We start from the raw sequence: 57,671 nt of genomic DNA on the forward strand, positions 1-57,671 counted from the left end.
CAGGTGACAGCGCGGCTGCAAGAGCGCACCAGGGAACGCGAGCGCATCGCGCGCGAACTGCACGACACCATACTGCAATCGGTGCAAGGCATGATCCTGCACGTCCACGCCGCGTCGTTGGAACTGCCGTCTCGCGAACCTGCGCGGCTGATGATCGAACAGGCGCTCCGCCAGGCCGATGACGCTTTATCGGAAGGCCGCGACCGTGTACGCGACTTGCGCGCCGGCGAGCCGGACGAACAGGATCTGGCGCAAGCCATCGAGCACGCCGGACAGCGGCTGCGCATGCAAGACGCGGCGCCGCTGCAAGTGCGGCTTGAAGGCGAGCCGCGCAAGCTGCATTCGCTGGTCTATGAAGAAGTGCTGGCCATCGCCACCGAAGCCGTCGCCAACGCCTACCTGCACGCCAGCGCCGAGCGCATTGACGTGCTGCTGCATTACAGCGCGCGCGAATTCGCGCTGTGCATCCGCGACAATGGCACGGGCGTGCCGGCCGAGGTGATTCAGGCAGGAGGCCGCAGCAACCATTGGGGGATGCGCGGCATCATCGAGCGCGCGGAGCGCATCAATGCCCGGATCAGGCTGCGCAGCGACGCCGGCGCCGGCACCGAATGGCGCCTGACGCTGGCTGGCGCGCTGGCGTACCGCACCAGTTAACGCGAGGTAGCTGGCGGGAAGGGAAACCAGGCATCTCACAAACGCCATCTCCGTCGTCCCGGCGCATGCCGGGACCATACTGAATTTGCTTGGCGTACGCCCTATGGACGGAGCCTAGTACGCTGTCTGGGTATAAGGACGAACATTAAGCGCCTTGCCCCATTCCTTGTTCGGCTCTTTGGCCATGGTGAACACCAGTTCACCGCCGGCGGTGATCTGCTCGTGGCGCAGGAAGGTTTGCGCCAGCGGCTTGCCGTTCAGCGTAACGCCCGCCACATAGCTGTTTTCCTTACTCAGTCCTGGCGCACGGATCGTGAAGCGCTTGCCGTTCGGCAGATTCAGTACCGCCTTATCCAGGAACGGGCGGCCAATCACATACTCGTTGCTGCCCGGCGCAACCGGATAAAAGCCCAGCGCGGTGAAGGCCAGCCAGGCCGACATCTGTCCCAGATCGTCATTGCCGGACAAGCCTGCCGGCGTCGTGTTGTACTGCGACGCCACCACCTGCGTCAAACGCTGCTGCGTCTTCCACGGCGCACCGGCATAGTTGTACAGATAGGCCACATGGTGCGACGGCTCATTGCCATGCGCGTAGTGGCCTATCAGGCCGGAGATGTCTTCCATGTGCGCATACACATTGTCATCGACCTTGGCGTCAAACACCTGATCGATCTTGCTCTGCAAGCCCGCATCGCCACCCAGCATCTTAATCAAGCCAGCATTATCGTGTGGCATATACCAGGAATACTGCCACGCACTGCCTTCGGTATAGTCGCTGCCGAAGTTAGAGCGCACCGGATCGAAAGGTTCGCGGAAAGTACCATCCGATTTCTTCGCCCGCAGGAAGCCGGTCTTGACATCGAACGAGTTACGGTAATTCTGCGCGCGCTGATAATAGCGGGCGGCGATATCCTTCTTGCCCATCTTCTCCGCCATGCGGGCGATGGTCCAGTCGTCAAACGCATACTCCACTGTCTTGGACGCCGCTTCCGGCTCCAGATCGATCGGCACATAGCCCAGCTTCATATAGTGCTGCAAGCCGCCATACGGTCCGTACTCCGCGCTGCTGGTCATGGCCTTCAGCGCCTCTTCCGCATCAAAGCCTTTCAGGCCTTTCATGTACGCGTCGGCGATCACCGGCACCGCGTGATAGCCGATCATGCACCAGGTCTCTTGTCCATGGAACTGCCACACAGGCAGAATGCCATAAGGACTGTGCTGCTGCGACGCCACCAGCGAACGGACGAAATCGACATTGCGCTGCTCCGGCTGTATCAGCGTCAGCAAAGGATGCAAGGCACGATAGGTGTCCCACAGCGAGAACGTCGAGTGATAGCGGAAGCCCTTGGCCTGATGCACCTCATTATCCGGACCGCGATAGCGGCCATCGCGGTCCATGAACAGGCCAGGCGCCAGCATGCTGTGATACAGCGCCGTGTACACCATTTTGCGCATCTCCGGCTCAGCCTCGATGGCGACCGCGCCTAGCGCCTCGTTCCAGGCCGCCGACGCTTTGGCGCGCTCGGCGTCGAAGTCCCAGCCCGGCATCTCGGCCAGGTTGGCGATAGCGCCCTCCTCGCTGACGCCGGAGATCGCCACCTTGATCTGCAACAGGCCGTCGGCCGGCACGCCGAAGTCCAGCGCGCCAACCAGCGCCTTGCCTTCTACGACAGCCTTGTCGCCCGGACCACTGCCAGGACCGGCGAAGCCCCTGTACTCGACATCCCGCTCCATATTACGCAGGGAGCGCGACGACAGCGGATGCGAGAACTGAATCGCGAAGTACAGCTGTCGGCCGGGCGCCCAGCCGCGCGTTTCGCGCATGCCGCTGATCAGCGTGTTGTCGCGTACACGCAAGCGCGACCACAGATTCTTGCCGGCGTAGTCGTAAATACTGCTGCGCAGGTCCAGCATCACCTTGGCCTCCGCGCCCTTGGCATAGCGGTAGCGATGCAAGCCGACACGCTCACTGGCGGTCAGCTCCACATTCACTTCGTTATCCGAGAGCTTGACCGAGTAATAGCCCGGCTCCGCACGTTCGTCCTTGTGGCTGAAACGCGAACGGTAACCGCTGAACGGCCGTTCCGGATAGCCCGGCTCCCACTTGGTTTCGCCGCTGTAAGGCATCAGCAGCACGTCGCCCAGGTCGGAGTGGCCGCTGCCGGAAAAGTGCGTATGCGAGAAGCCGAGGATGCTGTCATCGTCGTAACGATAGCCGGAGGCCCAGGGATAGCTTTGGCGGAATGGCCGCACCTGTGTGTCGGGACTGAGCTGCACCATGCCGAATGGCCGCGCCGCGCCAGGGAAGGTGTGGCCGTCGCCGCCGGTGCCGATGAACACATCGACCGCCGCAGCCGGTGTGGTTTGGGCGATGGCAAGCGCCGGGAATGCCAGGGCCAGCGCCAATGCGCCGGCCGGGAGGAAGAGTTTAGCCGCGTTCATTTACCACTCGCTGAAAAGACGATCCGACTTTATAGCGCGTGCCCTGTACGCGGTCAATTCAAAGAACAAATAAGGGCCGCAGTTTAGTAATGGCGCTAAACAATGGCCGGCAATCATTGATACCAGGGACGGGTGATCTTCAGCGGCCGCACGTCCATGCGCAGGTTGAGGATGGTATAGGCGTCTGCCGTTGCGGATTCGTAGCCAACGCTTTCCTTATCGCGGGTCAGCTTGAATTCAAAGCCCAGGTCCTCGCGTGGATCACCCGGCGCCGCAGTGGCAATGCCGATCGCCTCGCTGCGCGCGTTGTTGATCAGTTTTTCCATCATCACCAGTACCGTGTTGTGGCCCAGGATATCGGCCGAATACACTTGCTCATTCAGGAAGGGCTGGGCCGGATCAAGCTTGCCGCCCGCCTTGTCGGCCGACGGCGTGTACTGGCGGGTCAGCAGATTGTAGCGGTCGCCGCGATCCAGATAGCTGATACGCGCGTTCGACAAGTTGAAGTCTTTCTCCTTGCCGTTGGTGGTGGCCAGCGCCAGGTCCAGCAGCAACGCGCCCTGGTAGCCGACCACTTCCACCTCGTGCTTGCCATTCAGGATGACTGCCGTGTTCTCGTCGATGCCCAGGCCTTGTTTGTAGCCTTTCTTCAGCATCGCCGGCAGCATGCGGGCGAAGCGGCCGCGCGCCAGCAGGTGCTGGTCAACGAACAGGTCCTTGCCGACGAAGCCGAGGCCCGGCGCCAGCTCCTGGCCGTCATTGACGCCGACGCTCAGCGTGCCCAGCACCGTCTTGGCCTCGTAATACATGGTGCTGCTCATGATGGCCGCACCGGCGCTGCTGCCGCCGATCACGCCGCCCTTCTGGTAGACATCCCAGATCGCCTGCAGCACGGCGGTGCGCGAGCCGTCCGGGCGCACCAGCGCCTTGGTGATCAAGCCTTGATCGCCGCCGGCGAAGTAGACGCCGCCCGCCTCGCGGATGGACTGGGCCAAGGTTTCGTCTTCCGCATCCCGCGCATAGTCGCGGTCCTTGAAGCGCACCGCCACCGGCACCGCAAACGCCGACGCGCCGTATTTATTCAACGTGGCGACCAGGCTGGTGCCCGAGCGCAGCGGATTGCCTGCGGCGCTAGGCATGACCGCGATGCGCGCCCCTTTGCCACCCGCCAGTTCAATCAGCTTGCCCCACACTTCCGCATTGTCAGCACGGACCGCGCCTCCCGCGATCAGCAAATGTCCCTTGGGCGGGGCTTCTGCCGCATGCGATACCAGCACCACCAACGACACCAACGATACGCACACCATGCGCAAAGCTTTTGCAAAACTCGTCATACGATATCCCTGTCCTTTAATAAGGGCCCCGCTCAATCGCGGCGGCGCAACTGCTCCATGTAATTATAAATGGTGTAGCGCGATACCCGCAGCGCTGCAGCGGCGCGCTCCACGCCGCCCTTGACGATGAACAGGCCGCGCCGCTGCATGGCGCCCACCGCCTCGATCTTATCCTCGCGGCGCATGGCGTCGGTGCTGCCGCCGGGACCAACGGCTTCGCTGATAATCTCCTGCATCAGTGCGTCCATCTGCGATTCGGCGGGAGGCAAGGGCTGCGGCGCGGCCTGCACCATGGGCTTTAGCATCTGCGACAGCCAGCCATGCGCGGCCTGGAATCCCGACAGGTCGGCATTCAGGCACAGCGTGGCAAACGGCTCGCCACTGGCGTCACGGAAGATGGCGGAAGCGGAGCGCAGTTCGCGGCCATCCGCCGTCACGGTCATATAGTCTTCCACCAGGCTATGCTGCGCGCCCTCTTTGGACTTGATGCGCGTAGCGGCTGCAAAGCCTTTGTCGTTCTGCGGCCCTTCCAGTACCGAACTGCCCACGCTGCGCCCGGAGATATGGCCGTTCGCGATTGCGATAACCGAGCTCTCCGGCTTGCTGACATCGTGCAGTACCACCTCCAGGTGCGGCCCTGCCATCGAGGCCAGCATCGGCACCACCGGCCGCAAGGCATTGATGACGGCCGCGCGCTCGGCGGCCAATGAAACAGCTTTCATCTCAAATTCCAACAGTTTGTTGATTAACCACCCTATTTTAAACATTCTGTTTATACTTTGTGGCATTCAAGGAGAAAGCCATGAAATTCAGACACCTCGCGGCGGCTGCGCTGCTGGCCTGTGCCGGCGGCGCCCAAGCTGCCGACGCGCAGTTCTACAACCAGGGCAACCCACCTGGCCGGCCGTTCTCGCTGGCGGTGCGCGCCGGCGACTTTATCTTCGTTTCCGGCCAACTGGGCACCGACGACAAAGGGCTGGTGCCGGGCGGCTTTGCAGCGCAATCACGCAAGGCGATGGATAACGTGGCCGACATCCTGAACGGCATGGGCCTGGGCATGGAGCATGTTGTCAAATGCACCATCATGATTGCGGACATGAGCAAGTGGGCGGACTTCAACCAGGTGTACGCCGGCTACTTCAAGCCCGGCCGCCTGCCCGCGCGCAGCGCGCTGGGGGCCAACGGGCTGGCGCTGGGCGGCGAGGTCGAAGTGGAATGCATGGCGTATGCGCCAGTCAAATAAGGAGCACCGATGACGGACCGTCGTATTTTCCTGCATGGCGCAGCGGCTGCCGGACTGGCCTCGCTGGGCATGCCTGCAATCGCAGCGCCCAAGCTGCGCCCGCTCATCATCGACGCGCTGGGCGGCATTGACAACACCAACCTGCCAGCCACGCGCCGCGAGGATGCCGCCAGCGACTATGGCATCGATGCGCGTTCGATGGCCGATGCCAAAGCCTCCGGCCTGAGCGCCTTCAATATGACCATCGGCTACGTGTTTGGCTCAGGCGATCCGTATGAAAAAAGCGTGGCCGATGTGCGCGCATGGAACGCCTTCATCCAGAAGAAATCCGCCGATCTGCTGCTGGTGCGCAGCGCCGGCGATATCCGGCGCGCCCATGCGGAACGCCGCATCGGCGTGATTCTCGGCTTCCAGAACGCCGCCATGATGGGTAAGGACGCACGCCGCGTGGAAGTTTTCGCCAAGGGCGGCGTGCGGGTGATTCAGCTGACCTACAACGGCCCGAACCAGCTGGGTGATGGCGCCATGGTCCCGACCAACCGGGGCCTGACGCCGTTCGGCCATGATGTCGTCGCCGAATTGAACCGCAACCGCATCCTGGTGGACCTGAGCCACAGCGGCGAGCAAATCTGCCTGGATGCCAGCGACGCGTCGAAGTCGCCAATCATCATCAGCCACACCGGTTGCCGCGCCGTTGCCGACCTGCCGCGCAACAAGACCGACAAGGAACTGCGCATGGTGGCGGAGAAAGGCGGTTTTGTCGGTATCTACTTCATGCCCTTCCTCGCGATCGGCAGGCAGCCGCTGGCGGCGGACCTGATCGCCCACATCGAACACGCCATCCATGTTTGCGGCGAGGACCACGTGGGCATTGGCACCGACGGCAGCGTGCCGCAGATCGATAATATGGCCGCCTACCTGACAGGACTGGAAGATGAAGTGCGCCAGCGCCGTGCCGCCGGCATCAGCGCGCCCGGCGAGCGGCCCGACATTGTGCCCTTCCTGCCCGACCTGATGGGCAGGAACAAATTCCTGAAACTGGCTGACCTGCTGGCCAAGCGTGGCCACAGCAGCAGCCGTATTGAAAAAATCCTCGGCACGAATTTCCTGCGCGTTGCCGATAGCGTCTGGAGCCATGCATGATATTGAAGTCCGCCGTGACCGTCCTGTCCCTCGCCACCGCCTTTGGTGCTGGCGCCGCCAATGTCCAGCAGGAGCGGCTCGACAAGCTGAATGGCAAGGCGCTGGGCCGCGTCATCTATCGCGGTGCCACGCTGATCGACGGCACCAGCGCCGCGCCGCGCACCGATATGGCGATCATCGTCAAGGATGACCGCATCGAAGCCGTGCTGCCCGCCGCCCAGCTGACCGAACAGCAGCGCAGCGGCGCGCGCCTGGTCGACACAGCCGGCCAGTATGTGCTGCCTGGACTGATCGACTCGCACGTCCACTACGCCACCAACCCGGACCGCCCCTACGCCGAGGCTGAGCTGAAGCGCAACCTCTACGGCGGCGTCACCGGCGTACGCGACATGGCTGGCGACGCCCGCGAGCTGGCCGGCCTGTCGCGCGACGCCCTGCTGAACCGCATCCCTTCTCCGGATATCTATTACGCCTCGCTGGTTGCCGGCCCAAGCTTCTTCAACGATCCGCGCACCGTGGTTGCGGCACTCGGCGCGCAGCCGGGCAGCACCCCCTGGCTCTATGCCGTTGACGACAAGACCAGTTTACCGCTGGCAGTGGCGCAGGCGCGCGGCACCGGCGCCACCGGCATGAAAATTTACGCCAATCTGCCCGGCACGCTGGTGCGCAAGCTGATCGCGGAGTCGAAGCAGCAGAAATTCCCGGTCTGGACGCACATGCAGGTCTACCCTGCCTCGCCCTACGATTCATTGGGCGCCACCGCCGTCTCGCACGTCTGCATGATTGCACGCCATGTGCGCGAAACGGGCAAGTCCGCCTACGGCCACGCCAACGAGCCGTCCTATGCGGGGCTGACCGCCGAAGATCCGGAAATCAAAAAGTATATCGCCGCGCTGGCGAAATCCGGCACCATCATGGACGCTACCCTCAGCGTCTACAAAACCGAAGGCCCGCGCTGCCACATCACGCTGGCTGGCGACATCACCCGCGCCATGCACAAGGCCGGCGTCAAGATCATTGCCGGCACCGATACCGACAACACCGGCGAAGACCCGTTCCCGGTGCTGGACCACGAACTGGAAAAGCTGGTCAGGTACGCCGGCTTCACCCCGCAGCAGGCGATCATCGCCGCCACCGCCAACGCGGCCGAGGCGCTGGGCAAGCAGAAGGAGTTCGGCACGCTGGAAGCGGGCAAGCAAGCCAATATGGTATTCCTCCAGCATGACCCGCTGCAGGACATCGGCAACGTGCGTTCTGTTGTATTGACGGTCAAGCGCGGCCACGAGTTCGCACGCGCCGACTACAAGTTCACGCCCCTGCCTGTGCACGAAGACTGAGTTGTGCGAGAATTAATTTTTATAATCTTGCACAGGAAAGCAGATGAGCGAACTTAAGCGGGGCCTGAAAAGCCGGCACATTCAGTTGATCGCGCTGGGCGGCGCCATCGGCACCGGCCTGTTTCTGGGCATCGCGCAGACGATCCAGATGGCCGGTCCGTCGGTGCTGCTCGGCTACGGCGTGGCCGGCCTGATCGCGTTCTTCATCATGCGCCAGCTGGGTGAGATGGTGGTGGATGAGCCGGTCGCCGGCTCCTTCAGCTACTTCGCTGACAAGTACTGCGGCCATTGGGCCGGCTTCATGGCGGGCTGGAACTACTGGGTGCTGTATGTGCTGGTCAGCATGGCCGAATTGTCGGCGGTCGGCATCTACATCCAGTACTGGTGGCCGGCGGTGCCGGCCTGGGTGTCGGCGCTGGCCTTCTTCGTCATCATCAACGCCATCAGCCTGTTTAATGTGAAGGCCTTCGGCGAAATGGAATTCTGGTTCGCCATTATCAAGGTGCTGGCCATCATCGGCATGATCCTGTTCGGCGCCTACCTGCTGATTTCCGGCGACGCCGGTCCGCAGGCGACTGTGGCCAATCTGTGGCAGCACGGCGGCTTCTTCCCGAATGGCGTCGGCGGACTGGTGATGGCGATGGCCGTCATCATGTTCTCATTCGGCGGCCTGGAGCTGATCGGCATCACCGCAGCGGAAGCAGAGAATCCGTCCCACACCATCCCCAAGGCCACCAACCAGGCCATTTACCGCATCCTGATCTTTTATATCGGTGCGCTGGCGATTCTGCTGTCGCTGTATCCATGGCAGAAAGTGGTCACCAGCGGCAGCCCGTTTGTGCTGATTTTCCACGCCCTGAACAGCAACCTGGTGGCGCATGTGCTGAACGTGGTGGTGCTGACTGCCGCGCTGTCGGTCTATAACAGCGGGGTGTACGCCAACACCCGCATGCTGTATGGCCTGGCGAAGCAAGGCAACGCACCGAGGTCGCTGCTGACGGTGAACGCACGCGGCGTGCCGCTGACCGCGCTCGCCATATCGGCCGTGGCCACCGGTGCTTGCGTCGCGGTCAATTACTTCATGCCCGCCAAGGCCTTCGGCTTCCTGATGGGGCTCGTGGTGTCGGCGCTGATTATCAACTGGGGCCTGATCAGCTGGATACACCTGCGCTTCCGCGCGCAGAAGAAAGCGGCTGGCCAGGTAACGCAATTCCGCAGCCTGGGCTACCCCTTAACCAACTATCTGTGTCTGGCCTTCCTCGCCGCGATCCTGGTGGTGATGTACCTGACGCCCGACCTGCAATTGTCCGTCTATCTGATCCCGGTGTGGCTGGCGATACTGGCGATCGGTTACAAGACAGGCCGCACTACGCCACCAGCCCAGGAACGGTGACGATGCGCCGCCTGCTGGCCGTATTGCTGCCTTTGCTGCTGACGCCCACGGTGGCGTCAGCATTGAATCCAGCCATGACGCTGCAGGACTACCATCACACTTCGTGGACTGCCAAGGATGGCGCGCCCACCAACGTAGAGAGCATGGCGCAAACCAGCGATGGCTGGCTGTGGCTGGCCTCGAAATCGGGCTTGCATCGTTTTGACGGTGTACGCTTTGAACGCTATGAACTGCCAGGCGCCGCCAATCCGATACGCCGGCGGCCGTCAGCGCTGCGGGCGCTGCCCAACGGCGACTTGCTGATGTCGTTTTTCATGGGCGGCGGTCTGTCGGTCCTGCATCCCGACGGTTCCATGGAGGACCTTGCCGAACCTGGCAAGGAAGTCGCTCCTTTCAACGGCCTTACCTACGACGACAATGGCGAAATCTGGCTATCCAATATCCGCGGCATACAGCGGCGCATAGGCGGCAAATGGCAAACCCTGGACGCAGCGCACGGCCTGCCGCGCGGCCAAATGGAAGACATCAAGCTGGATCGCCACGGTCAGCTATGGGCGCTCAGTACCAGCGCGGCCTACCTGTACGACCGCGCTAGCGACAAATTCGAAAAATTCCGTGGACTGCCAGATATTTCGACACTGATCTCGTCTCCGGATGGACGCATGTGGATCTCCAACAGCCACGGCGCGCAAGCCTTGCCCATACCGCCCGGCAGCGTGCCTCGCCTCCCGCGCAAGATCGATATCTATTCCGACTGGAGTGCCCAGTTTGATCGGGATGGCAATCTGTGGGCGTTAAAGTGCCCGACCGCGCTGTGCCTGGTCCCGCATGCGGGGAGCTTGGGCAACACCATCAGCCCTGCCGCCGCAAGCTCGCGCATGGATCAGCAATGGCAGATGTCATCGCTGAACCTGACGGCCATATTGGAAGATCGCGAAGGCAATATCTGGATCGCCACCAAAGCAGGACTGGAGCGCTTTCGGGATATCAAACTGGCGGCCGTGGCTATTCCGTCGCCACGCAGCGTCTTCAGTCTGAGCAAGGATGGCGACGGCCAGATATGGGCTGTGGACGGCGATGGCGGTGCCTGGAAGCTGACGGCCGGCAAGGCGCCGGTTGTGGACCGCACGCAGCACTACGTCACATCCGCGATTGACCGCAATGGCGACTTGTTGCTGGCGACGCCCACCGAGATTGTGCGGCGCGGCCGCGATGGCGTCGAGAGCATTCCGCTGCCCTTGCCCCCCGGCTCCGACGGCAAGCCGCATCCGATCAAGGTATGGGGCATTCAGGACGATGGCAAAGTGCTGTGGATGGCCTCGCCGCAGACCGGCTTGATGGGCTGGGTCGATGGCGCCTGGCGACCCAGGTCCAAATTCAAGCTACCGCCCGGCTTTGTGCTGGGCACACCCGATCGGCCCGGCGAATCATGGATCGCCTCCGCCGATGGCGCCATCACACTGAGCTCCGGGCAACGGCAACTGCCCTACAAGGCCGCGACGATAGGCCTCCCTACCGGCATGTTCGTCGGCGAGCAGATTATCGCAGCCGGCGACCAAGGGGTGGCCGTGTTCACCGGCCAGCGCTTTCACCCGCTGAGCGCGCAAGATCCAGACGTGCTGCGCAATGTATCCGGCCTGGCTGTCACCAGCAATGGCGACCGCTGGCTGAATGGCGGCAAGGGGCTGCTGCATGTGCGCAAGCAGGACTGGCTGGCCAGCATGGCGCGGCCAACGCTGCCGCTACGCTATCAGCTGATGTCGGTGCACGATGGCTATCGTGGTGAAGCCGTGGTGGAAAACCGCTTGCCCAGCATGCTGGTGGATCGCGATGACCGGCTGTGGTTTGCCGGTACCGGCGGCATCATGCAACTGGACACGCGCAACATTCTGCGCAATCCAGTGGCGCCGGTGCCCACGGTAACCGGCATCGCCACACTGGACGGCAAGCAGTACAACGCCAGCGGCAAGCTGCAACTGCCAGCCGGCGCCCGTAGCTTTAACATCCATTACACAGCGCCCAGCCTGCGGCAGCCGGAAGCGATACGTTTCCAATATCGGCTGTCGGGCATAGACGGGGATTGGCGGGAGGCTACGCCACGCCGCACCGCCTACTACACCGACATCCCACCGGGCAGCTATCAGTTCCAGGTGCGCGCGGCCAATGAAGACGGCCTATGGAGCGCGCAGCCTGCCAACGTCACGTTCGAGATACCGCCGACGATCCCGCAGACCTGGTGGTTCAAGGCATTGTGTGTACTGGCCGCCACCGCTACGCTTTATCTGCTGTACTGGTATCGCCTCAGGATAGTCACGCGGCGCCTGGAAGAGCGCATGGAAGTCCGGCTGGCCGAACGCGAACGCATCGCGCGCACGCTGCACGACACCTTTTTGCAGAGTGTGCAGGGCGTGGTGCTGCGGCTGGACGCGGCAGTGGACACGCTGCCCGATGACAGCGCGGCGCGCAAGTCGCTGACCCATATTCTGCACAGCGCGCGCGACAGCATCAGCGAAGGCCGAGCCCAGGTTCACGAGCTGCGCACCACCGATGTCGATGATGTGGAAATTAGCCTGCGCGACATCGCCCCGCTGCTTGCCGCCAGCTATCCCGGCGCCGCGTTCTCGCTGACGGTCAGCGGCAAGCGTATTCCACTGTGTACCGGCGTGGTCGAAGACATCTGTGAAATCGGCCGCGAGGCAGTGCGCAACGCCTTCCAGCACGCCCACGCCAGCAGCATCGAGGTGCTGCTGGATTATCAGGAGCAGCAGTTCACACTCCGCGTGCGCGACGACGGCACAGGTATGTCACCCGCCCCGGCCACAGGTCACTGGGGCCTGGTCGGCATGCGCGAACGTGCCGCCCGTATTGGCGCGGCGCTGGAGATCAGCAGTGAACAGTCCATCGGCTGTGGTGTTACTGTGACCTTGTCGGCGCGCCGCGCCTATGCCGGCAGACGCCCTCCGTGGTGGTCCCGCCTGTTAGGTTGACTGCCGCACAGACCGCATGCGCGCCAGCGGCGACCATGGGGCCCACCAAAGCTCAAGAGGATTGCGCCATGCCGACCCACGCGACTGCCCCGCACCGACCGTTGCGCTTGCCCGCCTTGGCCGGCTGGCTGGTGCTGACGTTTGTCTTCGCCGCCATCGGCGCCCTCGCCTCCTCGCAAGCCGCCGAGTTTTATCAGCAGCTCGACCAGCCATCCTGGGCGCCGCCGCCCTGGCTGTTCGGTCCCGCATGGAGCACGCTGTATCTGTTGATGGCCATCGCCGCGTGGCGCGTGCAGCGCGCTGCGCCACCCGGCGGCGCACGGCCGGCGCTGGCGCTGTACACCGTCCAGCTGGCGCTGAACGCGCTGTGGACCTGGCTGTTCTTCGGCTGGCGCCTGGGCGGCGCAGCCTTTGTCGAAATACTATTGTTGTGGTTATTGATCGCCGCCACGCTGCGTGCTTTCTGGCGCCGCGACCGGGTGGCCGGACTGTTGTTAGTTCCCTACATCGGCTGGGTCAGTTTTGCGACCTGTCTCTGCTACAGCATCTGGCAGCGGAATCCCAACGTGCTCTGAATGTGAGTTTTTTAAGCTGCGATAGTCTGGAACGCGTGGAAGACTTGCGCGGCTCGCAAGGCACGCTTTAGGGCCGCAGCTCCGAAGCGCAGACCGCGCACATCACCGTCATCTTCATCTCAGGCCTGGCGCGGCCTGAGTACGAAGCGACAGGCCTAAAAATGGCGCCGCCTAGCCCAGCCGACGCACCACGAAGTCTTTCACCGTCTGCCGCGACTGCGTGGTGCGGAATCCAAAGTAGCCGCCCCCCAGCAACGGGCCTGGGGCGTCGAAATACACTTTATCGTCAACGGACAGCCGCGTGCCGCGCGCATCCACCACGATACGGATGCGATATGGGTGGCCCGCCTTCAGCAAATACTCCGGCGCCGTGTATTCCCGCAGCAGATTGCGCGCACCACTGCCATCGTAGTAGCGGAAACGTGTGGTGCTATTGGTATTGCCGCCTATGCCAGCATAGAACAGCTTAAGCTGGTCATACTCCTCCAGCTTGCCGGACAACTTGAAGCCTGGCGGCAGCTGCGCTTCCCAGAAGAAGTTCAGGTCGGACTGCCGTGCGTCCGCCAGCACCGTGCGTGTGAAACTGATCTCATAGTGGCCCAGCAGTTGCTGGCGCAGCCAGACCGTCAACCCGCGATCCGCCTTCAGCACCATTGCGCCGCGTTCGACATACGCTGCCGCTGCAGCGTTGCCAGCCTCCGCTTCCACCGCCCAAGCCTGCGGGTCGAAGCGCTTGAAATCATCGCGCACCAGCACGTTATCGCTTGCTTGCGCGTCGAGCGCGAGCAAGCCGATCGCACCCAATCCCCATTGGGCGACAGCATTGGTGGACAACGATGCTGCTTCCTCCACCTCGTTCAGCACCAGCGGCGGCTTCACTCTGCGCGAGACAAGATCCTTGTCTTTCAGGCCAGCGCGTCGCTCGTAGAACTGCGCCCACGCACGCTTCAGCGTCGCGCCGTCCCGCCGCTGAACTGCGGCGTATGCCAGCAGGCGCGCATGGCCCTGGCCGAGATTCAGCTTGCCCAGGTCTTGTCCCAGTTCGGCCTTCTGCTCATCCGCACTGGCGTTGTACAGGCGGCAGTAACGCAGCCACGCATCGCGGAACGCCGGCTGCGGCACGGTGCGTATCAATTCGCTGGCGATTTCCGGCAGCCCGAATACGGCGCTCAGATGCGAGACGCTGATCTTGGCCTTCGGATCGGCCAGGTAGGCGCCGCTGCGCAGATCCATCATGCCGCCGCCAGCCAGGAAGCCCAGTGGCTGAGCAGCGATGCTGGCCATGCTGTTCAACAGTTTGTCGCGGTATTCTGGTTTTCCGGTGCGCTCCCATTCGGTGAACCAGGCGGCCGCCACCGCGCCCCAATCCGTGCCAAAGGCCACACTGGCATGCGTATCCGGTTCTTGCTCCGGCGCTTTTTGGCCGATCTTGCGGCCGGGGATAACGGTACGCAGCCGATCGACCGCGTTGACCTGTTCGCGCAGCAGCTCGCCCACGCGTTCATCCGCGCTCAGGTAATAAAAGAAGCGCCGGTTGATGGCGGTCGAAACGCGCAACTGCTTGGCGCTGTCGCTCCAGTGCTGCACGCCATGCCGTGTGCCGAGCGGACTGTATGGGCCGATGTGATGCACATCGACTTCGCCTGTGTGGCGCGTCATCGCCTCAGCCACGCGATACGCATCGGCACGGCCGCTATGCAGGAAGTAATGCCACAGCCAGATTTCCGTGCTGAGTTCCGAGTTATCCCAAGCGAAACCGCCGACATCATAGCGCCAGACGTGGCGCTGGCTGTCGTAGGTGTGCATCACATCGCCATAGTCCCAGAAGCCGTACCAGCGCCTGTCTTCGATCTGTTGGCGATAAAAGTCGAATGCCCATGCCAGCTGTGTATCCAGCCTGGCAGGCTTCTGCGTGGCAGGATGCCAGTATTCGCTGAACACGCCAGCGGCATGCAGACGCGCAGGTGCGACCGTCAGCTGCGGCGGCGATTGAATGCGCTCGCTGATGGACACCAGTTGTTGATGCGTCGGCGTCGCTGGCAACAGCTGCAACTCCAGCTCGCTGGTGCGCGCCACGCCGTATGGCGTTCCAAAGCCGGGTTCATAATCTTCGTAGGTGATATCGAGTGCGTCGCGCTGTCTGGCATGGTCCGTCTGTCCCATGCCATCGTGATAGAAGCGCAGATCCATCGCCTCCGCTTTCGGCGCCCAGAGCCACAGCGTGACGGTCGCAAGGCTGGTTTCAGCGGCCTGGATGTCGATCTGGCCAGGATAGCTTTGCCAGAAATTGCGGATGCCGAAGGCGACGCCACCGCCGGGCGTGCCAAGATAGCCAGTGCCCGCAGCGCGATTGCCGCTGCCCGCGTGTATCCAGCCGTGGCCAACGCTGGTGCGCTTGCTGATGCTATAGCCATCCGGATGCGATTGCAGCAGCGTATAGCTGCCGAACGCAGGCACGTACCGCAGGTTTTTGCTGACATTGGCAGGCATGGCGCCAGCCGCCACTGCTTGTCCCTGCAACTGCGCCTCCGCCGCTGCACCCGCATCACGCCGCAGACCGGTGAGGCCTTGCACCGCTTCCGCGAACACGCCGCCGTTGGCGCCGACGAAGCGGATATAGCGATCATGCAGCGGCGTATCGAGCAGTACATCGAAGCGCAAGCCGACACCACGAATGAAGGACTGCTGCGGGTCGGCGTCGTACACCAGCGTATGCACCACACGGATGGCGTCCGAGTTTTTGTAGAAGTACAGCCGCACGGTGAACGGCAGCAGCTTGCTGCCATCGCTATGCCGATGCGCACCATTGACGCGCACCACCGCACGCTGCGGACCGTTCTGTTCCAGCGTGACCGATGCAATCACGCCATCAAAGGCGCGACGCCCGGCGCTTGCGCGTTCATCATCCGCCGCGCCATCCACCAGCAGCACCAGCCGCCCATCGCGCAGCAACTGCCGCCCCGCTCGCTGAACGGCGCTGAGCAGTACGGCGCCACCGCGCGCCACGGTACATTGCAAGGGTCCAGTGTCGATAGCGATGCTGTCCTTGCCTTCGCTTGCCAGCCCTGCGCCAGCGGCTACGCGCAAGGCACTACCGGACGCGTCCAGCAAGGGATGCAGTGTGCCGCCGATGCCTGGGGCGGCGCCATCGGCGTCCGGCGGCAAGGCGTGAGCGGACCATTTGAGCGTACCGTCCGGCCAATAGGCCAGCGGCCATGACTGCACCGCGCCACCTCCAGGGCCCAGCGCAAACGCCGCATCGCCGGGAACACGGCCCTGCGGCCAAGGTACACCCCAAGTGGTTCCCTTGAAGCTGGAAGGTGCACCTTCGAGCCAGTGCAGTGTCGTTTCACCGGACGACTGATACGGCGCCGGCTCAGCGCCGGCACCAGCGGCAGCACTTGCAGCAGTGGCTGCGCCACCCTCACCCAATCCAGCCGCACCACCAGTCAGCAGCGCCGCCAGCTTGAAAAACTGGCGACGTTCAAACGATGCACCCATCCAGCCCGCTCCTTAGTATTTATACGACAGCGTCGCGCCGACAGTGCGCGCCTCACCCAGCCATGCCCACACCGAACCGTAATCGCCGTTGCCCACGCGGCGGTAGTATTGCTTGTCGAAGGCATTGTTCACCCATACCGAGGCATTCCACTCGCCGTGATTCAGCTTGCCACCGGTGCCCGCCGAAAACGCCGCCAGACCGTAGCCGTCAACGCGCGTCAAACGCGAGTTATCGACCGTACCATACATCCAGCTGCGATGGGAGTAACGGGCGCTCAAGAAATTGACTAATCCATTCGCGCTGCGCCACGAATAGCGCGTACTCGCGTTCCAGGTCACCCTGGGTGCATTGAATACACGCTCGCCGGTCAGATTGCAGGATGCCGGCGGCTTCGGCGACAAGGTCACCTCGGCGGGGCAGCGCGCATTCTGATAATCGGTATAGCGGGCATCGTTGTAGACACCGCCCAGATTCAGCTGCCAGCCTTTCGCCAGTGTCGCCGCGATGCTGGCTTCCGCGCCACGCGAACGGAAGCTGCCGGCGTTCATCAGGTAGGTTTGTTGATCGTCCGGGTTATAGCCCTGCGTCTGGAAGTCTGTAATCTCGGTCTGGAAAAGATCGGCCTTGAGACTGAGTTTGTTATCCAGCAGTGCGCCTTTGACGCCCAGCTCCACGCTCTTGGTTTTCTCCGGCTTGATAAACAGCGTGTCGTAGCCGGCCGCCTTGGCCGCGCCAGCCGAAATATTCAAGCCGCCCGACTTCTCGCCATACGATCCGGCCAGGTAGCTGCTCCAGGCCTCGTTCAGCTGATGTTTCAACACCAGCGTCCCCGATGGCAGCAGATGGTATTCCTGCAGTTTGCCCGAGTTGAAGGAAGCGCGGTTGTAGCGGATGAAGTAGCCGCCCTTCTCCTGGTAGTTTGCGCGCACGCCAGCTACCAGCTCCCAGTCCGGCGCAACGTGCCAGGTTCCCTGCGCGTAGGGCGACAACATATAGTCATGCACCTGGCCGACACGTATCACATCCAGCCCGTTGTAGCTGGTTGAATCCAGATAGATACCGGCCAGCTTGTTGTTGGTGTAGCGGGTATGCGCCAGCGTATCCAGATGCTCGCCCAGATAGGTCAGGCCGAGCGCGTAGTCAAAGGTTTCGCCAATCGGCGAATCGAGACGAAATTCCTGCGACCAGCTGCGATCAATCACCCGTGTTCCGGTATTGTTATAGACGCCCACACTCAGGCCGTCGGCGACATTCGGATCAGAGCGGAAGTAACGGTAAGAGGTCACGGAACGCAGCTTGTAGCCGTTATCGAAGCGCCAGTTGGCTTCCGCCGATGCACCGCCCTGCTTTACATGGACCGTGTTCTCGTCATCCAGGTCCACATTCGGCCCCAACACCACATGGTTGCCCACCGCAGCCGAGTGCTTGAGGTAGCTGTCTACACCGCTGAATATATTGGTGGACAATAGCACCGGCGTAGGCTCGCTATTGGTGACATTGATATCCGCGCTCAAGCGCAAGCTGAAATAGTCGCCACGCTTGTACAGCAGTTGGCCGCGTGCGCCGGTACTGGTGACGCCAGCCAGCGTATTGCCGTTGCGGACATTGGTCACCGGGCCATCGTTATTGGTGTACACCAGATTTAACCGGCCCGCCCAGCTGTCCGACAAAGCACCCGACAACAAGGCGCGGCCGCGCGTATAGCCGTTCTGGCCGTAGGAGATGCTGGCAGATGCTTCCGGCGTGAAGCTCGGCTCGCGGGTATGGATATTCAGCACACCACCGGTCGCATTCGCGCCGAAAGTCGTACCTTGTGCGCCACTCAATACTTCGGCGTAGGCGATGTCGCCCAGGCCGCTGCTTAGCATGCCCGCGCGCGGCAGGTAGACATTGTCGACATAGATCGCCACGCTGCTAGGCATGCCGATATTCTGGTCGCCGCTGGATTGTCCGCCGCCATCGCCAACACCACGTATGGAGATTTGCGTATCCGACGGATCGGTGGACTGAATCACCAGGCCAGGCACTAGCTGTTGCAAGTCTTCCAGCGTGGTCAGGTTTTGCTCCTCCAGTTCCTCGCCGCTGACACGGTAAGACGATGTCGGCGCGCGCTGAACATCGTCGGCGTCCGGATATGCACCGGGACGCTTGGCACCTTTTACCGTTACGCGCGCCAGCACATCCGGCTCGGCGGCAGTTGCGGCTGCCGTTGCCGCCACTGCCGCGCCACGCAGCGCCACCGGCGTGATCAAAGGCTGCACCGCCGGACGCGCTACCGCCGGCACGATCAACGCCCGGCGAATGGTGAGCGTGCGGCCACCACCGGTACTCACCAGCTCCAGGCCGGTGCCTTCCAGCGCGCGCGTAATCGCTTCAGTCGCGCTGTAGGTGCCGTTAACTGGCGCAGAGCGCACTGCCTCCACCAGTTTAGGATCGTAGGCCAAGGCCACGCCACTTTCTGCCGCAATGCGCAACAGCGTCTTATCCAGCGGCGCGCCGGACAGCTGGTATTGGTGGCGGGTAGCGTCCTGCGCCATAGCGGCTGGCAGGGCGAGTAACTGGGTCACGGCCAGGATGGCCAGGATGTGCTGTGGTTTCTGCAAAACGTGCCTCACGAGGTTATGGCGCCTCGACCGAGGCGCTTCACCATCCATGTGCAGCGAGAATCGAAAAGTGACACCGGCATCCGGAAATATTTTTAAAGCCCGCTCAGCACAGTCAGATAACGGCCATAACGCTGCGCGCGTACTGGCAAAATATCCGTCACCTGCAACAGCGCGCGCTCGACGTCATCCAGCCGGAACACGCCGCTGATCTGCAACGCAGCCGCCCGGCCGCTGGCCCGGAGCAATCCTTGGCGATAGCGTCCAAAAATCTCCAGCAGTTCCGCCAGCGGCATGCGGTCGGCAACGCACACGCCACGCGTCCAGGCGCTGACGGCGGCAAACGGAAGCTCCGCAGAGTGTACGGCCTGGCGGTCAAAGTAGAATGTTTCGCCCGCCGGCACCAGTACCGGCCGGCCGTTTTGAGGGCGTAGCAAGGCGCTCCCCGAGCTGACAGACACCACGCTGCGCGCATGCAGCTTGCCGACGTTGAAGGTCGCCCCTTCGGTAGACACCGCGCCATCGGCGGTGGCCACGGTCAGCGTATCATCGCGCGGCGGCCATGATTTGACCAGAACCTGTCCCTGATGAAGTCGAAGCAGCGGGCTTTGCGCGCTGCCTGCCAGATAAATGCGGCTGTTGGCGTCAAATGCGAGCGGCGTGCCATCCGCCAGCACACCTTCGCCACGCTCGCCGACAGCGCTCTGCCATTCGGCATCCAGTCCCAGTCCGTGCGCAGCCTCGCGTAAGCCCCAGGCGCCGCAGCCCAGAACCAGCATGCCAAACGCTGCACGCAAGGCGCGACGGCGTTCGTTGGCCGGTGTGCGTAAGGCGCGCGCCATGGCCGGCGTGTCGCGCGATGCTCCCCCGATACGCGACAGGCGCTGCTGCAATGCGTTCCAGGCCTGTTCGTTGGCCGCTTCCGCAGTCCGCCAGTGATTAAACTCATTGAGTACCGAGGCACCAACATCGCCTTCGCGCAAACGCACTTCCCACATCACGGCCTGATGTTCGGCGGGCGCCAGCCTCATGCCAATGCGTAGCAGGCGGTCAATGCCTGCGCCAGGTATTTGCGCACCATACTGACCGAAACATGCAGGCGCTCGGCGATCTCCGCATAGCCTAGCTCCTCGAACTGGCTGAGAATAAACGCTTCGCGCGCCTTGGCGCTGATGCCTTGCAGCGCCGCGTCGATACGCAGCAACTCGTCGATGGCGATATAAATCTCTTCCGGCGATGCGTCGGAAAACTCCGGCGCCAGCGCCAGTTGTTCGAGATAGGCGCGCTCCAGGTCGCGCCGGCGCCAGAACTCATAGGTCAGGCGCCGGGCAATCGTGGTTAATAGTGCGCGCGGTTGGCGGATATGGCTGACATCTTCCATCCCGGCCAATTCGGTGAATGCCGATGCGGCCAGGTCTTCGGCGTCGTTGCGCGATCCAACCAGCCGGTGCACGCTGGCCGTGAGCCAGCCATAACTGCGGCGGAATTCACCGCCGAGGAATTGGTCGCGTGCAGCGGTGGCAAAGGAAACGGTACTCATGGCCGCCAATATAAGCCGGCGGCCCGCCGATTAAAACGAACAAATACTAATAAGCTTGTTAGAAAAAGCTGTGATCACCAAATGGTGATGGCAATCTTCAATTTAGTTATCGTTTGCCGAGTTGTGCGCCAACGGCCAAGGCAGCCGCGATATTGCGCGCCGCGTTGCGCACATTGACGGCTGCGCAAGCCAGCGCCTCCTCCACCGTGCACGGACGGCTGACCGAGCCGAATACCGCATTGATGCCGTGCGCGTGCACCGCTGCCGCGCCGCTGCCCAGCGATCCGCCGATGCCGATCACCGGCTTGCCATGGCGCTGTGCCACACGCGCCACACCAACCGGCGTCTTGCCTTGAACAGTCTGGCCATCGATGCGCCCCTCGCCGGTGATCACCAGGTCCGCATCCGCCACCGCAGCATCGAGGCCGACTGCATCGGTGACGATTTCGCTGCCTGGTCGCAGACTGCCGCCCAGGAAAACCTGCATGGCCGCGCCGATGCCGCCGCCGGCACCGGCGCCCGGCAAATCCGCCACCTCCGCCACACTCAAACCAAGATCGCGGGCGATGATGGTGGCGTAGTGGCGCAAGTTATCATCCAGCCGCGCCACCATGTCCGGCGTCGCGCCTTTCTGCGGTCCGAAGATGGCGGACGCACCTTGCGGGCCGGTGAGCGGGTTGCTGACATCGCAGGCCACGTCAAACACGCAATCCTTGATGCGCGGGTCCAGGCCGGACAGGTCGATGCGGTCCAGCATATTCAGTGCGCCACCGCCCGGCGGCAAATCGGCGCCGGTGGCGTCCAGCAAACGGCCGCCCAGCGCTTGCAGCATGCCGGCGCCGCCGTCGTTGGTGGCGCTGCCGCCGATGCCCAGCACAAAACGGCGCGCACCAGCATTCAGCGCATTGATGATCAGTTGGCCCGTGCCAAAGCTAGTGGTACGCAGCGGATTGCGCTGTGCAGGCAGCACCAGTTCAAGCCCGCTGGCCGCCGCCATCTCGATCACTGCGGTCTGGCCGTCGCCCATCAAGCCGTAGAAAGCCGATACCTGCTCGCCCAGAGGTCCGGTGACGCGCAAGGCGATGCGCTTGCCGCCACTGGCGTCGATCATCGCTTGCACCGTGCCCTCGCCGCCATCCGCCACCGGCAGCTTGTGATACTCGGCGCCGGGGAAGATTTCGCGAAAGCCCGCTTCAATCTCGTTGGCCACAGCCATCGCCGTCAGGCTCTCCTTGAACGAGTCCGGCGCTATAACTATCTTCATCGTTGACTCTTATCGGTTGACCAGTTTTGCAGGAATGCGCAGCACCAGTATCGCACCAAGCAGCAGCACACTGGACAGAATATACAGCGCCACGTCGGTGCTGTTGGTCGCATCCTTGATCCAGCCAACCAGGAACGGGCTGACAAAGCCGGCAATCTGGCCCAGCGAATTAATCAGCGCCAGGCCGCCTGCCGCTGCCGCACTGCCCAGGAAGGCAGCCGGCAAAGACCAGAACTGCGCCAACGCCGCCAGCGCGCCCATGGTCGCCATGCTCAAGCCGATCATCACGATCAGCGCATTGCTGGAGAAATTGGCCGCCATCAGCAAGCCGATCAGCCCCATGACCATCGGCAGCGAGACGTGGAAGCGGCGCTCTTGGCGCTTGTCGGCGGAGCGGCCTGCCCACACCATGAACACGGCGGCCAGCAGATACGGCACGGCGCTCAGCCAGCCCACGGTGACCGCGCTGTCAAAGCCCAGCGACTTGATAATCGATGGCAGCCAGAAGTTGATCGCATAGACGCCCATCTGGATGCAGAAGTAGATCACGCCCAGCATCCACACGCTGCCGTTGCGCAGCACGGCGCTGAAGGAATCACCGGCGGTACTGACGGCGGCGCGCTGCTGCTCGTCGGCGGCCAGCGCGGCCTGCATGGCGCTTTTCTCTTCGCTGCTCAGCCACTTGGCCTGCGCGATGCCATCATTCAGATAAAAATAAACACCCACGCCCAGCAGCACGGTCGGCAGGCCTTGCAGCAGGAATAGCCATTGCCAGCCCATCATGCCGCCCTGGCCGCTGGAGAAATGCGACAGCATCCAGCCTGACAGCGGCCCGCCGATCAGCCCCGAAATCGGAATCGCCGACATGAACAGCGCCATCACCTGGCCGCGCTTCTGCGTCGGGAACCAATGGGTGAAGTACAACACCATGCCGGGGAAGAAGCCCGCTTCCGCCACACCGGTGAAGAAGCGCAGCACGTAGAAGGAGGTTGGCGTGGTGACGAACAACATGCAGGCGGACAGGCCGCCCCAGACGATCATCATCACCGAAATCCAGCGGCGCGCGCCGATTTTGTGCAGGATCAGATTACTCGGCACGCCGCTCAACACGTAGCCGATGAAGAAGATGCCTGCGCCTAATCCGTAAACAGTATTGCTCAATTTGAGCGCGTCCAGCATCTCCAGTTTGGCGAAGCCGACGTTGACGCGGTCGAGGTAATTGAACAGGTAGCAAACGAAGATAAAGGGAATCAGGTGCCAGCTGGCCTTTTTATAGGCGCCGTCGAGTATGGACATGCGAGTCTCCAGTGTCTTTTAATGTTATCAGGGATTATCTGGAATCATTCACAAAAAAGCATTGGCCGAACGCCCCAATCTAGGTATATTGCCCATTCAATTCTTGTGCAAATGCCCTAAAATAGCCAATATGAACATCTTAAGCACGGCGCTGGCGCAGGATATTGTTACCCGCACCATGCGCATCATCCCCTACAACGTCAACGTAATGGACGCGCATGGCAGCATTATCGCCAGCGGCAATCCCGCCCGTATCGGCGAGCTGCATGCAGGCGCGCTGCTGGCGCTCGCCAAAAAACTGACAATGGAAATCGACGCAGCCAGCGCGCGCAACCTGCATGGTGCGCAGCCCGGCATCAATTTGCCGCTGACGGTGCATGGACAATTGTGCGGCGCAGTAGGCCTGAGCGGCGCACCGGACGAAGTTCGGCACTTCGGTGAGCTGGTGCGCCTGACGGCCGAGATGATCCTGGAACAAGCGCAGCTGGCCGGCGAGCTACAGCGTGATTCGCGCTACCGCGAAGCCTTCGTCCTCAACCTGATCAACGGCGAGCATGCGAATGCGGCCGACCTCGCGGCATGGGCGCACCGGCTCGACATCAGCTTCGAGCAGCCGCACGCTGCCTATCTGCTTGAGCTGGATGACAACGGCATCGACCTGCAAAGCCTGCAACTGCGCTTGCAGGCGCGCCTGCCATCCGTGCTGACGGCCGCCGCCGGGCCGCACGAACTGGCGATACTGGACTTACAGGACAAGCAGCCCTCCATGCTGGCCACCGTGCTGCGCGAACTGTGTCCTCAGCCGCATGCGCTCACCATGGGCATTGCGCTGCAAGGTATCGCCGGCGTGGCCACCTCCTACCAAAGCGCCAGGACGGCGGCGCGGATCGGGCGATCGCGTGACGCCAGCCGTACCGGCCAGCGTCTATACAGTTATTACGACCACACATTGCCCGTACTGCTGTCCGGCCTGAACACCGGCTGGCAGGCAGCTCAGCTGCGCGCACCAATTGAAAAGCTCGGCAAGAACAAAGATATGCTGCAGCGCACACTGGAAGTCTGGTTCGCGCATGACGGCCATCCGGCCGCCACCGCTGAAGCGCTGCACATCCACCGCAACACGCTGGACTACCGTCTGCGCCGCATCGGCGAGATCACCGGGCTGGATCTGGCGCGTCTGGAAGACCGGTTTTTGCTCTACATTTCTGTGCTCTTGTCCAGCCCATGAAACTATCTGATACAGATAAAACAACAAGTTCGGAATTGCGGAAAACATGCTGTATTATTCCCGCTTGCCCAAACGCAGCCCACAAGGCCCGCCTTGGGACACAACGATAAAACACAAAAAAGCACGGGAGCTATTTTGAGCATTTTTAGAACGAAGAATCTGGATGAGATGATTGCCAACGCCCGCAAGCCGGGCGGCCTGGCAAAGGTACTTGGTCCGTTCGACCTGATCCTGATGGGCATCGGCGCCATCGTCGGCACTGGCATCTTCGTGCTGACCGGCACAGGGGCTGTCACCGCCGGCCCGGCGCTGACGCTGTCCTTCGTGGTGGCGGCGATTGCCTGCTGCTTCGCCGCGCTGTGCTACGCTGAATTTGCCTCCACCGTTCCGGTGGCCGGTTCCATCTACACCTACTCCTATGCCACGCTGGGCGAACTGGCCGCGTGGATGATCGGCTGGGACCTGCTGCTGGAGTATGGCCTGGCCACATCGGCCGTATCGGTCGGCTGGTCCGGCTATTTCCAATCACTGATCTCCGGTTTCGGCTGGCATCTGCCTGCTGCGCTCAGCGCTGCTCCAGGTGCCCTGCCTGGCGTGGATACCGTGATTAACCTTCCGGCGCTGTGCATCATGCTGCTGCTGACCGGGATGTTGAGCCTCGGCGTGCGCGAGTCGGCGCGCGTGAACAACGTCATGGTGGTCATCAAGATCGGCGTGGTGCTGCTGTTCATCGCCGTCGGCGCGCGTCACGTGACGCCAGCAAACTGGACGCCCTTCATGCCTTACGGGATGAACGGCATGCTGAGCGCCTCGGCCCTGGTGTTCTTCGCCTTTATCGGTTTCGACGCCGTGACCTCGGCGGCGGAAGAAGTCAAACGTCCAGAGCGCGATCTGCCGATTGGCATCATCGGTTCGCTGGCCGGCTGCACCGTGTTGTACGTGATCGTATCGGCGATCATGACCGGCATCGTGCCGTACAAGGAATTCCTCGGCATCGATCACCCAGTCACGCTGGCACTGCAACGCGCAGGTGAAAATTGGTTCGCCGGCTTCGTCGACCTGGGCGCGATCCTCGGCATGACCACGGTGATCCTGGTGATGGCGTATGGCCAGACCCGCATCATCTACGCCATGTCACGCGATGGCCTGCTGCCAAAACGTCTGTCGAAAGTGCATCCACGTTTCCAGACGCCGTTCTTCGCCACCTGGCTGGTCGGTATCGTGTTTGGCCTGATGGCGGCCTTCGTCCCGCTGAACATCCTGAGCGAACTGGTGAACATCGGCACGCTGGCCGCCTTCACGCTGGTTTCGATCGCTGTCGTCATCCTGCGCAAAAAACGCCCGGACCTGCCACGCGCCTTCCGTTGCCCAGGCGTGCCGGTGATTCCAGCGCTGGCCGTCATCTTCTGCGTCACGCTGATGGCTTACCTGAGCTGGCATACCTGGGTGGCCTTCGGCATCTGGATGCTGATCGGCCTGGTGATCTACTTCACCTACGCCCGCAAGCGCTCGCTGCTGAACTGACAATCTGGACGTGGCGCTTGCGGCTTGCCGACAAGCGCCACGGTCCCGCGCCGACAGGAAGCACCTGATCGGCGCTTGCGCCCTCCCCATCGAGCCGCAAGCCCCCACCTTCGGCCAGCCTGCGCGCAGCGCAGCGCTGCGCGATGCTGCCAAACCTGCCTCCACCAGCAATTCCTCGAGACTGACGCCGGCATCGATGCGCATGCAGTCCACTACCAGTGTCGGTACAATGGCGCCTGCATCCAGCAACGGACGCGAACTGTCGCGGAAGCTCGGGTCACCGATGCGCCTGGTGGCGCCGCCAATCAGCAACAGCGGCTTTTGGCCGGCGCGCTGTAGCCAGCGCATCAACATCAGCCTTGCAGGTGGCCGACATGCAGGCTGTCAGCGGTAGCGGCGCCGGGTCAAGTCATGCGGCCTGCGGCTGGAACTTCTTCCGGTACGCCGCCGGCAGCAGTCCCACACGCTGCTGGAACAGGCGGCGGAACGAGTTGCTGTCTTCGTAGCCCACTTTGAAGGTGATGCTATCAAGGCTCATGCGCGTCGATTCCAGCAAGTGCTTGGCCTTCTCCAGCCTCAGCGTTTGCAGATAGGACAAGGGCGTATAGCCGGTGGCATCCTTGAAGCGCCGTATGAAGTTGCGCACGCCGAAACCGAAGCGTGGCGCCAGTTCATCCATGCACAGCGGCTTGTCATAGTTCTGCTCCAGCCAATTCTGCACGCGCAGAATATCGGCATCGCCATGGCTCTTGGGCATGGACCACAGCACGTACACCGACTGCTCGCTGCGTGCATTATCGATCAGCAGGTAGCGGCTGCATTTTTGCGCCAGCTCCAGCGAGCCGTAACGGCGGATCAGGTGCAGCAGCAAATCCATCGCCGCGCTGGCGCCGCCGCTGGTCATCAGGCCATTGTCCTCGCACAGATTCTGGCGCTCATCCATGCCTACATCCGGGTAGCGTTTGCGGAACAGGTCCGCAAACGCCCAGTGCGTGGTGGCGCGCGCTCCCGACAGCAAACCGTTTTCGGCCAACATAAAGGTGGCGGTGCACATGGTTGCCAGTACCGCGCCTTGCGCATGCTGCTTGCGCAGCCATTCACCATAGCGGCCAAAACCTGGCAAGGCTTCGCGTAGCGTGAACAGGAAGCCTGGGATCAGCACCAGGTCTGTATCCGCGATATCGTTCAGCGCGGTTTCCGGTTGCAGTGTCTGGCCGCGCAGCGTCGTCACAGGCTTGCCGTCAAGCGAGGCGGTGACGATGTCAAATACCGGCTGTTCGGAAAACAAATTGGCGGCGGTGAGTATCTCCAGTGCGGTGGTTGCGCTGGCGGCGGAACACTGGTCGGCAAACAGCAAAGTAATATGCATGGCAGATTTCGCATGGAAAAAGTCATTTGTGCATCTACCTTAACAGAAACCCATCACCTATAGTGGTGGCGCTCCTCTACTCACCTTACCTGTACACTATGAATCTCTGGTTCCGACTGATCTGGATGCTGCTCAAGCGTCCGTGGCGCAAACCCGCCGACCCGTTTTCCACCACGGTGGTGCGCATGCGCGTATGGCCGCTGGACCTGGACTTGAACCGCCACGTCACCAATGGCCGCTATTTCACGCTGGCCGACATCGGCCGTATGGACTACGTGCTGAAAACCGGCGCCTTCCGCACGGCGCTGCGCCACAAGGCCGTGCCCATCGTCGGAGACGCCTGGGGCAAGTTCCGCCGCGAGCTGAAGCTGTTTGAAACCTTTGAAATCCACACCCGCATGCTGGGCTGGGATGAGAAATGGAGCTTCCTTGAACACCGCTTCGTCAAGGATGGCCGTGTGGCTGGCACGGTGGTGATGCGCGGCGTGTTCCGTTCGCCCAAAGGCACGGTGCCGCCAGCCGACATCGTCCGCGACCTGGGCATGCCGGAGCAGTCTCCGGCCATGCCGCAATGGCTGACGGCATGGTCCGAGAGCTGCGACGGCATGAGCGCGCAGCTACGCGAAGAAGAAGCGTCTACTGCACGCTGACCTTGCCGGTGCCGGCATTGTTCAGCACCGAGGCCTTGACGGCCGAAGCGTTCAGCGGAGCGACGGTATAAGGCAAAGTCCAGCCGACCACATTGCTGAAACTGCACTTGCCCGCCACGTCCAGTGCCGCGCCATTCAGCAGCGAGCCGCTATCGGCAATCGCGCCCTTCTTGCTCGACGAGCCAGGATTGGTGATGATCTGCGTACAGCTGCTGGCGCCCGCCACATCAAATGCATTGTTCTGCGAGATGATCTTGGCCAGGTAACCGACGCCAATGCTGTAATGGTGCGGATACACAGCGTGCGAACGGCTGCCTTCAAAATAGTTGTTATAGATGTGGACCTTACCGAAACGCACACGCGGCGCGCGCTCGCTGACATTCAGGAAGTGATTACCGACGAAGGTGACGGTCAAGTGGCCGTCGTCGGTGGTACGCGAGTCGGATGAACCGATCAGGTTATTTTTCTGATGCAGCTCGAAGCGGTTGTTGGAGATGGTGACGTAGTCCGAGCCATTCTTCACGTCCAGCGCGCCATCGTGGCACTGTTTCAGGCGGCCGTTCGCGGTAGGCAGTTGGTCGTCGGTCTTGGGTGCGTCGGTGAAGACGTTGTGGTCGATCCAGACGTTTTTCGACGCCAGCACGGTGATGCCGTCGTATTCCGAGTTCCAGTTGCCGGCACTGCCGTCATCCGGGTCCCATACCGGCGCGATGTCGCACGGCGCCTGGATATTCAGGTTGCGCACGATGACGTTTTGAACGCCGTTGATGACGATATTGGCATTGACCAGTTTCGTGTCGCTGCCCATGCCGATCAGCGTAGTGTTGCTGCCCAATTTGATTTGCAGGCGTGCCGCCTGGTCGGTTGTGCTGGTGTATGGGCCGCCATTGTCGGCAGCGCTTGGATCGATGGTGCCGTACAGTTTGATGATTTTCGGCTTGTCGCCTTGGGCCTTGATTGCAGCCACCAGCTGCGAGGCGGAGCTGACTTTATAGATGGCGTTGGCGGCAGCGTCTGCGCCGCCGGTCGTGCCGCCGTTCTGGCCCGCCCAACCGCCAACTGGTGCGGCTTCGTAGGTGGCGTCGCCGCCAGGGGCTGGCGCCGGAGCAGGAGTCGGCGTCGGAACTGGCGTTGGCGTTGGAACTGGTGTTGGCGTTGGCGTTGGCGTCGCAGCCACCGGACCTATCGCGCACTTTTTATCCTTGCCAGGATACGGGTCCGAACCGAAGCTGGCTACCGTGCACGCCACATCACCGGACAGCGCCTGCACAACCCACTTGTCCTTGATGCCGAACGAAACCTGCCGCGCGCTGCTCCCCGCCTTGCACGTACCACCCTGGTCCGCACATTTGGAAAAACCGCTCGGCCAATCAGCCGCTTGCGCGCTGCCCGCCGCCATCATCGCAACAGCAACCGCCATCATCGTTTTTTTCATACATCCCCTTTTTGAAAAATTCGCAACAATATCAGAAATGAAAGCTCACTCTAACACCATTGCTGGGGTGCAACATATGAAAAATGAAGCTACTTATATAACATTCAGATCTAGCTCGCGGAGGAAGTTGGCCGCCTGAGCATGCGAAATGGTCGCCCCCTTAAACAGGCCCGCCTCGGTCAGCTTCACGCCTTCGATATCCGCCGAGCGCAAATCCGCACCTTGAAACTTTGCCAGCTTCAGCACCGCATTGCGCAAGCTGCCACCTTCAAACACCACATCACGGAAATCGCAGCCGGAAAGATAAGCATCTGAAAAATCCAGCTCTTTCAACACCGCCTTACGGAACGAGAAGCCGCGCATGTCCGCGCCGACCAGCAGGCATTCCTCGAAGTGAATGCCGAGGTGCGCCACCTCTTCAAACGACGCGCCGGTCAGCTTGCAGCCATGGAAGGCCGCCGACGCCAGCTTGGCGCGGCGCCACTTGGCGTTATTCAGGTCGCAACCATCAAAGCGCGCATCGACAGCATCCACCGACTCCAGATCCGCGCCGCCCGCGCGGCAACGCAGCCAATGCGAGCGCGCCAGCTTGCAGGCAAACAACGTCGTGCCGGAGAAGGTGCAGCGTTCAAACCGCACGCCTTGCAGATCAAGACGCGACAAATCTTCGTCATCAAAAGCGCAGTTATCGAAATGGCGCACGCCCTGCGTCAGATACTCTTCCAATTCGGCGCGCGACAGCGCCACGCCGGAAACGGCGTTGGTATTCACATCACTCATCACTTCAAATTCATTGTTTGTACAGATAGCAGCTTGCATTTGCCCGCCACCTTCACATAAGTGCGCATGAACTGATAGCGGTTGCTGCGGAAGGTAGCGCCGTCCTGATTCCATTGTTCGGTCGTGCTGACGCCGCGCACCACAGAAGTATCGCCTTGAACGTGCACATGCACATCGCTGGTACTGCGGGCCTTGTAAACCACCGGCTTCGCCAGCCGCGCCAGCAAAATATCGCGCGTCTCAATCTGAGTGCCAAGAGTATGCACCCACACATAGTCATCCGCCAGCAGCGATTGCAGGAACGGCACGTCGCCGGTACGCAGCGCCTCTTCATATTGCGAGTCGAGCTTGATCAGTGCTTCGGACGGCAAGCACGGCGCAGCCGAGGCGATCACAGGCAATAGGCCGAACAGGGACAGCAGGAGTTTTTTCATGGTGGCGTTGAGTATAACCGTTTCATCGTGTCCTACCCCACAGACTTCTTGAAGAAATCCTCTTAATCTCAGGCCATGATGAAAACATACCGCAAGCAGCACTTTGACGTGGCCAACGTCCGCCGCCTGCTAGAGCCTGGGCCGGTGGTGCTGGTCAGCTCCGCGTGGCAAGGCAAGCAAAACATCATGACCATGGGCTGGCACATGATGATCGGCTTCACGCCCGCGTTGTTCGGTTGCTATATCGACGAGAGCAATCACAGTTACGAGATGGTGACGCAGAGTGGTGAATGCGTGATCAACCTGCCGACCGCCGACCTGCTGGAACAAGTCATCGGCATTGGCAATTGCAGTGGTGCGGATACCAATAAGTTTGAGCGCTTCGGACTGACCTCTGTGCCAGCCGAGGACGTGGCGGCTCCGCTGATCGGCGAATGCTATGCCAGCTTGGAGTGCCGCCTGGCTGATGCGCATCCCAACCCCAACCATCCCCTGTTTGTATGGGAGGTGGTCAGGGCACACGTCGCCAGCACGCCCAAGCTGCCCAAGACACTGCACTACCGTGGCGACGGCGAATTCATGGTTTCCGGCCGCGAAATCGCCACGCTGCAGCGCTACCCCGACCAGCGCCGCTGATGCCGTGCTAGCGGTACTGGAGACGCCATGAATGTCAACCAATGGTTCCTGCTGGTCGGCTTGCTGATGCTGGCGCGCGGCCTGGCTGCAACCACCATCTCACGTTCACCGTTCACTTCCGCCATCGTCTATCTCGGCGTCGGCTTGCTGCTGGGCCCGAGCGCGCTGAACATCTTCAATTTCGATCCTGCCAAAGAATCGCAACTGCTGGAAATGCTGGCCGAGGTCGCGCTGCTAATTTCCTTGTTCTCGGCGGGGATCAAGATGCCGGTACCGTTCAAGCTGTCGCGCTGGAGCGCACCGCTGCGCCTGGCCTGGCTGTCGATGGCGTTGACGGTGGGGCTGGTGGCTTTGTTCGCTTACTACGTTCTGCATCTGCCGGCCGGCGCCGCCGTGCTGCTGGGCGGCATACTGGCGCCCACCGATCCGGTGCTGGCCACGGATGTGCAAGTGCGCCATGCCGGCGACAAGGACGAGCTGCGGTTCAACCTCACCTGCGAAGCCGGCATGAACGACGGCAGCGCCTTCCCTTTCGTGCTGCTGGGCCTGGGCATGCTGCACATGGGCGAAGCAGGCGAACATCACTACTGGCGCTGGCTGTTGGTCGATGTGATCTGGGCCACGGGCGGCGCGGTGCTCATTGGCGTGATCGCCGGCGCAGGCCTGGCGCGGCTGGGCTGGCGCTTGCGCGTGCTGGAGCCACGCCACGAGATCATGGACGACCTGGTAGGACTAGGCCTGATCGCCATCGTGTTCGGCCTGGCCAGCGTCATGAAAGCATCCGGCTTCCTGGCGGTGTTCTTCGCCGCTGTGGCACTGCGGCAGACAGAATTAAAGCTGGCCGGTGCGCCCAAAGACAGGCAAGGCTTGCGCGAACCGGAACTGGCAAAGTCCGCCGCCGCGCAAGCCAGTGACAGCAAGGACGCGCCGCTGGTCGTCAGCGCGGAGGCGCTGGTTTTCAAGGAGCACCTGGAGCGTTTGTCCGAACTGACTTTGGTGCTGCTGTTGGGCGGCATGATCTCGCTGCGCGAACTGCCCTACGAAACCATCGGCGTCGCCGCCTTCCTGTTTGTCGTGGCGCGGCCGCTATCGGTGTTTATAGGCATGATCGGCAGCGGTGCCAGCAAACGCATGCGCGCCACCATCGGCTGGTTCGGCGTGCGTGGCATCGGCTCGATCTTCTATCTGGTCTACGCCATCGAAGCCGGCCTGCCGCCCAATCTGGCCAAGCAGCTGACCGGCATCTCGTTGGGCGTGATCATGCTGTCGATACTGGTGCACGGCTTTAGCGTGAAGCCGCTGCTGGAATCTGAATAATGGAAGCGATCGCCGTGCCGACATCGGTTGTACTGGCCTTGCCGCCCATGTCCGGCGTACGCGGTCCGTCCAAAAGACAGCGCTCCACTGCGGCCACAATGGCGTCATGCGCCTCGGTATAGCCGAGGAAGTCCAGCATCATCGCACCGCACCAGATCATGGCGATGGGATTGGCGATGTTCTGGCCGTAGATATCGGGCGCCGAGCCATGCACTGGTTCAAACAGTGACGGGAAGGTCCGCTCCGGATTCAAATTGGCGGAAGGCGCAATACCGATGGTGCCCGCGCACGCCGGGCCGAGGTCGGACAGGATATCGCCAAACAGGTTGGACGCCACCACTACATCAAAGCGCTCCGGCGACAGCACGAAGCGTGCAGTCAGGATATCGATGTGGTACTTGTCATGCCGGACCTCCGGATAGCTGTCCCCCATCACGTCCACGCGTTCATCCCAGTACGGCATACTGATCGAAATGCCGTTGGACTTGGTGGCGGAAGTCAGGTGTTTCTTCGGCCGTTTTTGCGCCAGTTCAAACGCGAACTTCAGCACGCGGTCCACGCCGGTGCGGGTAAAGATCGCTTCCTGCAGCACGAATTCGCGGTCGGTGCCTTCAAACATGCGGCCGCCGACGCTGGAATATTCGCCTTCCGTATTCTCGCGGACGATGTACATATCGATGTCACCAGGCTGCTTGTTCGCCAGCGGGCAAGGCACGCCGGGCAGCAGGCGCACCGGACGCAAATTGATGTACTGGTCGAACTGGCGGCGGAACTTGAGCAGCGATCCCCACAGCGATACGTGGTCCGGTACAGTCTCCGGCCAGCCAACCGCACCGAAGAACAGCGCGTCAAAGCCTTGCAGCTGCGCCATCCAGTCATCCGGCATCATCTTGCCGTGCTTAAGGTAATACTCGCAACTTGGCCACTCAAAGGTGGTCCATTCGACGCCAAAATTAAACCGGCGTGCGGCCGCCTCCACTGCGCGCATCCCTTCCGGCATGACCTCCTTGCCGATACCGTCGCCTGCCATCACAGCGATTTTATGTACTTTCATGACTGCCCTCCTCAACGCAAAACCACAGCATATACCCTAGCAGATCGTTTATAATGCCGCAAAATGTAAATCCATAAAACACGAATCGTGGATAAACGTATCGATAACGAAGACCTTCGCGTCTTTGTCACGGCAGCACGCAAAGCAAGCTTCGCGGCGGCGGCCGAGGAGTTGGGCATGTCGTCCGCCTATGTCAGCAAGCGTATCGGCATACTGGAGCAGATGCTGGGCGTGCGCCTGTTCCATCGCACCACGCGCCGCGTGATCGTCAGCGAGGATGGCGAAAAGGTCTACGCGCACGCGATCACCATTCTGGAAAATCTTGACGGCCTGCTTAATGAATTGGCTGAGCGGCGCGACGTGCCACGCGGCCTGCTGCGCATCAGCAGCAGTTTTGGCTTTGGCCGGAACGTGGTCGCGCCGGTGGTCGCGCGGCTGGTCGCGGCACACCCGTCGTTGCAGGTGCGCTTTGAGGTATTCGACCGGCTGGTCGATATTGTGGCTGAAGGCTTCGACCTGGATATACGCATCGGCGACGAGATCGCGCCGCAAATGATCGCCCGCAAGCTGATGGACAATCACCGCATCCTGTGCGCGGCGCCCGGCTATCTGAAACAGCACGGCACGCCACGCGCCCTGCAGGAGCTGGCGGGCCACAACTGCCTGGTGATCAAGGAGCGCGATATGCCATTTGGCGTGTGGGCGCTGCGCGCCAGTGCCGGACAAGAAGAAACGGTGAAGGTGACAGGTTCGCTGTCATCCAACCATGGCGAAATCGCGCTGCAATGGGCAGTGGCTGGCGCCGGCATCGTGCTGCGCTCGCACTGGGACGCCCGGCCATACCTGGACAGTGGCGAACTTGTACAGGTACTGCCCCAGTACACCCAAAGCGCCAATGTCTGGGCCGTCTACCCTCAGCGGCTGGAAGGCTCGGCCAAGGTGCGCGTTTGTGTCGAATTCCTCAGGCACGAACTGGCTCAGAGATAGCGCACCCAGGCCATCGTGGTACGACGCTTGAAGTTGCCAAACGCCCGGCATGGCCAGTACAGTAACGGCAGCAGCACAGCACTCAAAGCCCATACCTGCCACAAATGGTCGAACTCATAGCGCTTGCCATAATTCGCACCCAGCAAGGCGATGGCCGCCATTTGCAAGGCCAACAGCACATACAGGTGCAGCAGGTAATAAAACATGGGCGCGCCACCGAAGACCGCGCTGGCGCGCAGAAACCAGTTGTCACGCTGCTCCAGCCAGGCCAGCACCAGCAGCCCGACGCCCAGCGTCAGCAGCAGAAACGCCAGCGATGGCGGGTACTTGGTCACGTTCAGGAACGACATCACGCTGTGCAGCGCGTCCGCGCCCTGCTCCCACAGCAAAGTCTCGCCGTAGATGTTGAAACCGCGCAGTACCGCCAGCAACACTAATGCGATGGCGCCGGCAGACAGCAGCAGTTTGCGGCGCTGCTCCGGCGCGGTGGCCGATGCATACCACGGCCCCACCGCATATCCAAGCAAGATGACACCGATCCACGGCAGCAATGGATAACTGACCTTGATTCTTACCAATCCCTCACTCACCAGGAAACCGCGATCATGCAGAATGGTCCATGGAATATAGCCCGCTTCGCCAGGCTGAAACGAAATTGGCGTCAGCAGGTTGTGGCCGAACACGATGGCCAAGCCAAGCGCAATCAGCACGCCGCGCGGGAGGCGGTGCAACAGCGACAGCGCGATCATCGACAGGCCGATGGCCCAGATGACCTGTAAATAAATCGTCGGCGGCGACAGCTGGACTGCCCACACCGCCGTAATGACGGTAATCTCCAGCAGGATCAGGAACAGGCCGCGCTTGAACAGAAAGCCCGCCGGCGAACGTGGACCGGACGATGGGTGCGCATACAGCCATGCCGACAGGCCGGTCAGGAACACAAACACCGGCGCGCAAAAATGTGCCGCTACCCTGCCGAAGAAAAATCCGGGATCGGTTTCCGCCAGATTCATCGGATCGCTGACCGGGTGGTGCAGAAAGAACGCTTCGCGCGCGTGATCCACCATCATAATCATCATCACCAGCCCGCGCAGGACGTCGATTGACGCCACACGCGCGCCACGCGCACGCACACCACTCATAACTTGTATTCCACTTTCAGGGTCACGCGGCGGTCTTCGCCAGGCGCTATCCAAGTCTGTTGATAAGAGCTTGGATAGTACACTTTGTCGAACAGATTATCGATATCCAGCGAAATCCGCAGTTTCTTCGACGGTGAATACGAGGACACCAGCTTGGCCGTGGTGTAGGCAGGCAGGCGGAAAGTACTGCTGATCGCCACGTCGCCATTACGCTCGCCGACATAATTGGCGCCGCCGCCGAAAGTCGCGCGCGCGCCGCCGTTCAGGCCAAACTCCTGCACCAGCATCACATTGGCCGCCTGCTTCGGTACATTCGCCAAACGCCCGCCGACCGCCAGTACGTTATCGCGCAAGACTTTGGCATCGGTGTACGCATACGACAAGGACAGTTGCAGCTTGCGCGCGACCTCGCCGGCGACATCCAGCTCCACACCCTTGCTACCCACTTGACCGGCAGCCAGCGAGTAATTGGTATCGAGCGGGTTCAGCGTCAGCACGTTTTCCTTCTTGATCGAATACAGTGCCAGCGTGCTGCTGATTTTGCTATCCGCCGTATCGAATTTCACGCCGGTTTCATAGGCACGGCTGGTTTCGGCCGGGAAGGACTCGTTGTTGATACCGATGCCGCTATTCGGACGGAAGGACTTGCCGGCCGACGCGTACAGCGATACCTGCTTGTTCGGCTGATAGACGATGCCAGCGCGCGGACTGGTGGTTTCCAGTGATTGGTGATTGCGCAGGCCATTGCGGTTGTAGTTGGTGATGGTCTGACGATACGAGTCGCGGCGCACGCCCAGCAGCGCCTTCCACTCTGTGTTCAGATCGATCTGGTCCTGCGCATACACGGCGGTCTGCCATTGCTGTTCGCGGGTGTCGATCGACGGTCCCAGCGTGGTTGGCTGTGGCGCACCATATACCGGCGCGTAAATATCGATCGCATACGGCGCGGCGGCGTTGGGGCTCTTGCGCAGTTGCAGACGGTCGTCGATGAAGCGGTAGCCGTCAACGCCAACCAGCACATGGTGCGCGCCTACCTTGCCCAGCAACTCCACCCGGCCGGACCAGTCCTGCGCCGAAAAATCGCGATATCGGCGCTGGCGCCACAGCGTACGGCCATCGCTTTGCAAGGCAGAAGCCTCGGTAGAAAAGCCCACCATCTCGCTGCTGCGGTATGACAGTCCGCTTTGCAGCGACCAGCCGTTGCTGAAGTCATGCTGCACAAACAGCTGGTGTCCGGTCGACTTCACTGTCATCGGGCCGTCCGCCTTCTCGCCGAGGAAGCGCGAATTCGGTATCAGACCCAGCACGCCTTTTACCGCCAGCACGCCACGGTCAAAGTAAGCCTGCTGTTCAAAGGATTCCAATTCATACGACAGCGTCGTATTGTCGGTCAGGCGCCAGATCACCGATGGCGACACCATGTGTCGCTTGGAGCTTAGCGTATCGCGGAAGCTGTCGCCCTTTTCATAGGCGGCATTCAGGCGGTACGCCACCGTGCCGCTCAAAGGACCGGTGAAGTCGGCTGCGGTGCGCCAGGTGTCATGGCTGGCCAGCGACTGGCTCAGCGTGTAGGAAGGCTGGAATAGCGGCTTCTTGGTGGCGATGTTGATGATGCCGCCCGGCTCTCCCCGCCCGTACAGCGCTGCCGCCGGACCTTTCAGGATCTCGATGCTGCTGACATTGACACTGTCGCGCATGCCGTTGTAGCCACGGCTGGAACTGAAGCCGTTCACCAGGAAATCGGAGCCGTAGTTGGGATCGCCGGTAAAACCGCGCACCGCGTAGCTGTCCCACACGCCGCCGAAGTTGCTTTGGCGCGAAATACCGCTGCCCATATCCAGCGCGTCGGCAAAGCGGCTGACGCCTGCGTCGCGCAGCATGTCTTCCGTCAGCACGCGCGCACTTTGCGGCAGATCCTTCAAGTCAGTTTCGGTCTTGGTGGCGCCGGTGGCGGACAGGCTGCGATATGGCTGGCGCGCGCCGACAATCTCCACAACATCATCCACCGTATTATCCGCTACAGCGAAAAGCGGATAGGCCGCAGCCAGGCAAAGCGCCAGGTGCGTAGAACGTACTTCCAACATGAAGGCTCCGTTTAATAATGCAAGTTAGCTGCATTATACACAAATGCAAGTCTACTGCATTAATTTGTCTGGAGTCATAGGTGTGCTGCGTTCGCGCCGTCCTGTCGCGTGATAAATGGCGTTGCACACTGCCGCCGATACGCCCACCAGCCCAATCTCGCCCACGCCTTTGGCGCCGATACGGCTGACGATACGGTCATCCTCCTGCACAAAGATGACATCAATCTCATGGATATCCGCATTCACCGAAACATGGTACTCGGCCAGATTGTGATTCATGAAGCGGCCAAGCCGGTGATCGCAGAACGTCTCTTCATGCAGCGCCTGGCCGATGCCCCACACCACACCGCCAACAATCTGGCTGCGCGCCGTTTTGGCGTTGATGATGCGGCCGGCCGCGATGGCGCTCACCACCCTTGTCACGCGCACCGTGCCGAATTCCGGGTCCACACGCACTTCGACAAACACCGCCGAGTGTGTTGATCGCTGGTACTTCATCTGCTTCAGCATATTCGGCAGCATCATGTACTTCTCTTCAAGACGGGATTCACCGCTGCCCGCCATTACATCCACCAACGAAATCGCAGTTTCGGGCCGGCCTCTCACTCGCAGCAGTCCGCCGGTAAATTCGACATCAGCAAAGCGCGCCTTGGCCAACGGCGATGACGGCAGTTTCTTCGCCAGCTTGAACAGCGTTTTTTGCAGCTTCTCGCACACGCCCTGCACCGCAGATCCCACTGTGGCAACATGCGAAGAGCCGCCCTCAATAGGTGCAACCGGCAGCGTGGAGTCGCCCAGCTGGAAGCGTACCCTCTCCAACGGCAATCCAAGCGCATCGGCAGCGATAATGCTCATCGCGGTGTAGGTGCCTGTGCCGATATCGGTGGCGGCGCTGCTGACCACCAGCGAGCCGTCCGCATGCAGCACCGCGCTGGCGCGCGCGAACATCTGCATCGCATCCCACATACCAGTCGCCATGCCCCAGCCTATCAGCTCGCGGCCTTCGCGCATCGTTCCTGGCGCCAGCGGGCGCCTGCTCCAGCCAAAGCGCTCAGCCCCCTGCTCGTAACAGGCGCGCAGTTCTTTGGTGGAGTATGGCAGGCCGTGTGAGGGATCGATCTCCGCGTAATTTTTCAAGCGCAGCGCCAGCGGGTCCATGTTCAAGGCATACGACAACTCATCCATCGCCACTTCCAGTGCGTGCATGCCGTGCGCGGCGCCCGGTGCCCGCATGTCCATGGGGCTGGCGTGGTCCAGGTCCACCAGGTGATAGCCCAGCCGAACATGCTCGCATGCATACAGCTCGCCTGACCAGTTGACCACCACCTCCACATAGTCTTCCATGCGTGAAGTCTCCGCCACCGCTTCATGAATAATGGCGCTCAGCGTGCCGTCCGCTTGTGCGGCCAGCTTGACGCGCTGCACAGTCTCCGGGCGATGGCCGAAGGTGAACATCTGCTGCCGTGTCAACACCACGCGCACCGAACGCTCCAGCTTCAACGCGGCCATCACGGCCAGCGGCAACTGGTACTGCGGCCGCAATCCGGAGCCAAAAGCGCCGCCCACATAGGGATTGCGTACCGTGACCTTGTGCTTCGATAGACCGAATACATGCGACACATACCAGCGGCTGTTTTGCGAGCTTTGCGTCTTGTCGTATATCGTCAGGTGGCCGTCTTCGCTGCGGATCACCGTACTGGCGAACATCTCCAGTGGATTGTGATGCTCTACGCCGCTGTAGTACTGCCCCTCTATTTTGACGGCCGCCTTTTCCCACACTTCATCCGCATGGCCTTTCGGATCAGGAGGTGGCGTGAAGCCCGCTTTCAAGCGGCTGGGCTTATAGGAGCGCTCGCGGTTCTCCACCAGCGAGGTAGCGTGATTTTCCACCTCATAATCTACCTCAACCAGCCGGGCGGCGTAACGTGCGGCTTCAAAGGTTGCGGCGACCACCAGTGCGACCGGCTGCCCGCTGTAGGCAATCTTGTCATCGTACAGCGGCCGGAATGGCGAGCCTGAAGGCGCGGTCATATCCTTGTAGAAGATATCGAAGGAACGGATGCGCGGCCGGTTCGCATGCGTAATCACGTCCACCACACCGGGCGTCGCCAATGCGGCTGCAACACGTATCTCCTTGATGCGGCCAACCGGAATACTGCTACTGACCACCACACCGTACAGCAGATCCTCGGCTGGATGCTCGGCCGCATAGCGTGCCTTGCCCATTACCTTGTCGCGGCCATCAACACGCGAAACGGCCATGCCGATGCTGACCGCTCCTGTACCCGGTTCCGCCGATGGCGTGCGTAATGCTTCAATCAGATCAGTCACTGTCGCTCCCGGTGTTGTCGTAAGTTCCCGCAGCCGCCAGTTCCAAAGCGCGCATCACGGCGCGCCTGGCCAGCGGGATTTTGAAACTATTTCCACCCTGGCCTTGCGCGCCGTTGAGCAATGCATCCGCCGCGACCGAAAAACTGTCCGCTATCGCAGCGCGGCCAACCAGCAAGGCTTCCGCCGCCGGCAAGCGCCAGGGCTTGTGCGCCACGCCGCCCAAGGCCAAGCGCGCCCCGCGCACCATGCCGTCCTCGCCAATATCCAGCATGGCTGCCGCTGACACCAGCGCAAACGCATACGATGCGCGGTCACGGATTTTCAGGTAACAGGAGTGCCCGGCAAACTGCTGGCTAGGCGGCAGTTCGATATGCGTAATCAGCTCATCCGGCGCCAGCGTAGTGTCGAGCTCGGGCCGGTCGTCCGGCAAGCGGTGAAAGCTGGCGAAGGGAATCTGCCGCTCGCCACGCAGCGAGCGTACGTGCACCACTGCTTCCAGCGCAGCCAGTGCCACGCACATATCGGAGGGGTGAACGGCAATGCATTGATCGCTGGCGCCAAGGATGGCGTGCTGGCGTGTTAGCCCGCCGATCGCCGAACAGCCACGACCAGGCTCGCGCTTATTACAAGGCACGGTAACGTCATAAAAATAATGGCAGCGCGTGCGTTGCAGCAGGTTGCCGCCATTGCTGGCCATATTGCGTATCTGCGGCGAGGCGCCGGCGAGGATGGCAGCAGTCAGTATCGGATAGCCTTCGCGCACCAGTGGATGATAGGCAGTATCCGCGTTGCGTGCCGTGGCCCCCAACAGCAGGCCACCATCATCTGATGAGGTGATGGCTTCCAGGGGCAAGCGGTTGATGTCGACCAGCGTGGCCGGCCGCATCACGAACTCTTTCATCAGATCGAGCAGATTGGTGCCGCCGGCGATGAAGCTTGCCTCATCACCGATGTGCGTCAATGCCTGGCGGTCATCGCCGGCCTGAAGATAGCTGATTGGATTCATGCCGGCACCGTACCCGGCTCATAAGGCCGGCCAGGAACGTCTTGGCGCAGCCCAAGCACCTCCGTGACGGCAGCGACGATGCCCGGATACGCGCCACAGCGACAGATATTCCCGCTCATCAGCTCACGCACGTCGGCCACAGTACTCGCCTGGCCTTCATTCATCAGCCCCACGGCAGAACACAACTGACCCGGTGTGCAGTACCCGCATTGGAAAGCATCGTGTTCGATAAACGCCTGCTGCAAGGGATGCAGTTGTTCGCCGTCCGCCAGGCCTTCGACGGTGATCACGTCGCGTTCATTCTGCATGACAGCCAGTGTCAAACAGGAGTTAATGCGCTTCCCATCCACCAGTACGGTGCACGCGCCACACTGGCCGTGGTCACACCCTTTCTTGGTCCCGGTCATGCCGGCGCGCTCGCGCAGCAGATCCAGCAAAGACATCCAAGCTTCAACTTCAAATTGCTGAGGTTCGCCGTTAATGTTCAGGCGGACGGAATAAGTAGAATTCATCAGGTCCTTCCTTCGATTTTCAAAACGCCACGCACATTGGTCACGATCAGGCAAAGCTGCAGTGCGATCAGCGCCCAGGCGTCGTCGTGCCATCCCCAGGCTATCCATAGCGCGTTACTCAGCAGGAAGGTGATGAAACCAGCTTTACGGCGCAAAGCCGATTTGGAGCCAACCAGCAGGCCCGCAAGCACGGTGATGGCCATGGCCGGCCATTGCAACAGGTCGATCCAGTCATTCATGGGTGTTGTGCAGGTAGTGACGACGTGGACCAGCATCGCCTATCACCTGATGTTGGTATGTGCGACAACACACGGTTACCCGCCAGGACCTTAAGCGTGCGCGGGCTAACAGACAGTCTGGACCGGCCCACCCGATGATGGGTCCATGAAAATCGACCGTCTACCTTATGCATCGGCGCACTCGTTGAGCGAAGCACTCGCGCGCCTGGAGCCGCAGCAGAGCCCGGCCAGACAACTGGCGCAGTTGATCGACGCCGGACAGGATCAATTACCTCTCCCTGCACGCGGCGCCACGCTGCAGCGCTGGCAATGCCTGGCGCTGGCCGCGCACCACGATCTGAGCCTGGCGAAGCTATACGAAGGCCATACCGACGCGCTGGCCATCCTCGACGAACTGCAAGGCCCATCACGTCCCGGCGCTGCATGGGGCGTATGGTGCGCGGAATCGCGTGATGCAGGGCTGGTGCTGCGCCAATCCGCCGAAGGCCAGATAGTGCTTGCGGGGCGTAAGCAATGGTGCTCCGGAGCGGCAGCACTGAGCCACGCACTGGTCAGTTGCACGAACGCCAACGGTGAACGCCAACTTGCCGCTGTCGCGTTGCGCGATCCGGGTGTTACGATCACCAGCGATGGCTGGCACGCTGTCGGCATGGCCGCTACCGCCAGCGTCGATGTGGTATTTGACGATGTACCCGCCATCGCCGTCGGCGCACCCGGTGCATACCTGAACCGTCCCGGCTTCTGGTACGGTGGCGCCGGCATCGCGGCTTGCTGGTTCGGTGCAGCGCAAGCACTGGCCGGATACCTGCACGCCGCCACGCGTGGACAAGTCCCTGCTGAACCGCACCGGCTGGCCCATCTCGGCCAGGTCGAAATCGCGTTAAGCAGCGCTGCCGCCTTGATGCGCGACACCGCCCGTGCGCTCGACCAGGCGCCCGGCGCGTATGCCGGCCGAAAGGCGATGCGTTTACGGCTGGCGGTTGAAGATGCAGCCACCAAGGTACTGCACCACGTCACCCGCGCGCTGGGCGCAGGGCCCATCTGCCGTGATGCCCGCTTTGCACAATTGGCGGCCGACCTCCCGGTCTTTTTGCGCCAGAGCCACGCTGAGCGTGACCTCGCTGCGCTGGGCGAACTGGTGGCACAGCAGGAGCACGCGCCATGGACCTTATGAGCACAACCCACACCCAGCAACGCCGCATTCACGGACGCGGCACGCCAGACGCGGACTGGCAGGCTTGGCCGGGCCTGAGCGCCATGCCCGTCACCAGCGCTGCCGACCTGGTTCCCGCGCATCGACGCGCAGTCATCGTCGCACCGCACCCGGATGATGAAATCCTGGCCTGCGGCGGTCTGCTGCAACAGTTGCAAGACCAGGGAACGCAAATCGTGCTGCTCGCTGTCACTGATGGCGATGCCAGCCATCCCGGTTCGGCGCTGCTTTCCCCGCTCGACCTGGCACGGCTACGGCCACAGGAAACCGTGGCGGCGCTGACGACACTCGGCGTATCCCCGCAGATCGTCCGCGCCCGCATCCGCGACGGACAGGTCAGCGCCAATCTGGAACAGCTGCACCACCTTCTTTTGCAACTGCTACGGCCGGACGATGTGGTGTTCTCCACCTGGCGCCACGACGGCCATCCCGACCACGAAGCTTGCGGCTTGGCCGCCTCGCTGGCTGCGCGCAGTTGCCGCGCGAGGCTGATCGAAATGCCGGTCTGGAGCTGGCATTGGGCGGCGCCCGGCGACCAGCGGCTGCCATGGCGCCAGGCGCGCCGCCTGCCGTTGAGTGATGCTGTGCTGAAGCGCAAACAGCAGGCGATTGCCTGCTTTCAGACGCAATTGCGCGACGACGCCAGCACCGGCCAGCCGGCGATCCTGCCTCCATACGTACTAGGCCGGCTACTGCATCCTTACGAAATCTACTTCTTATGAACGCCCACTTCCAACAGCTATATGAGCGTAGCGACGACCCCTGGCAGGTGCGCCAGCGCTGGTACGAACAGCGCAAGCGCGCCCTGCTGCTGGCCAGTCTGCCGGAACCGCACTATCGCCACGCCTTCGAGCCAGCCTGCGGCAACGGAGAATTGACCGCCTTGCTGGCGCGTCGCGCCGGCCAGGTCACCGCCAGCGACCTGTCACCTGCCGCCGTGCAGCTGACGCGCAAACGCCTGGGAAACACCGCTGGCGGGCAGGTCGCCGTACGTTGCCAGCGCATGCCCTATGACTGGCCGGCCGGCGTCAGCTTCGACCTGATCGTGATCAGTGAAATGGCCTATTACCTGAGCGAAGCCGAGTTGCAGCAACTTCGCAGCCACGCTGTACGCACCCTGGCCAGCGATGGCGCGCTGGTGCTGTGCCATTGGCGCCGTCCATTTTCCGACCGCAAGCTGGACACAGACACCATCCACGCCGCCTTCGATGCCTGTCCGGAACTGCACAGCATCGCCCGTCATGGCGAGGCGGATTTTTTGCTTGATGTCTGGTCATGCAGCCCGCGCTCTGTCGCGCAACGAGAAGGAGTTACCGCATGATCGGCATCATCATCCCGGCACACAACGAAGAACTGTACCTGGACGCCTGCCTGCACGCAGCGCGCACTGCCGCCGCCGATACGGCACTGAACGGCGAAGCGGTCCACATCACTGTGGTGCTGGATAGCTGCACAGATCGCTCGCGCGCGATTGTCGAACGTCACGCTGCACAATCGGACACCGTATGCTGGATCGATCACTTGTGCGTCGATGCGCGCAACGTTGGCCATGCTCGCGCCGCCGGCACCCGCCACATGCTGGAGCACGGCGCCCGCTGGCTAGCATTCACCGACGCGGATACCCAGGTATCGCCACAATGGCTGTCCGAACAGTTGCGCCTGAACGTCGATGTAGTGTGCGGTACTGTCGCGGTACACGACTGGGCGCCGCACCGGCACAATGCAGAACTGTTGCGCAGCTACTTCCATGACAACTATACGGACGCCGACGGACACCATCACATCCACGGAGCAAACCTGGGCGTATCGGCAGAAGCCTACCTGCGCGCCGGTGGATTCGAGCCGCTGGCTTGCAGCGAAGATGTCGCCCTGGTCAAAGCACTGGAGCTGAGCGGCGCACGTTTCGCCTGGAGCGCAGCGCCACGCGTGATTACCAGCGCACGTTGCGACGCCAAGGCGCGCGGCGGCTTTGGCGACACGCTGTTACGCTATGCGGAAAGCGCCCGCGCGGCTGTCGAGGCGGCGGCCGCAAAATATCGTACTATTACGCTCCAGGACGTAGCCAGCCACCCGCCGCCACGCATTATCAGAAAATAAATAGGCCTATGGCGGCCGCAAAGGAGTCCTGTTCATGACGCCACCAGTAGTCCCTTCATCGCTGGAGCAACCCGGCGTTGGCGTCAATGGCCAGCGCAGTGTGGAGGTGCGCCAGCACGGTCCATGGTGGCGGCGCTTTCTCAGTTTCGTTGGTCCCGGCTACCTGGTCGCAGTCGGGTATATGGACCCCGGCAACTGGGCGACCGATCTGGCCGGTGGCGCCGCCTACGGTTATTCGCTACTGTGGATCATCGGGCTATCCAGCTGCATGGCCATGCTGCTACAGGTGCTGACGGCACGCCTGGGCATCGTCGCGCAGGCCGATCTGGCGCAGCTGAGCCGCCAGCATTCGTCACGCCGATCCGCTTTCGTCCAGTGGCTGTTGTGCGAAGTCGCCATTTGCGCTTGCGACCTGGCGGAAGTGATCGGCACCGCCATCGCCCTCAAGCTGCTATTCGGCATACCGCTCAGCTACGGCGTGATCCTGACTGCGCTGGATGTCTTCGCCATCCTGTGGCTGCAACAGCGCGGCTTCCGCTATCTGGAGGCGTTCGTCATCGCGCTGCTGGGCGTAATATTCATCTGCTTCGCCATCAACCTCGCGCTGGCACAGCCCGAATGGCGTGCGGTCGCGGAAGGCTTTCTGCCATCGGCGCAAACCGTCACCGATCCCGGTATGCTGTACCTGGCCATCGGCATCATCGGCGCCACCGTCATGCCGCACAATCTGTACCTGCATTCCTCAACCGTGCAAACCCGCCGCTTCGACACCAGCGACGCAGGCAAGCGCAAGGCGATTTCCTTCGCCACCGCTGACATCATCGTCGCGCTGGGTCTGGCCTGCCTGGTGAATGCCGCCATCCTGATTACCTCGGCGGCGGTATTCCACACCACCGGCAACGCGCATGTGGCGGATCTGGAAGAGGCCTATCAGTTGCTCGGGCCGCTGACCGGGACCGCGCTGGCGAGTATCCTGTTTGGCGTGGCGCTGCTGGCTTCCGGCCTCAGTTCCTCCGTCACGGCCACGCTGGCCGGGCAGATCGTCATGGAAGGCTTTGTGCAGATCCGCATGCCCCCATGGGCACGGCGGCTGATTACGCGCTCGGTCGCCATCGTGCCGGCGCTGGTGGTCACGCTGCTGTACGGCGACCATGGCGTCACCAGCCTGCTGCTACTGAGCCAGGTCATCCTCAGCATGCAACTGCCATTCGCCATGTGGCCGCTGATACGCTACGCCAGCGACCGCAACATCATGGGCGGCTTCGCCACGCCACGCGCGGTCAGCTGGCTAGCCTGGCTGATGATGGCGGTCATCGTCACCCTCAACATCATCATGGTGACACGTGCGCTAACGGGATAAACCACAGTTAACGCAATTATGTTGCATTAGTGAGGATAAGGAATTATTATGCAATTCAGTTGCAATAATAATTCAACCTCTTCCACTTCATATCATGACCAGCACATTACGGCCTATGGCCGTGGCGATTTCGCTCGCCCTGACGATTCATTACGCCCACGCAGACGACGAAGATCCGGCACTGCAAACCGTCACCGTCAACAGCGCCCGCAGCACGCTTGACCGCGACCTGCCCAACACCAGTGCCAGCAAAACGCAGGAGGAACTGCGCCAGCAACAAAACATCTTCAATCCGGAAGACGCGCTGCGCAACCTGCCCAGCATGAGCATCCGCAAACGTTATAGCGGTGACCGCAACGCGCTGGTCGGCGGGCGGAGCTTCTCCACCACGCAGGCGCCGCGCGCACTGGTCTACATGGACGGCTACCTGCTGTCCAACTTCCTCGGCCGCTTCGACGCGCCGCGCTGGAATATGATTGCGCCAGAAGAGATGACGCGCATCGATGTCATATACGGCCCGTTTTCGGCGCTCTACCCCGGCAACGCCATCGGCACGACGATCGCCATCACCACCAGCCGTCCTAGCGGATTTTCAGGTTCGGTGCGGATTGCAGGCCAGGACCAAAACTACAGCCAGTATGGCGATCATGACCACTACCGCAATTACCAGGCATCGGCGCTGTTGGCCGACAAGCTGGCTTCAGGACTGTGGTACAAGCTGATGATCAACCATCAGGACGCGACCAGCCAGCCGATGGGCTACTACGCGGTCAACGCCAACGCCGCTGGCGCATTCCCGTCCGCCACTGGCAGCGGGGCGGCCACGCCAGTCAGCGGCATCGTCTATGACACCAATGCTTTCGGCATGCGCCGCGCGATCTTCGGTGCCAACGCTGGCGCCATCGACAACACCATCCAGAACACCGGCAAGCTGACGTTGGGCTACGACTTCAGCCCAACGATCAGCACCGAGGCGCTGCTTGCGTGGTGGGACAATGACAGCAAAACCAGCAACCGCAGCTTCCTGCGCGACGCGGCAGGCAATGCCGTGTGGTCGGGCAAAGTCAGCGACGGCGTCAATACCTTCACGCTACCCGCATCCACCTTCGCGCCGTACACACGCGACGAGCGCCATGCCCTGCTGGGGCTGAGCGCCAAGACGCGCAACCGCAGCGGCTGGAACGCCAGCGTCAACGCCAGCGTTTACCGCATTCTGGACGATGTGCAGCGCAACGCCAGCACGTCCGATCCAATGGCGGCCAATGGCGGCGCCGGCACCGCCGTGGTGCGCGACGGCAGCGGCTTTGAATCGCTGGACGCCAGTATCAATCGCGCTGGCGACACGCACTCGCTGACCTTCGGCGTGCATGCGGATACCTACACACTGAAGCAGGCCATGCGCACCACCATCGACTGGCGCAATGCCAACGGCGTGGAAACCCAATACGTCGGCGGCGAAACGCGCATTCTGGCGATCTACGGCCAGGATGCCTGGCACTTTGCGCCGCAATGGCATGCGGTGTTCGGCCTGCGCGCAGAGTCCTGGCAAGCCAGCGATGGCGTGCAGCGCATTACGCCCGGCGCCACCGTCAACTACCAGCGACGCAGTGAACAAGCCTGGTCGCCCAAGCTTTCCGTCGCCTGGGATGCGGACGCCGGCACCACCTTGCGCGCCTCGTTCGGTCGCGGCACGCGTTTTGGCACGGTGGCGGAACTGTTCCAGGGCACGGCAGCGGGCAGCAGCATCACCATCAACGATCCAAATCTTAAACCGGAGCGCTCCACCGCATTGGAGCTCAGCGCCGAACAACGCTACACGCTGGGCAGCCTGCGCGCCTCGATGTTCCAGGACGATATACGCAATACCATCTGGAGCCAGTTAAACCTGAATGTCTTCCCGATCGTGACCAATGTACAGAACGTCGGCCGCGTCCGCACACGCGGCCTGGAGCTGGCCGGCCAGATCGACCGGCTCGGCATTCCAGGCCTGAGCGCGGAAGCCAATATCGCGTTCAGCAAATCGACCATCCTGGAAAACGATAACTACCTGCCATCAGTGGGCAAAAACTGGTCGCGTGTGCCGCGTGTGCGCTCGGCCACCACGCTGGTGTATGCGCCGGCTGACACCTGGAGCCTGTCCGCTACGTATCGTTATTCCGGCCCTCAGTTCAACGAAATCAACAACACCGACTACAACACCGACGTTTACGGCGGCGTGTCGCGCGTGCGTCAGTTGGACGCACGGCTGCTGCTCAAGCCGGCCAAGGGCACCGAACTTGCTATCGGCGTCGACAACCTGAATAACAACCGGGCCTACCAGCTGCATCCTTACCCAGGACGCACGCTGTTTGCCGAAGCCCGTTACGCATTCTGAGGACACGCATGATACAGATAGAAAAACTGGTAAAGCGCTACGAGGGCCGCATCGTGCTGCATGGCCTCGACCTGCACGTCGGTGGCGGCGAGGTGTACGCGCTGCTCGGCCCAAACGGCGCCGGCAAATCCACCACCATCGGCTGCTTGCTGGGCTTTGTGCAGGCTGATGCCGGCGCCATCCGCCTGGCGGACTCCGATCTGCCACCTGCCCAGGCGGCGGTGCGGCACGCCGCTTACATCGCAGAAAACGTCGCGCTGTACGAGCGACTGAGCGGCGTTGAAAACGTCGAATTCTTCATGCGGTTGCTGGGCCATACGCCCAAGCGCCGCGACATCGAAGCGCTGCTCGAACGCGCCGGCCTGCCGCAACATGCCTGGCATCGCCAGGCACAAGGCTATTCCAAAGGGATGCGGCAGAAAGTGGGCATTGTCATGGCCTTGGCCAAAGGTGCAAAAGTGCTGGTATTGGATGAGCCAACATCCGGCCTCGATCCCGAAGCCAGCGTCGCCTTTGGCGAACTGGTTCGGACACTGGCCGATGAAGGCGCGGCGGTGCTGATGGCGACCCACGACCTGTTCCGCGCACAGGAACTGGCGGACCGCTGCGGCATGCTGGTGGGCGGCCAATTGGCCGGCGAATGGACATTGGGAGAATTGAATGCAGGCGAACTTGAACGCAACTACCTTGACATCCTCGCCTGCCGCAACTGAGCCGGCGGAAGGACCGCAACGCTGGCTGAGCGCCTTGCGCGGCGCATGGCAAGCCGACTGGCGCGAACGCCGGCGTGACTGGCGGGTATGGCTGGTGGTGCTGGCCGGCCTGGCGCTGGCGGCGTGTGCGGCACTCCTGTCATCGCTGCAACTGCAAGCCACGCTGGAGGCGCGCAACGGCGCGCAAGCGGCCGAGCAGCAGCGCTGGGCCCATCAAGGCAAGAAGAATCCGCACTCGGCGGCGCACTACGGCGTCTACGTTTTCAAGCCGCTGTCCGCACTGGCTGCGCTCGATCCCGGCATAGAACACTACGTCGGCGCCAGCCTCTGGCTGGAGGCGCACAAGCAGAACGAGCTGGTGTACCGTCCCGCCAACGACGATCCGGGCGCGAACCGTCAATTCCGCCTGAATCCCGCGTTTGTCATGCAGGTGCTGACGCCGATGGCAATGATTTTCCTCGGCTTCGGCATGTTTGCCGGCGAACGCGAACGCGGCACACTGGCCGCCCTGCGCATTAACGCGGCGCCGCTGAGCGCTATCGCGGTGGCGCGTGGCTCGGTACTGTTATTCCTGTCGATGACGCTGGTGGCGCCGGCCTGTATCGCAGTCGGCCTGGTCGAGTGGCGCATGGGCGGCCGTAGTCCGTTCAGCGACGGCGCCTTGCGCGCCGGGCTGTTCGCGCTGGGCTATCTGCTATATCTGTGCACCTGGGCGGCGCTGATCGCCGGCGTATCGGCTTGGTCGCGCAGCTTGCGTACATCGCTGGCGGTGCTGATCGGCTTGTGGGCAATGACGGCACTGGTGGCGCCGCGCAGCGCCGCCGAGCTGGCCCAACTGGCGGCGCCGCTGCCGTCGATGCAGGCCTTCCGCGCCGCGCTGGACAACGCGCTCGGCATGCCGGACGACCCAGAACAGGCGCGCCGCGACCAGCAGCAACTGCTGCGCGAGCACAACGTCACCGATGCCAGGGATCTGCCTTTCAATTGGGCCGGCATCAGCATCCAGCGCGGCGAAGAACACGGTGACCGCATATTCGACGCCCACTATGGCCGCCTGTTCGACGCCATGCGCCGCCAGAGCGAAGTTGCGGCGATGGCGGGATGGCTGTCGCCGTCGGTTGCGGTGGCAGGCCTGTCCAGCGCCGTCGCGGGCAGCGACACCAGCCACCACATCCAGTTCGTCAACGGCGCTGAACAGCAACGCCGCATCATGCAAGTGGTGCTGAACCAGGCGATCACCGAGCACAAGGACCAGGACGGCGTGCGCTACGAAGGCGACCAGTCGCTGTGGAGCAAGATACCGCCATTCCAGTTCGTCTACCCGCCGCTGGACGCCAGCGTATGGTGGCGCCACCTGCTCCCCTTGTCAGCGCTGTTTGCGGCCAGCCTGTTGCTGTGCGCCGCCGGCCTGCGTCAACTACGTAACGGAAATCTGCGATGAAACACATGTATACCCTGATCGCCTACGACTTGCGCAGCCAGTTGCGCGAGCGCGGCACACTGGCACTGCTGGCGGTCGCGCTGCTGCTCGCCCTGTTCGGCCTCTATGAAGGCAGCCGCTTCGAGCAGCAAAGCCGCGACGCCGCGCAAGCCGCCACGGCGCAACAGGCGCAGGCCCGCGAGGCGGCCAACGCGCTGGCGCGACGCTACTTCACGCAACCGGACGCGCCGGAATTCGCCGGCCTGCAATGGTGGCGCACGCCAGTGGACATCCGTGGCTACGCCTTCCGCGAACACGTCGGCTTTGCCGCCAAGCCGCAGACGCCAGGCGCCGCGCTGGCCGTGGGTCAGGCCGACCTGCTGCCTGCCTATGTGCGGGTGCGCGCCGAATCAATGGAGTCCGCCCGCACGGCGCTGGAAATCGAACATCCGGCGCTGCTGGCGGTGGGCCGCTTTGACCTGATGTTCTTCGTGATCTATCTGTGGCCGCTGATCTTACTGGCGCTGACCACCTCGGTGCTGACGCAGGACCGTGAAAGCCTGCGCCTGCGTGCGCTGCAACTGCAAGGCGTCAAGCCGGGCCGCATGCTGGATCTTCAAGTCAGCGCGCGCACGCTGGCAGCCACCGCGCTGTTAATCCTGGTTTGCGGCGCGGCGGCGCTGTTGTCCGGCGCGCTGCCCGCCAGTGCCCATGGTTTGATGGCGCTGGCGCAGTGGGCAGGCGTGGTGCTGCTGTATTCGCTGTTCTGGGCGGCGGTGGCAATTGCCGTCTGCGCCGCCTGCGGCAACCGCATGAGCGCCGCTTTCGCCGGTTTCGGCGCGTGGCTGGTGCTGGCGATCCTGATTCCCGGCGCACTGAGCGCCATAGTGCAGGCCAGCGCGCCAGTGCCGCAGCGTGAGCGCTATGTGCAAGCGATGCGCGACGCCAATGACCAGGTGGCTGCCAATAAACTCAGCAGCCTTGCCCGCTTCTATGACAGCCATCCGGGCTGGAAGCCGGCTGGCGCGCTGGATAAAGTCTCCGCCAGCGTCTCGCGCCTGCAGCGCGCGCAAGAGCTGGAACGGGTCATGGCCAGCGTCGACCGAGAGTTCCAGCAGGCCGCCGAGCAGCGCCGGGCCTTGTTCGACCGTCTTCAGGGATTCAGCCCGGTCACCTTGGCCTACCAGTCGCTGACCGCGCTGGCCGGCAATGACGCCGTCCGCCACCAGCGCTTCCTGGCCGAGGTACAGCGCCACCAGCAAACGCTGCGCGACTACTTCCAGCAGGCCATCCAGCTGTCGGCGCTGGGCGACGAGCGCAAGTCCTGTCCGCAAACCTGCCTTGGCGGCTACGGTTTCCGCGACTTTGACCAGGTGCCCGTGTTCACGCCCTCGCCTTCCCTGGCCGGTCTAAGTCCCTGGAGCGGACCGCTGGCGCTGCTGCCGCTGTGGATCGCCGCGCTGCTGGGCGCGTCCGCCGTAATCCTGGCGCGCCGGCCTGTCAACTAGCCAGCGCAATAATTTATCCATGGAAATTTGATCCAGATCATAAAATTTGTCGATGAGCTTTGATAGCCTGATAACGGACATCACAAGGAGCTCATCATGACTTACAAAACGATACTGGTTCATGCCGACCTTTCCCCGCACGCCGCCACGCGTTACGCGCTCGCCTGCCAGCTCGCCCTTGCGCATGACGCCCACCTGGTCGGCGCGGCCTTCACGGGCCTGACGCAAGAGACTTACCGCAACGCCGCCTTCGCCTATGGCGGCGTGCTGTCTCCGACCGATGTGGAGCTGGTCACCAGCAACAGCAAGCAGGCGCTTGACGCCTTCGTCGCCAAGGCCGATGCCGCTGGCACGGCCTACGAACGCCGCATCAGCGACGACGATTCCGAAACCGGCATGGTACTGCAAGCGCGCTACGCCGACCTGCTGGTGTTGAGCCAGAGCGATCCTGAACTGACCGGTCCGAATATCCTGTACAAGCTGCCCGAACACCTGGCGCTGCACGGCGGCCGTCCAGTGCTGCTGGTGCCTTACGCCGTCCGCTACGAACATATCGACCAGCACGCACTGGTGGCCTGGGACGGCAGCCGCGCAGCCACCCGCGCCGTCACCGACGCGCTGCCGCTGCTGCGGCGCAGCCAGCGCGTGACGCTGGCGGTGTTCAACGCGCAAACGCAGTACGGCACCCACGGCGAGAATCCGGGCGCCGACATCGCGCTGTATCTGGCCCGCCACGGTGTCAAGGTCGAGGTCACGCAGCAGCATACGCCGGCCGGCCTGGATATAGGCAACGCGCTGCTGTCGCTGGCCGCCGACATCGGCGCCGACTTGCTGGTGATGGGCGCCTACGGGCACCAACGCTGGCGCGAGATCGTGCTGGGCGGCGTCACGCGCCGCGTGCTGCAGTCGATGACCTTGCCAGTACTGATGGCGCATTAAGCGGGGTAGCATGGGTATCGATTCTTACCGCAGCAACTGCGACCGCTGCATTCACCTGCACCTGTGCGAAGGCACGGCCGACAACGACCACATTGCCGGGCACCGGCTGCGCGTGCGCCGCCACGACAGCCTGTACCGGGTGGGCGAATCGCCGGGCAACCGTATTTACTGCATCCGTTCCGGCAGCTTCAAGCTGGTGATGGCGCGCCCAGGAGACGAGGAACAGGTGATCGCCTTTGCGATGGCGCCGGATTTCCTCGGCCTGAACACGCTGGGCGCGGCTGGCCACACGGCCAGCGCGGTCGCGCTGGAAGATAGCGAGGTTTGCGTCATCGATTGGGACCGCCAGGCCTTCCGGGGCCGCCGCCAGCCGATGCAGCGCAACGGCCTGCACGCCCTGCTGGCCGGGGAAATCCGCCGCGCCCAGCAGGCCACACTGCTGCTGCATCACACGCATTCGCGCCAGCGCATGGCAGACCTGGTGCTCAGTTTGTCCAACGCCTATCATAGCAATGGCTATTCGCCGCGCCGCTTCCGCCTGCCGATGTCGCGCTGCGATATTGCCAGCTACATCGGCGTCAGCGCGGAATGCGTCAGCCGCCTGATCGACCAATTCCGCCGTAAAGGCATGCTGCAGCTGCACCGGCGCGATCTGACCTTGCTTGACACGGATGCGCTGCAGCGCACCGCCGCCGGCATGGAGGGCTAAACCATGGCACACCGACTTCGCCTGGTCACCGACAGCGTGACAGACGCCATCCGCCGCTGTCAGGACTGTCCGCTCAACACCCTGTGTCTGGACGAAGCGCCGTCCGGCGCCGTGGCGCCGCAACAGCCATGCCTGGAACAGCGCTGCCTGCACCTGAACGGCGGTGACCACCTGTTCCGCGTGTCGGATGAGGCTGACCAGCACCTGCACATCATCCGCAGTGGCGACATCAAGCTGTATCAGCACGGCCGTGATGGCGGCCAGCACATCATTGAATTCCTCGGCCCTGGCGCCTGGATAGGCTTGGAATCGCTGAACGAAGACCAGCGGCACGCTGGTGCGGTGGCGCTGACAGAATGCGAAATTGCCAGCATACCGTACACCATGCTGAGCTCTTTGCTGGACCGTCAGCCACGGAGCGCCGAAGCGTTCGGGCAGCTGTTGAGCGGCACCATTGCCCGCCACCAGCAGCACGCCGCCATGTTGCGCAGCACCTCGGCCGTACAGCGGGTGGCGCAGTTCCTGCTGCACCGGCTGGAGCAGGCGCAAGGCGTGGCTCACCATATGGCGAAGGCGACCTTGCCGATGTCGCGCCAGGATATTGCCGACTACTTGGGATTGACTTCGTCCACCGTCAGCCGCTGCCTTAGCGCACTGCGCCGCCGTGGATGGTTGAGCATGGGTCAGCGTGCCTTCATGCTGCCTGGCCGTGCGGATGTGGAAATGGTGGCGGCGGGCGCGCCGCTGGCGCTCGACGATTGAGCGCTGGATCAGCTGAGGTGGGGAATCGGGCGGCGGCGCGGCGATAAGCGCGCCGCCGGCACATCGTCCTGTCCGGCCGGAGCGCCATGGGCACGGCCGGCGATCTGCAAGGCGATGGCCAGCGCCGTGTCGGCCGTGGCCAGATGCACCTGGAACCAGGGCAGTATCAGCGCCGCCACCTTGCGGCCGGCGTCGATATCGCCCGGCGCCAGGCCGTGCAAGGTCGCCAGCACGCGCGCGTGCTGCTCGCGGTGGCTGCGGGTGGCGGGATAGTCGATCGCCTCCATCAATTGTTCCTCGACGCGGAAATCATCTTCCAGGCACTCGATCAGCGCGGCCAGATTTTCTTCAAATTCTTCATCCGGGCCTTCCAGCAGCACGTTGATCTGCTCGGCCAGCGCCGCATGCGCCTCATCAAACAAGGGGATGCCGAGTACCATGTCGGCGCTTAAGGCATTGGTGTCCATGACTACTCCAGGGTGGCATTAGGCTAGCGCTACTATGCCCAAGCCGGCTTGGCAAATCCATGATCCAGGTCAAGTGGCGGCGATTTGCCGCGCCGCCGCAAAAATACGCCTGGTTGGCGTATAGTGTGGGCTGCCAGTCACTGTCGAGAAAGTATCATGGACCTGCATTACCTTAGCCCGCTGTTCGCGCCCAAATCCATCGTGGTGTTTGCCGGCCCGCCTGACCAGCCGGAACGCCAGACCGCCTACGGCCGCAGCGTCTGCGCGCAGTTGCGCGAAGGCGGCTACGATGGCGCGCTAAGCTTCCTCGATGTCAGCATGACCGGCACGCTGGCCGATCTGGTGCAGTCGCGCGCCGACCTGGCGCTGATCGCGCTGCCCAACGAGGAACTGGCGTTTGCGCTGGAAGTGGCTGGCCGCATCCAGTGCAAGTCGGCGCTGATCGTGTCGTCCGGCGTGTCGCCGGCGCTGGCGGCCGAGCTGCACGCCATCGCCCGCAAACATGACCTGTATCTGCTGGGCCCCAACAGTCTTGGCTTCCAGCGCCCGCGCCTGAAGCTGAACGCCGGCGTGGCCGGCAAGCTGGCGCAAAGCGGCAGCCTGGCGCTGATCTCGCAATCCGGCGCGCTGACTTCGGCCATCCTCGACTGGGCTGGCAGCAATTCGGTGGGCCTGTCGGCGGTAGTGTCGCTCGGTCCCAACACGGCGGTCGACCTGGCGCAGACACTGGATTTCCTGGCCACCGACCCGGCCACCGAAAGCATCGTCATCTACATGGAAGGCATTACCGACGCACGCCGTTTTCTGTCGGCGCTGCGCGGCACGGCCAATACCAAGCCGGTGGTCATCATCAAATCCGGCAACGCGGCCGCGTCGTCGCGCGCGGCGGCCACCCACTCCGGCATGATGATCGGCAGCGACGAGGTGTTTGACGCGGCGCTGCGGCGTACCGGCGCGGTGCGCGTATCCACCTTTGTGCAGCTGTTCTCGGCCGCCAAATGCCTGGCGTCGCGTTATCGCCCTGTGGGTCCGCGCCTGGCGGTGATCAGCAACGGCGGCGGTCCCGGCGTGCTGGCCGCCGACTGGCTGGGCAAGCTGGGACTGCAACTGGGCCAGCCTGGCGCGGAAGCGGCCAAGGCGCTGGCGCCGCAACTGCCGCCCTACGCCACCCTCACCGATTTGCTGGACTTGTCGGAGGAAGCCGGTCCGCAGCACTATGCGGCCGCCATCCGCGCCTGCGCGCAAGATCCGCAAGTCGATGGCTTGCTGGTGATTTATTCGCCCAAGCTGGATGGCGACCCGGTGGCAGTGGCGCAAGGTGTGACGGAAGCCGCCAAAGGCCTGGGCAAGCCGCTGCTGGCCTGCTGGATGGGCGACGAACGCGTGGCGCCGGCGCGCCATCTGATCGCGCAATCCGGGCTGGCCAATTTCCGCACACCTGAAGCAGCGGTCGACGGCTTTGGCAATATCGCCGCGTTTTACCAGAACCAGCAGCTGTTGCAGCAAACCCCGCCGTCGCTGTCGCAGTTGGCAAAGCCAGACCTGGACGGCGCGCGCCGCCTGGTCGAAAGCGTGCTGGCGGAGCGCCGCAGCGTGCTGACCGAGATGGAATCTAAAGCCCTGCTGGCTGCTTTCCACATCCCGATCACGCCCACCATGCCGGCCCGCAGCGCGGCCGAGGCGCAACTGATCGCCGCCCAGCTGGGTTATCCGGTGGCGCTGAAAATCGACTCTCCCGACATCCCACACAAGTCCGAAGTACAAGGCGTGGTGCTGAATATCATCGACGCCGCCGCACTGAACGCCGCCTACGGCGACATGCTGGCCAATGTGCGCCGCCTGCAACCGGCCGCCGCCATCAATGGCGTTACCGTGCAGCGCATGGCAGGCAAACGAGATGGCCGCGAGCTGTATATCGGTGTCGCCAGCGATCCGCTATTTGGTCCGGTGATCGGCTTCGGCGCCGGCGGCACCATGGTGGAACTGCTCAACGACCGCGCGGTCGAACTGCCGCCGCTGAACCAGTTCCTGGCGCAGCGCCTGATCCACCGCGCCCGCGTCGCGC

47 protein-coding genes (2 of these 47 only partly in view) are annotated in these 57,671 nt (G+C 62.5%); 26 read left to right on the plus strand and 21 right to left on the minus strand.

Annotated features, from left to right (window positions below; all coding sequences use genetic code 11):
• Window positions 1–657: the final stretch of a sensor histidine kinase gene (locus tag KW842_RS03660; RefSeq protein ID WP_218302706.1), read on the plus strand. Its footprint begins 2,292 nt before the window's first position; only the last 657 of its 2,949 coding nucleotides appear in the window; the start codon falls outside the window, past its left edge; it ends in the stop codon at window positions 655–657.
• A gap of 114 nt (window positions 658–771) precedes the next feature.
• Here KW842_RS03660 and KW842_RS03665 read toward each other — a convergent pair whose 3' ends face one another.
• The 3 genes from KW842_RS03665 to KW842_RS03675 all read right to left on the minus strand — a co-directional run bounded on the left by KW842_RS03665 (window position 772) and on the right by KW842_RS03675 (window position 5,155).
• Window positions 772–3,099, minus strand: coding sequence for a GH92 family glycosyl hydrolase (locus tag KW842_RS03665; protein ID WP_218302707.1), 2,328 nt, complete (start codon window positions 3,097–3,099; stop codon window positions 772–774).
• 113 nt (window positions 3,100–3,212) lie between these two features.
• Complete coding sequence (locus KW842_RS03670; protein ID WP_229223464.1) at window positions 3,213–4,433, minus strand: cyanophycinase; 1,221 nt, start codon at window positions 4,431–4,433, stop codon at window positions 3,213–3,215.
• A 32-nt stretch (window positions 4,434–4,465) separates the two neighbouring features.
• A complete protein-coding gene (locus KW842_RS03675; protein ID WP_218302708.1) occupies window positions 4,466–5,155 on the minus strand; it encodes a transcriptional regulator in 690 nt (229 codons plus the stop codon).
• Between the two features lie 80 nt (window positions 5,156–5,235).
• Here KW842_RS03675 and KW842_RS03680 point away from each other — a divergent pair, with 80 nt between their 5' ends.
• From KW842_RS03680 to KW842_RS03705, 6 genes are all read left to right on the plus strand, one after another.
• Window positions 5,236–5,676, plus strand: a complete 441-nt coding sequence (locus KW842_RS03680) for a RidA family protein (RefSeq protein WP_218302709.1) — start codon at window positions 5,236–5,238, stop codon at window positions 5,674–5,676.
• A 9-nt stretch (window positions 5,677–5,685) separates the two neighbouring features.
• Window positions 5,686–6,819, plus strand: coding sequence for a dipeptidase (locus KW842_RS03685; RefSeq protein WP_218302710.1), 1,134 nt, complete (start codon window positions 5,686–5,688; stop codon window positions 6,817–6,819).
• A complete protein-coding gene (locus KW842_RS03690) occupies window positions 6,816–8,156 on the plus strand; it encodes an amidohydrolase family protein (RefSeq protein WP_218302711.1) in 1,341 nt (446 codons plus the stop codon). The genes KW842_RS03685 and KW842_RS03690 overlap by 4 nt, the downstream gene beginning before the upstream one ends.
• 43 nt (window positions 8,157–8,199) lie before the next feature.
• Window positions 8,200–9,549: an amino acid permease gene (locus KW842_RS03695; RefSeq protein ID WP_218302712.1), complete on the plus strand. Its 1,350-nt coding sequence runs from the start codon at window positions 8,200–8,202 to the stop codon at window positions 9,547–9,549.
• A 2-nt stretch (window positions 9,550–9,551) separates the two neighbouring features.
• Window positions 9,552–12,536, plus strand: coding sequence for a sensor histidine kinase (locus KW842_RS03700; RefSeq protein WP_218302713.1), 2,985 nt, complete (start codon window positions 9,552–9,554; stop codon window positions 12,534–12,536).
• Between the two features lie 68 nt (window positions 12,537–12,604).
• On the plus strand, window positions 12,605–13,111 hold the full coding sequence (locus KW842_RS03705; protein WP_218302714.1) for a TspO/MBR family protein: 507 nt from the start codon (window positions 12,605–12,607) through the stop codon (window positions 13,109–13,111).
• Window positions 13,112–13,282: 171 nt separating this feature from the next.
• Here KW842_RS03705 and KW842_RS03710 read toward each other — a convergent pair whose 3' ends face one another.
• The 6 genes from KW842_RS03710 to KW842_RS03735 form a co-directional block, all read right to left on the minus strand.
• Window positions 13,283–16,612: a DUF6250 domain-containing protein gene (locus tag KW842_RS03710; protein ID WP_218302715.1), complete on the minus strand. Its 3,330-nt coding sequence runs from the start codon at window positions 16,610–16,612 to the stop codon at window positions 13,283–13,285.
• Between the two features lie 12 nt (window positions 16,613–16,624).
• Window positions 16,625–19,216, minus strand: a complete 2,592-nt coding sequence (locus KW842_RS03715; RefSeq protein WP_218302716.1) for a TonB-dependent receptor — start codon at window positions 19,214–19,216, stop codon at window positions 16,625–16,627.
• Between the two features lie 95 nt (window positions 19,217–19,311).
• Window positions 19,312–20,247, minus strand: a complete 936-nt coding sequence (locus tag KW842_RS03720; RefSeq protein WP_218302717.1) for a FecR domain-containing protein — start codon at window positions 20,245–20,247, stop codon at window positions 19,312–19,314.
• Window positions 20,244–20,756, minus strand: coding sequence for a sigma-70 family RNA polymerase sigma factor (locus KW842_RS03725; RefSeq protein ID WP_218302718.1), 513 nt, complete (start codon window positions 20,754–20,756; stop codon window positions 20,244–20,246). Before KW842_RS03725 ends, KW842_RS03720 begins: the two co-directional genes overlap by 4 nt.
• A gap of 106 nt (window positions 20,757–20,862) precedes the next feature.
• Window positions 20,863–22,020: a glycerate kinase gene (locus tag KW842_RS03730; RefSeq protein ID WP_218302719.1), complete on the minus strand. Its 1,158-nt coding sequence runs from the start codon at window positions 22,018–22,020 to the stop codon at window positions 20,863–20,865.
• 9 nt (window positions 22,021–22,029) lie between these two features.
• Window positions 22,030–23,316, minus strand: coding sequence for an MFS transporter (locus KW842_RS03735; RefSeq protein ID WP_218302720.1), 1,287 nt, complete (start codon window positions 23,314–23,316; stop codon window positions 22,030–22,032).
• Between the two features lie 130 nt (window positions 23,317–23,446).
• On the opposite strand from KW842_RS03735, the gene KW842_RS03740 reads away from it, so the two are divergent.
• Together KW842_RS03740 and KW842_RS03745 are read left to right on the plus strand one after the other, a co-directional pair.
• On the plus strand, window positions 23,447–24,544 hold the full coding sequence (locus KW842_RS03740; protein ID WP_218302721.1) for a sugar diacid recognition domain-containing protein: 1,098 nt from the start codon (window positions 23,447–23,449) through the stop codon (window positions 24,542–24,544).
• 135 nt (window positions 24,545–24,679) lie between these two features.
• On the plus strand, window positions 24,680–26,068 hold the full coding sequence (locus tag KW842_RS03745) for an amino acid permease (protein WP_304514549.1): 1,389 nt from the start codon (window positions 24,680–24,682) through the stop codon (window positions 26,066–26,068).
• 409 nt (window positions 26,069–26,477) lie between these two features.
• Here the strand turns inward: KW842_RS03745 and KW842_RS03750 are convergent, their stop codons facing one another.
• Window positions 26,478–27,437, minus strand: a complete 960-nt coding sequence (locus tag KW842_RS03750) for a GlxA family transcriptional regulator (protein WP_218302722.1) — start codon at window positions 27,435–27,437, stop codon at window positions 26,478–26,480.
• Window positions 27,438–27,535: 98 nt separating this feature from the next.
• On the opposite strand from KW842_RS03750, the gene KW842_RS03755 reads away from it, so the two are divergent.
• Entirely contained in the window at window positions 27,536–28,087 is a 552-nt protein-coding gene (locus KW842_RS03755) for a thioesterase family protein (protein WP_218302723.1), read from the plus strand.
• On the opposite strand, the gene KW842_RS03760 is transcribed toward KW842_RS03755, so the two are convergent.
• The 3 genes from KW842_RS03760 to KW842_RS03770 all read right to left on the minus strand — a co-directional run bounded on the left by KW842_RS03760 (window position 28,074) and on the right by KW842_RS03770 (window position 30,736).
• Window positions 28,074–29,522: a polysaccharide lyase family 1 protein gene (locus KW842_RS03760; RefSeq protein WP_218302724.1), complete on the minus strand. Its 1,449-nt coding sequence runs from the start codon at window positions 29,520–29,522 to the stop codon at window positions 28,074–28,076. The two genes, KW842_RS03755 and KW842_RS03760, sit on opposite strands and share 14 nt — an antisense overlap.
• Window positions 29,523–29,615: 93 nt before the next feature.
• Window positions 29,616–30,302 (minus strand): pentapeptide repeat-containing protein, encoded by a 687-nt coding sequence (locus KW842_RS03765; RefSeq protein ID WP_218302725.1) that lies wholly within the window; start codon window positions 30,300–30,302, stop codon window positions 29,616–29,618.
• A complete protein-coding gene (locus KW842_RS03770) occupies window positions 30,302–30,736 on the minus strand; it encodes a nuclear transport factor 2 family protein (RefSeq protein ID WP_218302726.1) in 435 nt (144 codons plus the stop codon). Before KW842_RS03770 ends, KW842_RS03765 begins: the two co-directional genes overlap by 1 nt.
• Before the next feature lie 75 nt (window positions 30,737–30,811).
• On the opposite strand from KW842_RS03770, the gene KW842_RS03775 reads away from it, so the two are divergent.
• Window positions 30,812–31,372, plus strand: a complete 561-nt coding sequence (locus tag KW842_RS03775) for a flavin reductase (RefSeq protein ID WP_307729784.1) — start codon at window positions 30,812–30,814, stop codon at window positions 31,370–31,372.
• A gap of 27 nt (window positions 31,373–31,399) precedes the next feature.
• A complete protein-coding gene (locus KW842_RS03780; protein ID WP_218302727.1) occupies window positions 31,400–32,689 on the plus strand; it encodes a sodium:proton antiporter in 1,290 nt (429 codons plus the stop codon).
• On the opposite strand, the gene KW842_RS03785 is transcribed toward KW842_RS03780, so the two are convergent.
• Entirely contained in the window at window positions 32,658–33,743 is a 1,086-nt protein-coding gene (locus KW842_RS03785) for a tartrate dehydrogenase (protein ID WP_218302728.1), read from the minus strand. The two genes, KW842_RS03780 and KW842_RS03785, sit on opposite strands and share 32 nt — an antisense overlap.
• A gap of 87 nt (window positions 33,744–33,830) precedes the next feature.
• On the opposite strand from KW842_RS03785, the gene KW842_RS03790 reads away from it, so the two are divergent.
• The gene (locus tag KW842_RS03790) at window positions 33,831–34,730 is read left to right on the plus strand and encodes a LysR substrate-binding domain-containing protein (RefSeq protein WP_218302729.1); all 900 of its coding nucleotides are present in this window, start codon (window positions 33,831–33,833) and stop codon (window positions 34,728–34,730) included.
• On the opposite strand, the gene KW842_RS03795 is transcribed toward KW842_RS03790, so the two are convergent.
• The 6 genes from KW842_RS03795 to KW842_RS03820 form a co-directional block, all read right to left on the minus strand.
• Window positions 34,721–35,872: a DUF1624 domain-containing protein gene (locus KW842_RS03795; RefSeq protein WP_218302730.1), complete on the minus strand. Its 1,152-nt coding sequence runs from the start codon at window positions 35,870–35,872 to the stop codon at window positions 34,721–34,723. The two genes, KW842_RS03790 and KW842_RS03795, sit on opposite strands and share 10 nt — an antisense overlap.
• Window positions 35,869–37,956, minus strand: coding sequence for a TonB-dependent siderophore receptor (locus tag KW842_RS03800; protein ID WP_218302731.1), 2,088 nt, complete (start codon window positions 37,954–37,956; stop codon window positions 35,869–35,871). Before KW842_RS03800 ends, KW842_RS03795 begins: the two co-directional genes overlap by 4 nt.
• 51 nt (window positions 37,957–38,007) lie before the next feature.
• Window positions 38,008–40,218, minus strand: coding sequence for a xanthine dehydrogenase family protein molybdopterin-binding subunit (locus KW842_RS03805; RefSeq protein WP_218303098.1), 2,211 nt, complete (start codon window positions 40,216–40,218; stop codon window positions 38,008–38,010).
• Between the two features lie 61 nt (window positions 40,219–40,279).
• On the minus strand, window positions 40,280–41,293 hold the full coding sequence (locus tag KW842_RS03810; RefSeq protein ID WP_218302732.1) for a xanthine dehydrogenase family protein subunit M: 1,014 nt from the start codon (window positions 41,291–41,293) through the stop codon (window positions 40,280–40,282).
• Window positions 41,290–41,805, minus strand: coding sequence for a (2Fe-2S)-binding protein (locus KW842_RS03815; protein WP_218302733.1), 516 nt, complete (start codon window positions 41,803–41,805; stop codon window positions 41,290–41,292). Before KW842_RS03815 ends, KW842_RS03810 begins: the two co-directional genes overlap by 4 nt.
• Window positions 41,805–42,044, minus strand: coding sequence for a hypothetical protein (locus tag KW842_RS03820; protein WP_218302734.1), 240 nt, complete (start codon window positions 42,042–42,044; stop codon window positions 41,805–41,807). Before KW842_RS03820 ends, KW842_RS03815 begins: the two co-directional genes overlap by 1 nt.
• A gap of 145 nt (window positions 42,045–42,189) precedes the next feature.
• Between KW842_RS03820 and KW842_RS03825 the strand changes: the two genes are divergently transcribed.
• The 12 genes from KW842_RS03825 to KW842_RS03880 all read left to right on the plus strand — a co-directional run bounded on the left by KW842_RS03825 (window position 42,190) and on the right by KW842_RS03880 (window position 55,139).
• On the plus strand, window positions 42,190–43,218 hold the full coding sequence (locus tag KW842_RS03825) for an acyl-CoA dehydrogenase family protein (RefSeq protein WP_218302735.1): 1,029 nt from the start codon (window positions 42,190–42,192) through the stop codon (window positions 43,216–43,218).
• Window positions 43,215–43,979, plus strand: coding sequence for a PIG-L deacetylase family protein (locus KW842_RS03830; RefSeq protein WP_229223465.1), 765 nt, complete (start codon window positions 43,215–43,217; stop codon window positions 43,977–43,979). Before KW842_RS03825 ends, KW842_RS03830 begins: the two co-directional genes overlap by 4 nt.
• Entirely contained in the window at window positions 43,976–44,578 is a 603-nt protein-coding gene (locus KW842_RS03835) for a class I SAM-dependent methyltransferase (RefSeq protein WP_218302737.1), read from the plus strand. The genes KW842_RS03830 and KW842_RS03835 overlap by 4 nt, the downstream gene beginning before the upstream one ends.
• On the plus strand, window positions 44,575–45,354 hold the full coding sequence (locus tag KW842_RS03840) for a glycosyltransferase family 2 protein (RefSeq protein WP_218302738.1): 780 nt from the start codon (window positions 44,575–44,577) through the stop codon (window positions 45,352–45,354). Before KW842_RS03835 ends, KW842_RS03840 begins: the two co-directional genes overlap by 4 nt.
• Window positions 45,355–45,388: 34 nt before the next feature.
• Window positions 45,389–46,714, plus strand: a complete 1,326-nt coding sequence (locus KW842_RS03845) for an Nramp family divalent metal transporter (RefSeq protein ID WP_218302739.1) — start codon at window positions 45,389–45,391, stop codon at window positions 46,712–46,714.
• Window positions 46,715–46,808: 94 nt separating this feature from the next.
• On the plus strand, window positions 46,809–49,088 hold the full coding sequence (locus tag KW842_RS03850) for a TonB-dependent receptor (RefSeq protein ID WP_218302740.1): 2,280 nt from the start codon (window positions 46,809–46,811) through the stop codon (window positions 49,086–49,088).
• Between the two features lie 8 nt (window positions 49,089–49,096).
• Window positions 49,097–49,801, plus strand: a complete 705-nt coding sequence (locus KW842_RS03855; protein ID WP_218302741.1) for an ABC transporter ATP-binding protein — start codon at window positions 49,097–49,099, stop codon at window positions 49,799–49,801.
• On the plus strand, window positions 49,761–51,242 hold the full coding sequence (locus tag KW842_RS03860; protein WP_218302742.1) for a DUF3526 domain-containing protein: 1,482 nt from the start codon (window positions 49,761–49,763) through the stop codon (window positions 51,240–51,242). The genes KW842_RS03855 and KW842_RS03860 overlap by 41 nt, the downstream gene beginning before the upstream one ends.
• Window positions 51,239–52,729 (plus strand): DUF3526 domain-containing protein, encoded by a 1,491-nt coding sequence (locus KW842_RS03865; protein WP_218302743.1) that lies wholly within the window; start codon window positions 51,239–51,241, stop codon window positions 52,727–52,729. The genes KW842_RS03860 and KW842_RS03865 overlap by 4 nt, the downstream gene beginning before the upstream one ends.
• Window positions 52,730–52,825: 96 nt before the next feature.
• Window positions 52,826–53,668: a universal stress protein gene (locus KW842_RS03870; RefSeq protein ID WP_218302744.1), complete on the plus strand. Its 843-nt coding sequence runs from the start codon at window positions 52,826–52,828 to the stop codon at window positions 53,666–53,668.
• 10 nt (window positions 53,669–53,678) lie between these two features.
• A complete protein-coding gene (locus KW842_RS03875) occupies window positions 53,679–54,377 on the plus strand; it encodes a Crp/Fnr family transcriptional regulator (RefSeq protein ID WP_218302745.1) in 699 nt (232 codons plus the stop codon).
• A 3-nt stretch (window positions 54,378–54,380) separates the two neighbouring features.
• A complete protein-coding gene (locus KW842_RS03880; protein WP_218302746.1) occupies window positions 54,381–55,139 on the plus strand; it encodes a Crp/Fnr family transcriptional regulator in 759 nt (252 codons plus the stop codon).
• A gap of 8 nt (window positions 55,140–55,147) precedes the next feature.
• Here the strand turns inward: KW842_RS03880 and KW842_RS03885 are convergent, their stop codons facing one another.
• A complete protein-coding gene (locus KW842_RS03885; RefSeq protein WP_218302747.1) occupies window positions 55,148–55,606 on the minus strand; it encodes a bacteriohemerythrin in 459 nt (152 codons plus the stop codon).
• A gap of 156 nt (window positions 55,607–55,762) precedes the next feature.
• On the opposite strand from KW842_RS03885, the gene KW842_RS03890 reads away from it, so the two are divergent.
• Window positions 55,763–57,671, plus strand: the 5' portion of a protein-coding gene (locus tag KW842_RS03890; protein WP_218302748.1) for a bifunctional acetate--CoA ligase family protein/GNAT family N-acetyltransferase. It continues 770 nt past the right edge of the window; the window shows 1,909 of its 2,679 coding nt (coding positions 1–1,909); its start codon is at window positions 55,763–55,765; the stop codon falls past the right edge of the window.

Source organism: Duganella sp. sic0402 (genome assembly GCF_019219065.1).
Taxonomy (GTDB): Bacteria; Pseudomonadota; Gammaproteobacteria; order Burkholderiales; family Burkholderiaceae_D; genus Rugamonas.

Bases quoted from the DNA above. Each gene is read 5' to 3' on its own strand.
- KW842_RS03670 (WP_229223464.1), bottom strand. From the start codon at position 4,433: ATGACGAGTTTTGCAAAAGCTTTGCGCATGGTGTGCGTATCGTTGGTG.
- KW842_RS03805 (WP_218303098.1), bottom strand. From the start codon at position 40,218: ATGGCCGTTTCGCGTGTTGATGGCCGCGACAAGGTAATGGGCAAGGCA.
- KW842_RS03875 (WP_218302745.1), top strand. From the start codon at position 53,679: ATGGGTATCGATTCTTACCGCAGCAACTGCGACCGCTGCATTCACCTG.
- KW842_RS03775 (WP_307729784.1), top strand. From the start codon at position 30,812: ATGATGAAAACATACCGCAAGCAGCACTTTGACGTGGCCAACGTCCGC.
- KW842_RS03730 (WP_218302719.1), bottom strand. From the start codon at position 22,020: ATGAAGATAGTTATAGCGCCGGACTCGTTCAAGGAGAGCCTGACGGCG.
- KW842_RS03870 (WP_218302744.1), top strand. From the start codon at position 52,826: ATGACTTACAAAACGATACTGGTTCATGCCGACCTTTCCCCGCACGCC.
- KW842_RS03765 (WP_218302725.1), bottom strand. From the start codon at position 30,302: ATGAGTGATGTGAATACCAACGCCGTTTCCGGCGTGGCGCTGTCGCGC.
- KW842_RS03675 (WP_218302708.1), bottom strand. From the start codon at position 5,155: ATGAAAGCTGTTTCATTGGCCGCCGAGCGCGCGGCCGTCATCAATGCC.
- KW842_RS03840 (WP_218302738.1), top strand. From the start codon at position 44,575: ATGATCGGCATCATCATCCCGGCACACAACGAAGAACTGTACCTGGAC.
- KW842_RS03825 (WP_218302735.1), top strand. From the start codon at position 42,190: ATGAAAATCGACCGTCTACCTTATGCATCGGCGCACTCGTTGAGCGAA.
- KW842_RS03815 (WP_218302733.1), bottom strand. From the start codon at position 41,805: ATGAATTCTACTTATTCCGTCCGCCTGAACATTAACGGCGAACCTCAG.
- KW842_RS03705 (WP_218302714.1), top strand. From the start codon at position 12,605: ATGCCGACCCACGCGACTGCCCCGCACCGACCGTTGCGCTTGCCCGCC.
- KW842_RS03700 (WP_218302713.1), top strand. From the start codon at position 9,552: ATGCGCCGCCTGCTGGCCGTATTGCTGCCTTTGCTGCTGACGCCCACG.
- KW842_RS03830 (WP_229223465.1), top strand. From the start codon at position 43,215: ATGAGCACAACCCACACCCAGCAACGCCGCATTCACGGACGCGGCACG.
- KW842_RS03740 (WP_218302721.1), top strand. From the start codon at position 23,447: ATGAACATCTTAAGCACGGCGCTGGCGCAGGATATTGTTACCCGCACC.
- KW842_RS03855 (WP_218302741.1), top strand. From the start codon at position 49,097: ATGATACAGATAGAAAAACTGGTAAAGCGCTACGAGGGCCGCATCGTG.
- KW842_RS03810 (WP_218302732.1), bottom strand. From the start codon at position 41,293: ATGAATCCAATCAGCTATCTTCAGGCCGGCGATGACCGCCAGGCATTG.
- KW842_RS03865 (WP_218302743.1), top strand. From the start codon at position 51,239: ATGAAACACATGTATACCCTGATCGCCTACGACTTGCGCAGCCAGTTG.
- KW842_RS03770 (WP_218302726.1), bottom strand. From the start codon at position 30,736: ATGAAAAAACTCCTGCTGTCCCTGTTCGGCCTATTGCCTGTGATCGCC.
- KW842_RS03820 (WP_218302734.1), bottom strand. From the start codon at position 42,044: ATGAATGACTGGATCGACCTGTTGCAATGGCCGGCCATGGCCATCACC.
- KW842_RS03885 (WP_218302747.1), bottom strand. From the start codon at position 55,606: ATGGACACCAATGCCTTAAGCGCCGACATGGTACTCGGCATCCCCTTG.
- KW842_RS03835 (WP_218302737.1), top strand. From the start codon at position 43,976: ATGAACGCCCACTTCCAACAGCTATATGAGCGTAGCGACGACCCCTGG.
- KW842_RS03755 (WP_218302723.1), top strand. From the start codon at position 27,536: ATGAATCTCTGGTTCCGACTGATCTGGATGCTGCTCAAGCGTCCGTGG.
- KW842_RS03710 (WP_218302715.1), bottom strand. From the start codon at position 16,612: ATGGGTGCATCGTTTGAACGTCGCCAGTTTTTCAAGCTGGCGGCGCTG.
- KW842_RS03780 (WP_218302727.1), top strand. From the start codon at position 31,400: ATGAATGTCAACCAATGGTTCCTGCTGGTCGGCTTGCTGATGCTGGCG.
- KW842_RS03685 (WP_218302710.1), top strand. From the start codon at position 5,686: ATGACGGACCGTCGTATTTTCCTGCATGGCGCAGCGGCTGCCGGACTG.
- KW842_RS03720 (WP_218302717.1), bottom strand. From the start codon at position 20,247: ATGAGGCTGGCGCCCGCCGAACATCAGGCCGTGATGTGGGAAGTGCGT.
- KW842_RS03690 (WP_218302711.1), top strand. From the start codon at position 6,816: ATGATATTGAAGTCCGCCGTGACCGTCCTGTCCCTCGCCACCGCCTTT.
- KW842_RS03735 (WP_218302720.1), bottom strand. From the start codon at position 23,316: ATGTCCATACTCGACGGCGCCTATAAAAAGGCCAGCTGGCACCTGATT.
- KW842_RS03680 (WP_218302709.1), top strand. From the start codon at position 5,236: ATGAAATTCAGACACCTCGCGGCGGCTGCGCTGCTGGCCTGTGCCGGC.
- KW842_RS03785 (WP_218302728.1), bottom strand. From the start codon at position 33,743: ATGAAAGTACATAAAATCGCTGTGATGGCAGGCGACGGTATCGGCAAG.
- KW842_RS03795 (WP_218302730.1), bottom strand. From the start codon at position 35,872: ATGAGTGGTGTGCGTGCGCGTGGCGCGCGTGTGGCGTCAATCGACGTC.
- KW842_RS03725 (WP_218302718.1), bottom strand. From the start codon at position 20,756: ATGAGTACCGTTTCCTTTGCCACCGCTGCACGCGACCAATTCCTCGGC.
- KW842_RS03665 (WP_218302707.1), bottom strand. From the start codon at position 3,099: ATGAACGCGGCTAAACTCTTCCTCCCGGCCGGCGCATTGGCGCTGGCC.
- KW842_RS03845 (WP_218302739.1), top strand. From the start codon at position 45,389: ATGACGCCACCAGTAGTCCCTTCATCGCTGGAGCAACCCGGCGTTGGC.
- KW842_RS03880 (WP_218302746.1), top strand. From the start codon at position 54,381: ATGGCACACCGACTTCGCCTGGTCACCGACAGCGTGACAGACGCCATC.
- KW842_RS03850 (WP_218302740.1), top strand. From the start codon at position 46,809: ATGACCAGCACATTACGGCCTATGGCCGTGGCGATTTCGCTCGCCCTG.
- KW842_RS03695 (WP_218302712.1), top strand. From the start codon at position 8,200: ATGAGCGAACTTAAGCGGGGCCTGAAAAGCCGGCACATTCAGTTGATC.
- KW842_RS03800 (WP_218302731.1), bottom strand. From the start codon at position 37,956: ATGTTGGAAGTACGTTCTACGCACCTGGCGCTTTGCCTGGCTGCGGCC.
- KW842_RS03750 (WP_218302722.1), bottom strand. From the start codon at position 27,437: ATGCATATTACTTTGCTGTTTGCCGACCAGTGTTCCGCCGCCAGCGCA.
- KW842_RS03760 (WP_218302724.1), bottom strand. From the start codon at position 29,522: ATGAAAAAAACGATGATGGCGGTTGCTGTTGCGATGATGGCGGCGGGC.